The organism is Rhodovulum marinum (assembly GCF_004343075.1).
Taxonomy (GTDB): domain Bacteria; phylum Pseudomonadota; class Alphaproteobacteria; order Rhodobacterales; family Rhodobacteraceae; genus Rhodovulum; species Rhodovulum marinum.
Map to the genome: position 1 here is coordinate 110,756 of NZ_SLXP01000009.1, position 51,034 is coordinate 161,789.

Genomic DNA, 51,034 nt, shown 5'->3' on the forward strand with positions numbered 1-51,034 from the left:
AGGCAGACCTGTACATCATCCGGCACCGCGGCCGAGTTCATCAGGATGCGGGCGCCCGAGGAGAGCGACACCGCAAGCTGTGCGATCTTCTGCCGTTCGGCGCGTTCCGCTTCGGGCAGGCCCGCGGTCAGATGCGCGACAAGTCCGCCCTCGCCGGCGAGCCAAGGTACATCCGGCAGCATGGGATCGGGTCCGTCGGACAGCACGAGAAGCACCTTCAGATCGCCGGATTTCATCGCCCGGAGCGCGGTTCCCTTGGCTTTCGACGTGAAATCGGTCTCGCCCCGCAGGACCGCCGCGAACTGATCTCCGCTTCCGGCGTAACCGGCCACCAGCCGGACCGTGTGCCCCGTGGCCATCGCCGGCAGTCCGACGGTTCCCAGGTTCGCCTCGACTGAGGAAACCGCCGCCACAAGCGGCCCGGCATCGGGGTCCATCAGATTTAGATCGGGGCGCCCGACCCAAGCCTCCGGTTCGACCTGGACAATACCAAGGGCCCGAAAATCCTGCGGCGTCTTGCCAAGCGAAGGATCTTCGAGCAGTTCGGCGACGATATCGCCTGCGTTGTCTATGAGAACCGCGTAATCATCCGACGGCGCATTCGCCACACGCAAGAGCGCCGCCTTGCCACCGCCGCCCGGCATGTTGGACACCCGCACCGTCACGCCGCCGATCCGTTCAAGTTCGGGCGCAAGGCTGCGCGCATAGATATCGAACCCACCCCCGGCCGCATTCGGCACCACGAGGGTCAGGCGCTGACCCTTCATCCGGTCGGCACATCCCGACGGAAGGGTAGCATCTGCACGAACCTCGGAAACGAACAGAGGCGCAAGCGCAAACACGAGGCCGGCTGCGAAGACCTTCAAGACCATGATGCCTGATCCACCTTTTCTTCCCGGTTTGGCGATACCGCCCCTGACCTGCTGCATGGTGGTTTCATTCTCAAAACAACAGACTGCAGGCTGAAATCGGTAGTGGGCTTCATCGTCCGGGGCAAGCACGCCTGGCGTCGCGGCTTCGATTTGTCAAATCGATCGGCGCCTGTGCGGCGGCGTTCGGGCACTGCCAGCCGGGCGGCAAAGGCACCGTGCCGCGCCCCCGGGCGTACGTCTGACCGGCGGCCATGGTGGTGCCACGGCCCCGGGGCGGGGTCAGGGTGTGGCGCCCGCAGCCGGGGAAACGTGCAGCCGTCCCGCGGCAAGCGCCGAGGCCGCCACCATCAGGGCAGCGGCGCCAAGCATCAGCGGCAGGCCACCGGCCGCGTAGGTCAGCCCGGACAGGACGGTGCCGACAAGCCGCCCGGCGGCATTGGCCATGTAATAGAAGCCGACATCCATCGTCACCCTTTCGTCCCGGCTGAAGGCGAGGATCAGGTAGGAATGCAGCGACGAATTGACCGCGAACAACGCGCCGAAGGCCAGGAGCCCCGTAACCAGCGTGGCGGTCAGCCATGGTGACGGGCCGTCGGCCAGCAGGGCGGCGCCCGTCAACACCGCGGGCACGGCCGCCAGCGCCCAGGCCCAGCCGCGCGCCGCGGCGATCAGGGCGGCCTCGGGGCGGGTGCCCGCGCGCAAGAGCCGGGGCGCAAAGGCCTGCACCGCGCCGTACAGGATGATCCAGCCGGCCATGAAACCGCCGATCAGGAAAAAGGCCGCGCGGTTGCCCGCCTCGGTCCCATCCGAAAGCACCGCGTAGAAATAGACCGGGATACCGACCACGAACCACACGTCGCGCGCCCCGAACAGCACCACGCGGGCCGCCGAAAGCCAGTTGACGTTCCGCGATGTCGAAAAGACCTGCGCGAATTTCGCCCCCTTGCGTCCCCGGGGCAGCCCCGGTGGCATGGCGATCAGGACCGCAACCAGGATCGCCGCCAGAACGGTCGCCATGGCCAGAACCGCCCAGGTGAACCCGAATGTCGCCAAAAGCGCCGCCCCCAGCAGAAAGCCCAGCCCCTTCACCGCGTTCTTGGACCCCGTCAGCGCGGCGACCCAGCGAAACAGGCCGTCTCCGCCCTTCGGCGCCAGCAGCTTGACCGCCGACTTGGCGGACATCTTGGCCAGGTCCTTGGCGACCCCGCTTGCGCCCTGCACCGCCATCACATAGGCGACCGAAAGGCCGATCGCCCAATCGGGGTTCAACCCCGCCAGCGCGATCAGCGCCGCCACCTGGATGCCCAACCCCGCATAGAGCGTCGATGCCAGTCCGAAACGCGCCGCCAGCCAGCCCGCAGACAGGTTGGTGAGAATGCCCGCGATTTCATAGAGCACGAACAACCAGGCCAACTGGATCGGCGTAAACCCGAGGGTGTGAAAATGCAGAAGCACCAGCATCCTGAGCGCGCCATCGGTCAGCATGAACGCCCAGTAGGCCACGGTAACCGCGACATAGGCCGACAGGCCGTCGGATCGGCTCACAGCGACGCCCCCACCATCAGCGCGATATCCACCAGCCGGTGTGCATAGCCCATTTCGTTGTCATACCACGCATAAACCTTGAGCTGGGTGCCGTTGACGACCATGGTGGACGGCCCGTCCACGATCCCCGAACGGGTGTCGTTCACGTAATCGGCCGACACCAGCGGGCGGTCTTCATACCCGAGAATACCCCTCAGCGGGCCTTCGGCGGCGGCCTTGAACAGCGTGTTGACCTCGTCCGCCGTCACCTCGCGCTGGACCTCGAACACGCAGTCGGTCAGCGACCCGTTCAGCAACGGCACCCGCACCGCGTGGCCGTTCAGCCTGCCCTTCAGCTCGGGATAGATCAGGGTGATCGCCGTGGCGCTTCCGGTGGTGGTGGGGATCAGCGAATTCAGCGCGGACCGCGCGCGGCGCAGATCCTTGGCGGGGCGGTCGACGATGGTCTGGGTGTTGGTCACGTCATGGATCGTGGTGATGACGCCGTGGCGGATGCCGATCTGTTCGTGGACGACCTTGACCACCGGGGCGAGGCAATTCGTGGTGCAACTGGCCGCCGTCACGATGCAGTGCCGGGCGGGGTCGTAGATGCCATGGTTCACCCCGTAGACGATATTCGCCGCATCGCCATCCTTGACCGGGGCCGAGACCACGACCTTTTTCACGCCCTTCTCGAAATAGGGGGCGATGCTGGCCTCGGTCTTGAACACGCCGGTGCAATCGATCACCACGTCGACACCGTCCAGCGGCAGGTCTTCGATCCGGTCGCGGCCTGCGAAGGGCAGCCGGGTGCCGTCGATGGTCACGCTGCCTTCGTCATGGGAAAACGCCGCGTCCCACCGCCCGTGCACGGTGTCGAATTCCAGCAGATGCGCGGCCATGGCCGGGTCACCGACGGCATCGTTGATCCAGGCGATGTCCGCACCGCGTTCCAGAAGGGGGCGCAATGCCAGCTTGCCGATGCGGCCCAGCCCGTTCAGTGCGAAAACCGTCATGCCGTCAACCCAGCCACGGCGCGCCCGATCTCGTCGACCGCCTTTTGCAGCGCCAGCCGGTCCAGCGCGTCCAGCCGCAGCGCGGTAAAGGCCTGGATCCGGTTCTTCAGCGCGCCATAGGCCTGCTGAAAGGCGAGGCTTTTCTGCGCGTCGGTGCCCTCGGCCTTGACCGGATCGGGCATGCCCCAATGGGCGGTGACGGGCTGGCCTTCCCAGGACGGGCATTCCTCGTTTGCGGCTTGGTCGCAAACCGTGAAGACGAAATCGAGATGCGGCGCGTCCGGCCCGCTGAACTCGGACACGTTCTTGGCGCGCAGAACCGAAACGTCATGGCCTTTGTCCCTGAGCACCTGCAGGGCGAAAGGGTTCAGTTCGGAATAGGGTTTGGTGCCCGCGGAATAGGCGTTGAACCGGTCGGGCGCGGCGGCACGCAGCAGCGACTCGGCAAAGATCGAGCGGGCGGAATTGCCAGTGCAGATGAAAAGCACGTTGAATTTGCGGTCGGACATGGGGGGGGCTCCTGTGAGCATGGGCAGAGAGACGGGCGAACACAGGTCCGACCGCCCGCGGCAGCAATCGAAGAACAGGAAATCGAGGGTGCGTCGCACCTCTGTCATGTTGATCTCATAGCGCAACGACGTGCCCTCACGCGTCTGGCTGACCAGCCCCGCCCCCATCAGGGCGGACAGATAGGCCGAAAGCGTCGACGGCTTAAGCCCCAGCGCCGCGCCGATTTCACCGGCGGGCACGCGGTCGGGATAGCGCCGCATCAGAAGCCGGAAAATCGCTAGCCGCTGGGGATGGCCAAGGGTCGCAAAGCGGGAGGGAATCAATTTTTCCATATTTCGAGAATATCGGAAATATATGACAGGGCAATGACGGCCTGCCGCGTCGAGACCCGGTTCGAACGGGATGCGCCCGCGTGCAAAGCCTTCTGCGCGCGCGCCCTATCCCACGGGATCGTTACAGGGGATCACGTCGACCCGGTGAACGGTCGTGTGCGTGCCTTCGGTCCGCAGCGACCCGCGCACCGGTGCGACATCTGCATAGTCGCGCCCGATGGCCACCGCGATATGGTCGGCCCCCACCACGATGTCGTTCGTGGGGTCGATCTCGACCCAGCCGGTTTCGGCCCCGCACCAGGCCCGCACCCAGGCATGCATCGCATCGGCCCCTTCCAGCCGGGGCTGCCCCGGCGGCGGGGTCGTGCGCAAAAAGCCGCTGACATAGCCCGCGGGGATCCCCACGGCGCGCAGCGCGGCGATCGTGACATGGCTGATATCCTGGCAGACCCCGCGGCGGGCCTCGAACGCCTCGATCGGCAGGGTCGTCACCTCGGTCGCCTCGGGGTCGAATTCGAACCGGCTGTGCACCGCATGCGAAATGGCGCAGGTCGCGGACAACGCCGACATATCCGGCTGAACCAACTCTGCCGCAAAGGCGGCGATCCGGGATTCGTGGCGGATGCGTTCCGATTCCCCCAGGAAATGATGCGGCGCGTCGGGGCCGATGCCCACGACTTCGGCGATATCGCCGTGCAGCCGCGCCAGGTCGGTCGACAGGTCCAGCCCCGGCGCACCCCCCAGCCGGCGCACCCGCCCCGCAAAGCGGAAGGCGATTTCGGTCAGCGGCCGGTCATGCGCCAGCTCGGTCGTGGCATTGCCGAAGAAATCGGCGCTGTCACGCCGGAAATCGGGTTCCGGATCGGTATCGACGAAGCCCGAGATCAAGGTCTGCTCTGCCGAGGTCAGCGGCAGCATCCTGAGCAACGTACGGCTGGATCCCGCGGGCGTTTCGTAGCGATACGCGATCTCGAGCCGGATGTCATAGTCGGTTGCCATGGGTATCAGCTCAGGTAGCGTGCGGTCAGCGTGTCTGACACCTCGCGCAGATCCTTCTGAAGCGCGAGCAGCCGGGCGGGTGTCAGGTCCTCGGGCGCGGCGACCGAAAGCGCGGTGTGCAGCAGCAGGATGCGGCGCGCGAGATCGGACATCGGGCCGCCCTCCTTGACCGTGGTCAGCATCGCCTCCTGTTCGCGCAACACATCGAGCTGGAACAGCACCGAACGCGGGTTGCCGGCATCCAGCGCCAACAGGTCGACAATCGTGCAGCAACTGGTGGCCATCGGGTAACGCCGACGGTGGGTCATCACGCTGTCGCCGACCTCGACGGCCACGTCGAAGCTTCCGGGGGGGGCCTCGGGATCGGCAAACGCCGCCAGCAAGGTCAGCATCTGGTCGGCCCGTTCCAGCGCGCGACCCATCGTCAGAAAGCGCCAGCCGGAAAAGCGGAACATGTTATCATGCACCAGCCCCGCGAACCCGGCGAGCCTGCGCAGCAATTCGGTCATCTTGCGCGCCGCCTCGTCGCCCGGGCGCACGCGGTTGTACATGCCCCGCGCGGTGAAGGCGAGGTCGTTCAGCGCGTGCCAGCCGTCGGTCGAGAACCGGTCGCGCACCTTGCCCGCGCAGCCCTGCGCCGCCTCGAACAGTTCGAGGATGGCGGCGGGCACGGGTTCGTCGGGGTCGATGTCGAACCCGTCCAGATAGCGTTCAAGATGCGCAAGCACCGGCATTTCGCGGTGACCGACCTCCTCCAGCCGCAGGTGATAGGCGCGCAGTTCGCGCACCCGTGCCTCGGCCCGTTCGACGTAACGGCCCAGCCAATACAGGTTGTCCGCCGCGCGCGAGGGCAGCACGCCCGGCAGGCGGCGCGCGAATGGCCCCTCTTGCCGGCTGGCCAGGCTGTCGGGGGTGACGGGGTCGTCGCTGACCACCCAGACATCGGCGACCGAACCGCCGTTCTTCATCGCCAGTGCCGTCGGGTCCTCGGTCCGGCCGATCCGGGCATAGCCGCCGGGCATCACCACCCAGCCATCGGGGGTGCGCGCGGCGAAGACGCGGATCAGCATCGGGCGGGGCACCAGTTCGCCGTCGATCATGGCGGGCGTGGTGGACAGCGTCGCGGCCTCTTGCCCGACCAGCTTGGCGCCGTCGGTTTCCAGCCAGTCGCCGATGGGTTTCTGCGCCGTGCCCCGGAAATCGCCACCCAGCGCGGTCGAGGCGTCCACCTCGAAGGGAAGGTCGGTGGACAGCGCCCGGCCGATCATCATCCGCTGGAGGTTGTCATAGACATAGGCCCGCTCGGCCGCCTGCCCGCACCACCAGGTCGCGATGTTGGGGATTTTCAGGCCCTCGCCGGTCAGCCGTTCGCAGATGCGCGGCAGGAACGCCATCAGCGCCCGCGCCTCGAGCACGCCCGAGCCCAGGCAGTTCAGCATCGTCAGCTCGCGCGCCCGAAGCGCCGCGACCATGCCCGGCGTGCCCAGCGCCGAGGTTTCGTCCAGTTCCAAGGGGTCGGCAAAGCGGGAATCAAGCCGCCGCCACAACACGCTGACCGGCTGTGGCCCGTCGATGGTGCGCACCGTCAACTTGCCCCGCTCGACCTTCAGATCCTCGCATTCCAGAAGCAGGAAACCGAGGTAGCGGGCGATATAGGCATGCTCGAAATAGGTATCGGAATGCTGGCCCGGCGTCAGGATCGCAACCCGGCCCGCATCGCCCCTGAGCGCGTTCATCGCATCGCGATAGGCCCGGAAAAAGCCCGCCAGCCGGCGGATATTGGCGGCCGGGAACAGATCGGGAAAGACCCGCGCCGTCGCCATGCGGTTTTCCAGCGCAAAGCCCGACCCCGAGGGCGCCTGGGTCCTGTCGCCCAGCACCAGCCACGACCCGTCGGGCGAACGGCCGACCTCGAAGGCCACAAAATGCAGAAAATGATCCGAACGGGGACGTATCCCCACCACGGGCCGCAACCATTCGCGGTTGCGCGCCACCAGTTCGGGCGGCAGCAGCCCCTGCGACACCAGCCTGGCCGGCCCATAGAGATCGGCCATGACCTGTTCCAGCAGGTCGGCGCGCTGGACCAGGCCTTCGGACAGGCGCTGCCATTCGTCGTCGGCGATCATCACGGGGATATGCGACAGCGGCCAGTCGCGCACGGTCGACCCGCTCGACGTATGCTGGCGGTAATAGACGCCCGCGTCGTGCAGGTGCTGGTCGCCACGGGCGAACCGCTGGGACAGGTCCTCGGCGCCCTGCCCGGCCAACAGGTCGATCAGGGGCTGCCAGACGGGCCGGACACTTCCATCCGGTCGCAACAACTCGTCCGCAACGCCGGGCGGCGGGCGATAGCCCCGCAGAAGGGCCGCGGCCGGATCGTCCTTCAGGTGACCCGCGGAACTCATGTCAAAGGCCCGGCGCGCGGCGCAGGTCGAGTGTCATCGGGAATTCGGGATGGGGCTGTTCAGGGGCGGGCCAATAGCTGCCCGGCGTATGGCCCATCTTCTCGAACCGGGCCAAGCGGCGGGCCTCGGCCTCGTTGGCATTCACGGGGAAGGTATCGTAGTTGCGCCCGCCCGGATGCGCGACGTGATAGGTGCAGCCACCCAGCGCCCGCCCCGACCAGGTGTCGAAGATGTCCAGCGCAAGCGGCGCGTTGACCGGCAGGACGGGGTGCAGCGCCTCGGCCGGTTGCCACGCCTTGAAGCGGACGCCGCCAATGGCCACGCCGGCAGTTTCGGTGGGGTGCAGCGGCACGGCACGGCGGTTGCAGGTCACGATGTAGCGGCCCGGGTTGGTGGCGGTCAGTTTGACCTGCATGCGTTCCACCGAACTGTCGGTATAGCGCACGGTGCCGCCGATGGCGCCGCGCTCGCCCAGCACGTGCCAGGGTTCCAGCGCCTGGCGAAGTTCTAGGTGCACGCCCTCGTAGTCCACCTCGCCGCAGAACGGGAACCGGAACTCCTGCTGCGCCTCGTACCAGTCCGGCCGGAACGCGAAGCCGTGATCGGCAAGATCGCGCAGCACGCCGAGGAAGTCCTGCCACACGAAATGCGGCAGCATGAACCGGTCATGCAGTTCCGTGCCCCAGCGCACCGGCTTGCCCTTGACCGGGTTCGCCCAGAGCCGCGCGAGGATCGCCCGGATCAGCACCTGTTGCGCCAGGCTCATCCGCGCATCGGGCGGCATCTCGAAGCCACGGAATTCCACCAGCCCCAGGCGTCCCGTGGGGCCGTCAGGCGAATAAAGCTTGTCGATGCAAAGTTCCGCCCGGTGGGTGTTGCCTGTAACGTCGATCAGGATGTTGCGCAGCAGGCGGTCGACCAGCCAGGGCGCGGGCGCCTCGCCCTCGCCCGGATCGGGAAACTGCGCCAGCGCGATTTCCAGCTCGTAGAGGCTGTCATGGCGGGCCTCGTCGATCCGGGGGGCCTGCGACGTCGGGCCTATGAACAGGCCAGAGAACAGGTAGGACAGGCTGGGATGCCGCTGCCAGTAGAGGATCAGCGAACGCAGCAGGTCCGGTCGGCGCAGGAAGGGCGAATCGTTGGGCGTTTCGCCGCCCACCACCACGTGATTGCCGCCGCCCGTGCCGCAATGCTTGCCGTCGATCATGAACTTGTCAGCGCCAAGGCGGGTCAGCCGCGCCTCTTCGTAGACGCCTTGGGTGATGGTCTTGCAATCCTCCCAGCCGTTCGCCGGGTGGATATTGACCTCCAGCACGCCGGGGTCGGGGGCCACGCGGATCACGTTCAGCCGCGGGTCGTGCGGCGGCGCATAGCCCTCGATATGCACGGGCAGACCCATTTCGGCAGCCGTCGCCTCGGCCACAGCGACAAGTTCCAGGTAATCCTCGACATCCTCGACGGGGGGCATGAACACGCAAAGCCGCCCGTCGCGGGGTTCGACCGACAGCGCGGTGCGGACCGCGTCGGTCCCCAATTCCTGTTCGCGCACATCCTGCACTGCGCCCCCCCCGGTGAAGCGGGCGACGGGCTGGGCGTGGCCCGGCGTCGTTTCGGGCAGCCCGGCCGCGGCGGCGCGGTCGGCGGCGTCGAACTCGGGAAGCGGGCCGCGCGCGACCGTCGGATCGGTGACATAGGTATAGGGGTATTGCGCGGGCGGGATGTGCGGCAGGCTGCCCAGCGGCAGGCGATAGCCCACCGGGCTGTCGCCGGGCACCAGGAACAGCTTGCCGCGGCGCATCTTCCATTTCTCCGACCGCCAGCGCTTGCCGGTCGCCTTGGCCTGCCACCGCTGGATCGGCAGGATGTGACCCGCCGGGTCGGTCAGGCCGCGGGCAAAGACGCGGGCGATGCGGGCGCGTTCCTCGGGGTCCTTCAGTTTCGAGTTTTCGGGGGTGACGTTCTCGGGCAGGTTGCCCTCCTTGAGAATCCACTCGGCCGGATCCTCGTAGGCAGGCACCACCATGTCGGCGTCCACCCCCAACCGGTCGGCCATGCCTTTCAGCAGAGCCTCGGCCTGATCCGGGCCTGCCCCGGTCTGGGCCGTTTCCTCGGCGATCAGGTCGGGGTTCTTCCAGATCGGCTTGCCGTCCCTGCGCCAATACAACGAGAAGGTCCAGCGCGGCAGCGTTTCGCCCGGGTACCACTTGCCCTGTCCGTAATGCAGGAATCCGCCCGGCGCAAAACGGTCGCGCAGACGCCGGATCAGCCGGTCGGCCAGGCCGCGTTTCATCGGGCCCACGGCGGCGGTGTTCCACTCGTCCGATTCGAAATCGTCGATGGAAACAAAGGTCGGCTCGCCCCCCATGGTCAGGCGCATGTCGCCCGCCTCGATCGCGGCATCGACCTTGTGGCCCAGCGCATCCAGCGCCTGCCACGCCTCGTCCGAAAACGGCTTGGTGATGCGCGGGTGTTCTGCGGCGCGATGCACCTCCATGTGGAAGTCGAAATCGACCTCGGCGGGGCTGGCCATGCCGGTGATGGGCGCGGCGTTGCGGTAATGCGGCGTGGCGGCCAGCGGGATGTGGCTTTCGCCGGTCAGAAGCCCTGAGGTCGGGTCGAGCCCGATCCATCCCGCCCCGGGCAGATAGACCTCGCACCAGGCGTGCAGATCGGTGAAGTCGTGATCGGTGCCGGGTGGACCGTCCAGCGCCACCAGGTCGGGTTTCAGCTGGATCAGGTAGCCCGACACGAACCGCGCCGCGAGGCCGAGGTGCCGCAGCACCTGCACCAGGAGCCACGAGGTATCGCGGCAAGAGCCCGACTTCAGGCGCAACGTGTCCTCGGGCGTCTGCACGCCGGGTTCCATGCGGATGACATAGCCGATCTCGCGTTCCAGCCGGGCGTTCAGTTCGACGATGAAATCGACCGTCCGCTCGGCCGCGCGCGGGATGGTGGCAAGAAAGGCGGTCAGCAGCGGCCCCGCCGGTTCGGGCGTGCGGTAGATCGACAGGTCATCCACCAGGTCGGCGGGATAGTCGAAGGGCCATGCCTCGGCGATCTCGTCCACGAAGAAATCGAACGGGTTGTAGACCGTCATGTCGGCGACGAGGTCCACCTCGATCCTGAGTTCGCGCACCGGTTCGGGGAACACGAAGCGCGACAGCCAGTTGCCGTAGGGGTCCTGCTGATGATTGACGAAATGGCCCTCGGGCGAAACCTTGAGGCTGTGCGAGATCACCCGCGTGCGGCTGTGCGGCGCGGGCCGCAGGCGGATCACCTGCGGACCCAGGCTGACCGGACGGTCATAGCGATAATGCGTCAGGTGACGGATGCTTGCGGTGATGGCCATATGTGGGTTCGCGCGTTTGGGGCTTCATCGCAGCAAAGACGGTTTTCCGAGCACTGTAAACCGGTTCCGCGGGCTTGCCGCCAATCCGCCCCCTGGGAAAGCGGGGCGCATGCTGCGGCGGATGGCCCGGCAGATGCGCCACCACCCGCCGAGGCGGCCCCGGCGCGGCCGGGTGGCACGTCGTGGCGGCGAAAGCTGTGCCCACCGCGCAGCCCGAGCGTGGTATCGTGACGCGGACAGCCCCGGATCACGGCGGTACTGCGGAGGAAACACGACAGGGGCGAAATACGCTAGAACCACCGCCTGACGGTGGGATTCCGTCGGAGAAGCAAACAAAACACCAAGGGAGGAGTGAATGAACACCAACGGATGGAAGCCGGCCTTCGATGCCGTTCTGGACGGCGTGACGGCGGGGGCGCAGGCAAACCGCGTACCGGGCGTCGTCGCCATGGTCACGGACCGCATGGCCAATGTCTACGAGGGCGCCAGGGGCGTCCGCGACCTGGGCACCGAGGTTGCGATGACGACCGACACGGTCTTCGCCCTTTTCTCGACCACCAAGGCGATCGGCGGGACGGCGGTAATGCAATGCGTCGAGGAGGACCTTCTGGACCTTGACGCGCCGGCGAAGGAATACGCCCCCGCGATAGGTGAATTGCAGGTGCTGGACGGGTTCGACGCCGACGGCAACCCCGTGCTGCGCCCCCCGAAATCCGATATCACCACGCGCCAGTTGATGCTGCATACGGCCGGGTTCGGATACGATTTCTTCAACGCGAACTACCTGAAGATGGCCGAGGATCACGGCCAACCCTCGGTCGTCACCGGCACGATGGCGGCGCTCAAGACGCCGTTGCTGTTCGATCCGGGCGAGAAATGGGAATACGGCACCAATATCGACTGGGCGGGCCAGGTCGTCGAGGGCATCCGCGGCAAGCGGCTGTCCGAGGTGCTGGCGGAACGCGTTTTCGAACCTCTTGGCATCACCGACATGGCCTTTACCCGCACCGACGACATGAAGGCGCGGACCGCCTCGATCCATGCCCGCGGCGCCGACGGGTCGCTGACGCCGCTGGGTTTCGCGCTGCCGGACAATCCAGAGGTCGACATGGCCGGGCACGGGCTTTACGGCCCGGTCGGCGAATACATGAAATTCATCCGGATGTGGCTGAACGACGGGCTGGGGCCGAACGGGCGGGTGCTGAAGCCCGAAACCGTGGAACAGGCCGTCCGCAACGGGCTGCAGCCGCACCAGAAGGTGGTGATGCTGCCCGGTGTGATCCCGTCGCTGTCGAACGATGCAGAGTTCTTTCCTGGACTCAAGAAAAGCTGGTCCTACAGCTTCATGGTCAACGACGAAGACGCCCCGACCGGTCGGCCGGCGGGCGCCATCGGCTGGGCGGGGCTGGCGAACCTGTTCTACTGGATCGACCGGCAGAACGGGTTCGGCGGCTTCTGGGCCACCCAGATCCTGCCCTTCGGCGATCCGGTGTCGTTCGGGGCCTATCTTGATTTCGAAACGGTTTTCTACCGGAACCTGCGCGGGTCGTAGGCCGCGTGAGCGTGACGGTCCACTGCCCGCCGGGGCGTCATGCCACGGCGGGGGCGGGTGGGGACGCTGTGCGCCTTAGAAGGGCAGCAAGATCGGTGCCCGGGTCCGCGATCTCGGCGGGGGTGACGGGCAGGCCGCCCTCGATCAGGCGTTTGCCGGCCATATAGCCGCGCGCGTCGTTCATCGCGTCCACCGCCAGCAGGCGATCGCCGCGGAAATACCAATGCGACCGCCCGCGACCATCCTCGCGGATCACAACGCGGTCATGTCCGGTATTCAGCCCGGCGATCTGCAGCTTGACGTCGTACTGGTCGGACCAGAACCACGGCCTGGCCTCATAGGTGACGGGCTGGTCCAGCATCGCCGCGGCGACGGCCTCGGCCTGGTCGATGGCGTTCGGCACGCTTTCCAGCCGGATCCGGCCCCCGCGCCACGGAAACGACGCACAGTCCCCCGCCGCAAAGATACCGGGTGCCGAACTGCGCCCGGCAGCATCCACCGCGATGCCGTTGTCGAGGACAAGTCCCGCCGCCTCGGCAAGGGCGGTGTCGGGCCGGACGCCGATGCCAACGATGACGAAATCGACTGCGATCGCGCTGTCATCGGACAGCACGGCACGGGTCACGCGGCCCGCCGCGCCCTCCAGCCGGGCAAGCCCCGCGCCTTCGCGCAGGTCGACGCCATGGGCCCGGTGCAGGGTGCGGAAATAGTCGGCCGTCTCGGCGGACGCGACGCGGGCCAGTATGCGCGGCGCCTGTTCGACCAGCGTGACCGCCAGCCCGCGCTGGGCGGCGACCGCTGCCGCTTCGAGGCCGATATAGCCACCGCCGACGATCAGCACCCGGCGCCCCGGCCGGATTTCCGGCCCGATGTGATCGGCATCGGCAAGGTTGCGCAGGCAATACACCCCGTCGAGTTCCCCGCCCAGGGCCGCGGGAAGGCGGATCGGCACGGCCCCGGTGGTCAACGCAAGCCGGTCGTATTCCAGCTGTCGTCCATCCGACAGCTTCAGCGTGCGGGCGGCGGGGTCGATGGCCCCGACACGAATGCCGGTCAAAAGATCGATCCCCTGCTCGGCATAGTACGCCTCGGGGCGGAGCATAAGCCGCTCCAGCGGCAGTTCGCCCAACATGTACTTCTTGGAGAGCGGCGGGCGCTGGTAAGGGGCGGCCGGTTCCTCCCCGATCAGCGTGATACGGCCCCGGTGGCCGAGTGTGCGCAGCTTGGCGGCAAGCGCCGCGCCGGCCTGTCCGGCACCGACGATGGCGATGTGATGCATTCGTGCTTTCTCCTGCGGGGATCGGGCGCCGCCCCGCCGCGGCAAGTGCGCGGGCGGGGCAGCCCGGTTCAGGCGCCGAAGGGCAGGCCCTCGTCGATGGGCAGCGCGGGGTCGCGCGACCATTCGTTCCAAGACCCGAAATACAGCCGCACATCCCGCACCCCGGCCTCTTTCAGGGCGAGGAACGTGTTCGAGGCCCGCGCCCCCTTGAAGCAGTACAGCCGCACCGGCGTGTCGGAGGTAATGCCGACGGTCGCGCATTCGGCCAGCACCTCTTCGCGCGACTTGAAGACCGGGCCGGCGGGCGAAGGCTTCATCATCCGGTACCACTCGATCCAGACCGCACCGGGCAGCCGGCCCTTGCGCGGGCAGAAATCGCGGCCATAGGGCGAGGAGGACGCGCCCACCCATTCGTCGACGTCGCGCACGTCCAGGATCACCGCGGCGGGATCGTCCAGCGCGGCCTGCATCTGGGCGGCGTCCAGCATCAGTTCGGACCCGGTCGCGTCGACCGGGAAGGTTGCGGGGGCGGGCGCCACGGGCGCGGTCGACACCGCAAGCCCCGCTGCCGCCCACCCGGCGAACCCGCCATGCAGCACCTTGACCGATGGATAGCCCAACCAGGACAGCAGGAAATAGCCCCGGCAGGACTGGCCGAAACCGGTATCCATGGACTGTTCGTAGATCACCGCGGTCTTTTCGCCATCGAGGCCGGCCGCGCCGAATTCATCGGCGAACTTGCTGCGCAGCGCGGACAGCCCCTCGGCATCCGAGGTCGCGAGATAGGTGAAGATGTCGTGCATGTTCACCGCACCCGGGATGTGGCCCGCGGCGAAACTGTCGGGGTCGCGGGTGTCGATCAGGACAACCGCGCCGTCCCGCATCGCCGCGGCAAGCTGTTCCGGGGAAATAAGTGCCGTCATTCCTGTTCCCTTCCCTGTTGGCGCCCGGGCCGTATGCCCGGGGGCATTGGTCGCGGCCAGATTTGAACCGGTCTTCCGTTCAGGCCGGCAGTTCGGCCAGCATCTTGCGCAAATGCTTGGTTGCCGGGGTCACGATTGCCACGAAATAGGCCTCGCGCAGGCGGCGCTGGGCTGCGCCGTGGCTGACATAGCCGCGCGCCCCGCAATGCAGCATCGCGTAGTGCGCCGCCTCGACGGACAATTCACCGCCCTTTAGCCGCGCCTGAAGCACGCGCCGCCAATACGCAGCCGAGGGGTCGTAGGGCGTCTTGGCCAGTTCCAGGACCTCGGCCAGCAGGGCGTCGTATTCCGACTGGAAATCGGCAGGCTGCTTTTCGAGGTGGCGGTTGACATGGCCCAGCGGCCCCTCGACCTGGCGCATCATGTCGATGGCGCTGGCGATCATGCCGGCGGCCATCCCGCATTGCAGCAGCACGAAACCGGCGCGGATGCGCTTGATGAAGGGCGCGGCGGGATCGGCCAGCACGAAATCGTCGGGCACGATCACGTCGCGGAACTGAACCTTGCAGGTGGCGGTGCCCCCCATCGCGACGAAGTCGTGGTCGAGGGTCAGCTTGACGCCCTCCCATTCGGCATGGGCGATGGCCATCACGGTCTTGGGACCATCCGCGCCCTCGACCGCGAACATCATGCCGAAATAGCCGTCGGGCGTCAGGTTCGACACCCAGGGCAACACGCCCTTGACCCGGTAGCCCCCCTCGATGCGCTCGCCTTTCAGGCGCATCGGCTCGATCTCGGCGATGGCCTTCATCGGGTTCGACATCCCCGTGCCGCCCAGCGACTGGCCGCTGATGACCTTGGGGCCGATCTCGGTCTTGAGGAACGCGTTGTCGGAAGAGAAGATGTACCATGCCAGGGCATTCTGGCACCACATGCAGAACCCGGTCGACAGGCAGGCCTCGGAGGCACGCGCCATCGCGGCGATCGCGCCCGACAAATCGGTGTTGGCATCCAGCCCGCCGACATGGCTGCCATAGGCGCCGGCCGCGCCCATCGCCCGCATGACATCCTCGGGATAGAACCTCTCTTCGTCGATCCGGCGGGCGAGCGGGCTCAGGTCCTTGGCGGTGATCTGGTCGACCGCGTCAAGATCGAGCGCGGCGATGGGAAGGGCGACATTCATTCTCTGGCACTCCTCGGCAGGACGGAACGGGCCCGCGCGCTGCGGCGCGGGCCCTGGCGGGTCAGACGGACTCGGCGACCATGTTCACCGGCCGCTTGAAGGTGTTGAACACCGGCGACCAGTTGCAGACATGCGCGATCAACTCGTCGATCTCGGCCTGCGGGCAGTCGGCCTTCATGTCGACCTTGATCCGCACGTCGGTAAAGCCCACGGGCTTTTCGCTGGTGTCCCCGGTGCCCCAGACCGCGGTGATGTTCAGATCGCCCTCGAGTTCCAGTTCCAGCGATTGCACCGCGATGCCCCGGGCGATGGCGTTGGCGTGCAGCCCCACCGCGATGCACGACCCCAGCGCGGCCAGCGACGCCTCGGACGGGTTCGGCGCGGTGTCGTCGCCCAGAAGCCCCGGCGGCTCGTCCACGATATAGGGTTCCAGGTCGCGGATATAGTTCGCGTGGCGGAACCGGCCTTCGGCCACGGTCTTGCATTTTAGCGTCTTGACGGCCTTGGGGTCGGCCTTGCCCTTTGCGATCAGCTCGTCCAGCCCCTCTTTCGAGATCGGGTCGAGGCCTGCGGTCTCGGGCATCAGGCAGCCGGTCAGGGCAGTTGCGGGTTCGGACATGGTTTTCCTCCTTGGGTTTCGATGGGTTGCGTGTCTAAGGGTCAATGGGTGTCGCGCACCCAGTTGAACTTGCGGATGGCGGCGCTGGCGGCGCTGTCGAGCGCAAAGCCGATCACCCCGATCACCACCACGGTCGCGGCCAGCCGGTCGTAATCCAGCGTGTCGCGGGCATCGTTGATGGCATAGCCAAGCCCCGAGGTGACACCCAGGTATTCGGCGGGCACCAGAACCACCCAGGCCACACCCAGGGCCAGCCGGATACCGGTCAGGATGTCGACCGCGATCGCGGGCAGGATCACCACGAACAGCATGTGAAACGGGTTGGCCCCCAGGTTACGCGCGACCTTGAGCCAGGCCGGGTCGATCCGGCGCAACCCCGCGGCGGTCGAGAACAGGATCGGCCAGACCGCCGCCACGGCGATCAGGAACACGATGGCACCGTCCCAGGTATCGAACGCCATCACCGCGATCGGCATCCAGGACAGGGGCGAAATCATGCGCAGGAACTGGAACGGAATATTGGTGATCTCGCGCAGCCGTGCCATCCGGCCGATCAGGATGCCCACCGGCACCCCGATCGCCGCGGCCAGCGCCATGCCTGCCCCCACGCGATAGAGCGACGGCAAGGTCATCTCGACCACCTCGCCGGATCCCAGCATGGACCACAGCCGCCGCAGCGTGGGTTCCGGCGCGAAATTGGCAAAGGCGAACAGGTCCGGGTTGTCGGCCACCGCGCGCCCGCCCAGCCACCACAGCCCGAGCAGAAGCCCGATGCCGATGGCGGCGTTCAGCGGTCCGCGCAGACGCGCAAGCGAGGGCATCCCCGCCCTGATCGGTGCATCGGCGACCGCGGTCATAGCTTCATGATCTCTTCGCGGGTGTAGGGATCGTCTCCGCCCGCCACCGAGGGATCGTTCTTCCAGTCGGGGTACTTCTCGAGCGCGGCCTTGACGAAGGCATAGTCCACCAGGTCCTCGGCCACGAAATCGGGATCCAGCCCGTCAAGGAACGTGGTCTCGCCCGAGACGACCGTCTCGTTCATCGCGCGCACGATCATCTTGGTTGCCGAGGGATAGGGCCAGGGCTGGAAATCGATCCGCCCGTTCCGATACTCGCCCTCGTTCACGATGGCGCCGCTTTCCAGGTAGTCCGGGTTGTCGGCATAAAGCGTCATCGCGCGTTTCACGACCGGCGCGGGCGCGGGAAGATACCCCATGCCGTCCTTGGACAGCAGTTCAGCCACCTCTTCCTTGTTCTGGCTGGCATAGACGCTGGCCCGGACCACGGCGTTCATCACCTTCTGGGTCCATTCCGGCTTGGCCGTGGTCACCTGTTCGTTCATGCAGACCACGCAGCAGGGATGGTTCTTCCAGATATCGCCGGTAAAGCGCAGCATCCGCGCGCCGGCCATCAATTCGCCCAGCGCATTGAACGGCTCGGCGACGATATAGGCGTCGATCTTCCGGGCCGCGAGCGCGGGCGGCATCTCGGGCGGTGGCAGGACCTGAAGGTTGCACTCGTCGGCGGCCAGCGGTTCGCCCTGGGCCTTGATCACCGGTTTGATGCCCGCCGCGCGCAGTGCGTATTGCAGCACGATATTGTGCATCGAGTACCAGAACGGCACCGCGACCTGCTTGCCGCCGAGACCAGCGAAATCGGTTACGTCGGTATGGCGCCCCACCACCAGCGCGGAGCCGTTGGTATGCGCCCACGCCATCACCTTGACCGGGAAATCGTTGTTGTAGCGCATCCAGACCGGGATCGGTTTCAGGAAGTGGACCAGGTTGAACTTGCCCGCCGCAAAGCCCTCGATCAGTGGCGACCAGCCACGGATCAGCGTGGGCTTTTCAGCCTCTAGGCCCTCGTCGGCGTAGAATCCCTTGGCATGGGCCACCAAGAGCGGCGTGGCATCCGTGATCGGCAGGTAACCGATGCGCAGCACGTCATCCTCGGCCGCGGCGGCCATGCGGGGCCGACCGCCCAGGATCGTGGCCAGCGCCGCCGACAGCCCGCCGGCGGCCAGCATGTCAAGCGTCTGCCGCCGGCCGGCATCGACCCCGTCATGTCCACAACAGGCACGGTGCAGGTCATGGGCGTGGCCCGGTTTGCGGGGGCTCTGGCTCATCTGGCGTCTCCTTCAGATTGTCTGGGGCGCGGCGGCGGTGTCGATGTCCGCCACCCGGGAATACAGGCCCATCAGCCGGTCATGGGCGCGCTGGAACGCCTCGCAGGTGCCCTGCCGGGCGGGCTCGTCCAACTCGATCGTCACGTCCTCTGCGATGCGTCCTGGATTGGCCCTCAGCACCAGCACCCGGTCGGCCATCCGCACCGCCTCGGCCACGTCATGGGTGACCAGCACCAGCGTCAGGCCCAGCCCGCGGGCGATCTGGCGGACATCCTGCTGCAGGTTGCGCCGGGTAAAGGCGTCGAGCGCCGAGAACGGTTCGTCCAGCAAAAGCACCTCGGGGCGCGGCGCCAGCGATCGGGCCAACGCGACTCGCTGCTGCTGGCCGCCGGACAGTTCCTGCGCGTTGCGGTCGGCAAAGGCGGACAAATCGACAAGGTCCAGCACTTCGGGCACGCGGGTCGCGATCTGCCCGGACCGGCCGGTGAAGCGAAGCCCCAGCGCCACGTTCTGCGCCACCGTCATCCACGGGTAAAGCGAAGGCGCCTGGAACATCATCACCCAGCGCGGCGACGGCCCCTGCACGGTATTGCCGTTGATCACCACCTCGCCCAGGGCGGGTTGTGACAGGCCCGACAGCATGTGCAAGAGCGTGGACTTGCCACAACCGGACCGGCCCAGCAGGGCTACGACCTCGCCCGGCTGGATCTCGAAATCCATCGCCTCGAGTACCGGGCCGTCGGCACGCCGATAGCTGTGGCCAAGGCCCCGCACGGCGACATGCGCCCCGGCAGGCACCCGGCGGCGCGGCGTGTCGGCGGGCGCCGGGCCGGTGGTCTGGGACATGTCGCGCATCTCGGCCTCGTCGAACATTCTGTGCGATTCCCGCTGTGGTGATCAGGGCTGTCGTGAACGAACCGTTCTGTCTTGTTTTGATCTTTTGGAATCGTTCTCACCCGGTCAAACATCCCCACCTGATCTTAGGCCGCCATCCCGAAATTGACCCAATTTTGTGCGAAAAATATCCAGTTTCGCCAAGATTCCCGCCAGAGAACTTGCGAGTCTGCCGACCATGCCCATTTTGCAGGCGCCGCAGCGCCTTGTCGAAAAGAGCATACCGTTCTGTCTATTTTTCTTGCATCTGCCGCAAGATCGCGCCACGATCCACCTTGACGTGAACAGGCGGCGTAGACCGCCGGATCGGACAGAACGAGACAGGCGATGAACGAATTGGCCCCTGCGAGACCGAAGGCCGAACACTGCGAGCGCTGGAGCATCGCGGCCGCCCCCGCCGATACGGCACGCGGGCGGATCATGGCGGCGGCGGCACATCTTTTCTGCCATCACGGGTTCGCGGCGACCGGGGTCGACGCGGTGGTGGCGCGCGCGGGCACGGCCAAGGCCACCCTGTACAAGCACTTCCCGTCCAAGGACGAGTTGATCGCGGCCGTACTCGAGGCAGAGGGGGCGGCGTGGCGGACCTGGTTCTTTGGCCGGTTGCGCGCCGTTCAGGGTCCGCCGCAGGCACGTCTTTTGGCGGTGTTCGACATCCTTGGGGAATGGTTCGCCGACGACCAGTTCTATGGCTGCCCCTTCATCAACGCGATCGCCGAGTTCGACACCGGCGATTCCGCGATCCGCGAGACGGCGATGCGGCACAAGACGCACCTTGTCACCTGGCTGACCGCCCACGCTATCGAGATGGGCGCCCCCGACCCCAAGGCGGTGGCGCGTGCGCTAGTGGTGTTGATCGACGGGGCGATCGTCGCCGCCCAAGGCGCGCGCGATCCGGGTTTTGCCGCCGAGGCAAAGGCGCTGGCGCGCACCTACCTTGATTCGCTGACCATCCCGGCCTGATCGCCATCGACGGGATCGCCCCAACCAAAACGGGGCGGCCCCCGGTGCCGCCCCGCCATATCGCGCCCCGGCCGCTTACCAGGAATTGTAGGCCAGGTACTTGCCCGACATCTCGATCTTGACCCGGTCGCCCTTGGGGTGTTCCACCCGGGTGATCTGCATGTCGAAGTCGATGGCCGACATGATGCCGTCACCGAATTTCTCATGGATCAGCGCCTTGATCGTGGGGCCATAGACGCCGACGATTTCATACAGGCGATAGATGCACGGATCGGTCGGCACCGCCTGTTCCCAGATCTTGGTCGGGCTTTCCTCCAGCACCAGCGCCGCCTCTTGCGGCAGGCCAAGGACCTTGACCAGCGCCTCGGCCTTGTCCTTGGGCATCGCGTTCATGCCCATCGCGGCGGAATGGGTCCAGACCGGCGACATGCCGATCTTTTCGGCGATGCCTTCCCATGTCATGCCGGCCTGTTTCTTGGCCGACAGGATCATCGCGGTCACGTCTTCCTTGGTCATCATGCTCATGGCGAAACTCTCGTCTTTCATGGTGGGTCTCCCTTCTTTCAGATATTGACGGCCCGCAGGGCCGGGGGCGTCCGCGCCCCGGAGGGTTCGGGCTCGGCCTCTTCGGCCTCGCCCTCGGCGGTCAGGTCGATATGCACGCGCGCGGGCCGCTGCATGCCGCCGTCGGCCGGCTGCCCCGCCAGTTCGCGCGACCGGATGCCGAGGAACTGCACCAGGTGGTTGCGGATCGCATAATAGTTGGGATGCTCGACGATCGCGGTGCGGTTGCGCGGCCGCGGAATGGTGATCTCGACCGATTCCGCGACGCGCGCATAGGGGCCGTTCGTCATCAAGAGGATCCGGTCGGCCAGAAGGATCGCTTCGTCGATGTCATGGGTGATCATGAACACTGTCTGGTTCGACCCACGCCAGATCTTCAGCAACTCGTCCTGGATCGTGCCCCGGGTCAGCGCGTCCAGCGCGCCGAAGGGTTCGTCCAGCAGCAAAAGCTTGGGGTGGTTGGCAAAGGCCCGCGCGATCGACACCCTTTGACGCATGCCGCCCGACAGCTGGCTGGGCTTGCGGTGCACCACGTCGCCCTTAAGCCCCACCATCTCGAGGTATTTCAGCGAGTGTTCGCGGACCTCGGCGCGGGACCATTTCGGATGCCGGGCGGCCACGCCGAAGGTGACGTTGGCCAGCGTGCTGAGCCAAGGCAGCAGCGAGTAGTTCTGGAACACCACGCCGCGGTCAAGGCTCGGCCCCGACACCTCTTGCCCGTCCATGATCACCGCGCCGGACGTGGGCTCGGCCAGCCCGGCGAGGATGTTCATGATGGTGGACTTGCCACAGCCCGAATGGCCCAGGATGCAGACGAACTCCCCTTCCTCGACGGTGAAGCTCGCGTTCTCGAACACGGTCAGTTCGCCGCCCTGCCCGTCCGGATAGCGCTGGGTCAGGTTCTCGATGCTCAGGAATGACTTGCTCATGGTCCTGCCTCCTATTCCGCGTAGGCCACGGCCCGCTGAAGCTGCCCGAAGGCTGCATCCAGCAACATGCCGACGACGCCGATCATGAGGATCGAGAAGATGACCGATGTAAGGTCGAGGTTGTTCCACTCGTTCCAGACGTAATACCCGATCCCGGTGCCCCCCACGAGCATCTCGGCCGCGACGATCACCAGCCACGCAATACCTATGGAAATCCGCATGCCGGTCACGATGGTCGGCGCTGCGGCGGGCAGGATCACGGTGAACGCGGTTTTCAACGGCCCCAGTTCATGTGTGCGGGCGACGTTGACCCAGTCCTTGCGGACACCCGCCACGCCGAAGGCGGTGTTGATCAGCATAGGCCAGATCGAGCAGATGAAGATCACGAAGATCGCGCTGGCCTCGCTGTCCTGGATGATGAACAGCGCCAGTGGCATCCATGCCAGCGGCGAGATCGGGCGCAGCACCTGGATGAACGGGTTCAGCGCCCGGTAGGCCACCGGCGACATCCCGATCAGGAACCCCAGCGGGATCGCCACCAGCGCCGCCATCAGGTATCCTGTCAGCACCCGGTAGATCGAGTAGCCGATCTGAATCCCGATCCCCTTGTCGTTGGGGCCCGCGTCGTAGAACGGGTTCGACAGCTGCTCCCACGCCTTGGCCAGCACCTGGCTTGGCGGCGGCACGCCCGCCTTTGGCGCGCCCCCACCGGTCAGGCGTTCGTACTCGGTCAACTCGCCCACGGCCTTCTGCGCGGGGATGGACAACTCCCACACAAGGAGCCCCACCACCAGCATGACGATCGACAGAAGGGCCGCGCGCTGGTTCAGCGACAGCTTGTCCATGGCTCAGCTCTTCCCGATCGCGAAGCTTTGCACATAGGCCTCGGGCTCTGCCGGATCGAAGGTCTTGCCCATGATCGTGTGCGACTTGTAGGTGATGTCCGGCGCCTCGTATCCGAGCGACTCCATCACCTTCTTGCAGTCGGCGGCCAGATAGACCTGCTCGGCCACGGCCCTGTAATCGACATCGCCCTCGATATAGCCCCAGCGTTTCATCTGGGTCAGGATCCAGACCCCCATCGAGTGCCAGGGGAACGGGTCGAAGTCGATCCGGTCGGGCACCTGCTTCACCTCGCCCAGGCCGTCGGCATAGGTGCCCGTCAGCACCTGTTCGACCACCGGGACCGGTTGGTTGAGATAGTTGGTGGGCGAGATCGCCTCGGCGATTTCCTTGCGGTTGGCGGGGTCCGAGGCGTATTGCGTCGCGTCCACGATTGATTTCAGCAGCGCGCCATAGGTGTTGGGCAGGTTTTCGGCAAAGGCCAACGGCGCGGCGAAGGCGCAGCAGGGATGGCCTTCCCAGATATCCTTGGTCAGCGTGTGGATGAACCCGATGCCTTCCCAGACCGCGCGCTGGTTGAACGGGTCGGGCGAGAGATAGCCGTCGAGGTTGCCCGCCCGCAGGTTGGCGACCATCTCGGGCGGCGGCACCACGCGGATCTGGATGTCGACGTCCGGATCGAGGCCGTATTCCGCAACGTAGTAGCGCAGCAGAAAGTTGTGCATCGAGTATTCGAACGGCACCCCGAAGGTGAAGCCTTTCCACTGTTTCGGGTCGCGCTTGTCCAGGTGCTCGTTCGACAGCACGATGGCCTGGCCGTTGATGTTCTCGACCGCGGGCATGATGTAGGGCGTGGCAACGGAACCGGCGCCCAGCGTCATTGCCAGCGGCATCGGCGTCAGCATGTGGCTGGCGTCGTATTCGCCCGACAGCGACTTGTCGCGGGCCACGGCCCAGCCGGCGGTCTTGATCACCTTGGCGTTCAGCCCGTGACGTTCGTAGAAGCCCATCGGCTGGGCCATGATGATCGGCGTGGCGCAGGTGATCGGCACGAAGCCGATGTTCAGATCGGTCTTTTCCGGCGCGCCGAGATTGTCGAGGATCGCCGCCTTGGCCTTGTCCAGCGGAAAGACCGAGGCCAGCGCTGCGGCCACCGTGCTGCCGCCCAGCATCCCCATGAAGGACCGGCGACCGATCTCGCTTTGCCCGAAAACCGAACGGACGACAGCACTTTCGACGGCGCGTTCAAGCATCGCTTCGGTGCTGGCGGGCAGGGCGTCGCGGGCCGCCTCGCGCGATATCGCGCCGGCGCTGCAGGCAATGCACCCGCATTCGGCGCCGTGGCGCAGATCGGTGTCGGAAGAGAACGGATTTCCCAGGCTCTTGATCGGCATGTCGACCCCTCGTGTTTTGACCTGAGACAAGTCTAAAGAGGAGCCACGCGAAAAAGACAGACCTGTACGCCGCAGACGCGCCCAGATCTAAACAATTGTTAAAAAATACTTTTTATCCAACGCTCGCATTTCAGTTATCATGACTTTTCGTAATTTACGATCTTTCGTGTTTGATCTCGCCGCACCGCGGTGCATGCTGACCCCATGCCCCAGGACCTGCCCAGCCCCGATTCACTTCTCGCCCTTGCCCCGGTGCCCGCGCTGCTGCTCGACCCGGCCCGCGACGAGATCGTCGAAGCCAATGCCGCAGCCTGCACACTGTTCGAAACCGGCACGCTGGTGGGGCGGCGCTTCCTTCCGTTGACGGGTCTGGACAAGGCGCGTTTCCTGGTCTTCGCCGACGAGATCGCCCATCGTAGCAGCGCCTGGAGCCGCGACATATCCCTGAAGGGCTGCGCCGGCGGCGTGCTGGCCTGCGAAATCCGCGGCCAGATCGCCGGCACGCCGCAGGCGCCGCGCCTTCTGCTCAGCTTCATCGACCTGGCCGAGATGGAGCGCCGCACAGCCCAGGCCGAGGCCGCGCGGCTGCAACGCGCGGGCATCCATGAATGGCAGCGCGCCCAAGGCTTTTTCAGCGAGCTGGAGCGGCAGAACCAGCTAATCCTGAACGCCGCGGGCGAAGGGATCTACGGGGTGAATGCAGACGGCAAGACCACCTTCGTCAACCGAGCAGCGCAGGAAATGCTGGGCTGGTCGGCCGAGGATCTGCTGGGCGAGGACATCCACGCCAGGATCCACCACCACCACCTGAACGGCGAGGTTTACCCCTCGCGCGACTGCCCGATCTACCGATCCTTCCGCTACGAGCAGGTGAACCGCATCGAGGACGAGGTGTTCTGGCGCAAGGACGGGCGGCCGATCCGAGTGGAATACGTCTCGACCCCGATCTACGACCAGAAAATCCTGGTCGGCGCCGTGGTGATCTTTCGCGACATCACCGAACGATGGGAGGCCGAGCGCCGCCTGCGCGAGGCGCTGGCCGAAGTCGCCGATCTGCGCGACCGGCTGGAACAGGAAAACGCCTATCTGCAGGAAGAGATCACATCGGAGCGGGCGCATCACGACATCATCGGCACATCGCCCCCGGTGCGGCATCTGCTGGCCCAGATCGCACTGGTGGCGGGCACCGATACGAATGTCGTGATCACCGGCGAACCCGGCACCGGTAAGGCATTGGTGGCCTCGGCGATCCACGGCCAAAGCGGCCGCCGCCGCCGCCCGCTGGTGCATTTCCGATGCGGCGCAGTCTCGCCCGAGATGATCGAGAGCGAGCTTTTCGGCCACATGCGCGGCGCCTTTGCCAGCGCGCTGCGCGACAAGCCTGGCAAGCTGGAACTGGCCCATGGTAGCACCCTGTTTCTGGACGACGTGGCCGAGATCCCGCTTGAGCAGCAGGGCCGGTTGCTGAACGCGCTGACCGAACGCTCGATCACCCGGATGGGCGACAGCCGCGCACGCGATATCGACGTCCGCGTGATCGCGGCCACGGACCGCGACCTGCAGCGCGAGGTTGCGGCCGGCCGGTTCCGCGAGGACCTGTATTTCTATCTGAACGTGTTCCCGATCTTCTGCACGCCCTTGCGCGACCGGCCCACGGACATCCCGCTGCTGGCCACGCATCTTTTGCGGATCGCCTGCAAGAAACTGAACCGCCCCGAGCCGGTGATCACCAAGGGCACGATGCAGACGCTCTGCGCCTATCCCTGGCCGGGCAATGTGCGCGAATTGGGCAATGTCATCGAACGCGGTGCGATCGTGTCGACCGGGCACAAGCTGATCGTCGAGATGCAAAGCGGCGTCCCGGCCCGCGCCGGCACTGCCGCGCCGATCCTGACCGAGGCCGAAATCGAGGAGATGCGCGTCGCGAACCTGATCGCCTGCCTGCGGGAAACCGGCGGCAAGGTGTCGGGGCCGGACGGGGCCGCCGCCCTTCTGGGGATGCGGCCCACCACCCTGTATTCCCGTATCAAGGCGCTGGGGCTGACCGAAGCCGCGTGGCGTTGACACGCCGGCCTGTGATTTCCGCAAACCGAAGCCATCACCAACGGCGGCTAGGCTACGTCCGACACCTCGGACGATCGGTATATTGCATGGCTTTCGAAACTCTTTTCAGTTGACAAACGCTGTGTTCGGCCCGATGTCCAAGCGACGTCACCGCCCTGCCGCGTGAGCAGGCGGACAGGATTGCCCGCAGACTGGCCGTGACGCACCGTTTCCCACATCACGTCGGGGGGACGCCGCCCGGGGCGGCTTGCGGGGCAATTCGGCATCGCGGGCGGTTGCGTCGGGTGCACCCCGGCCGACCGACCGCGATAGGCGGGCGGCGGCAGACCCGGACATGTGTCCGGACAAGGAATTTCATGACTTTCACCGATCTCGGGCTTGACGCCCATCTCGTGTCGCGGCTGAACCGCCTCGGCTTTACTCAACCCACCCCGATCCAGACCCAGGCGATCCCGCAGGCGCTGCAGGGCAAGGACGTGCTTGGCATTGCGCAGACCGGCACCGGCAAGACGGCCGCCTTTGGCCTGCCGCTCGTTGCCGCGTTGTCGACCGAAAAGGCGCGCCCCGCGGCGCGCGCCGTTCATGGCCTAGTGCTGGCGCCCACCCGCGAACTGGCCACACAGATCGTGACCACTCTGGACGCGCTGACCGACAGCCTGCGCATCACGCTGGTGGTCGGCGGGAAATCCATCAATGCCCAAGTCAGCAAGCTGGCGCGGGGCACCGATATCCTGGTGGCGACCCCGGGACGACTGATCGACCTGATGGACCGCCGCGCGGTCGACCTGTCGCAGACGCGGTTCCTGGTGCTGGACGAGGCCGACCAGATGCTGGACATCGGCTTTGTCCACGCGCTGCGCCGGATCGCGCCGCGGTTGCGCAAGGAAAGGCAGACCATGATGTTCTCGGCCACCATGCCGAAACAGATCGCCGACCTGGCCCGTGACTATCTGACGGACCCGGTGCGGGTCGAAATCTCGCCGCCAGGACGGGCGGCCGACAAGGTCGCGCAGTCGGTGCATTTCGTCACCAAGGAAGAAAAGCAGACGCTGCTGATCGACCTGCTGGACGGTCATCGCGACGATCGCGCACTGGTCTTTTCGCGGACCAAGCACGGCGCCGAGCGGCTGATGAAACAGCTCGAGCGGGCCGGTTTCGCTGCCGCCTCGATCCATGGCAACAAGAGCCAGGGCCAGCGTGACCGCGCACTGGCGGCATTTCGCGCGGGGTCGGTGCGGGTGCTGGTCGCGACCGATGTGGCCGCGCGCGGGATCGACATTCCCGATGTCGGCCATGTCTACAATTTCGATCTGCCGAACGTGCCCGAAAGCTATGTCCACCGCATCGGGCGCACGGCCCGGGCCGGACGGGGCGGGCGTGCCGTCGCGTTCTGCACGGCCGACGAGATGGGCGAATTGCGCGCCATCGAAAAGGTTCTGGGCAACCGGGTCGAGGTCGCCGGCGGCACGCCCTGGTCCGGCCAGCGCGATACCCAGAAACCCATGGCCAAGCGGCGCCCGCGCCGCCGGCCAAGCCGCCGCCCGGCCCGCCTTGCGGCCTGACGCGGCGCCTTATGGCACCCGCCCGGGCGACACGTCGCCCGGGCCTAGATGCGGCCTTTCCATGGCACGACCTTGCGCTCGATGAACCGCATAAGCAGGTCGAACGCATAGGCGATGGCCGCGATCACCACGATGCCCATGATCACCGTCGAGGTCTGCAGGAACTGGCTGGCCGTCAGCACCATGTAGCCCAGCCCCCGGGTCGCCGCGACCATTTCGGCGGCGACCAGCGTGGTCCAGCCAAAGCCTATTCCGATGCGCATCGCGGTCAGGATCTCGGGCAATGCCGAGGGCAGGATCACGTGGCGGATGACCTGCGTCCGCGAGGCGCCGCAGGAATAGGCGGCGTGGATCTGCTCGATCGCGGCGGACCGCACCCCGGCACGCGCACCCAGCGCGACCGGCGCGAAGACCGAGAGGAAGATCAAAAGCACCTTCGAGGTTTCCCCAATGCCGAACCAGATGATCATCAGCGGCAGATAGGCCAGCGGCGGGATCGGGCGGTAGAACTCGATCGGCGGATCGAAGATGCCGCGCATCACAGGGCTTATCCCCATGGCAAGCCCCAGCGGGATGCCGACCGCGCAGGCCAGCAGGAACGCGCCGAACACGCGCGCGGTCGACACCGCGACATGTTCGAGGAAGGCGGTGTTGGTGAATCCGTTCTGCCAGATATCCAGGAATTTCTGCACGACCGCCCCGGGCGATGGCACGAAAAGCGGCTTGACCCAGCCCAGCGCGGTGACCAGCCACCACACGAACAGCAGAACCAGGATCGAACCGACGGACAGCCACAGCGTGTTGCCCTGCCCCGGTACACCATAGGTTTCGCCGGGCCGCGTGGCACGCCCCCGCGACAGGCGTGTTGCAAGACCCGGACGGCTCTGCCCGGCCGGGCCGCCGCGATCGGACTGGCCCGGTGCGCTCATGCAGCGGCCTCTTCCTCGTCGGCGAAGATCAGCCCCAGAACCTCTTCGCGCAAGTCGATGAAATCGCGCGATGCCTTGACCTTGCGCGCGGGCGTGCCGCCCAGCAAGCGCCGCGAAAAAGGCAGGTCGAACCGGTGGGCGATGCGGCCGGGGCGCGGTGACATCACGATCAGCTCGGTCCCCATGAACAGCGCCTCTTCGACGGAATGGGTGATGAAAAACACGGATTTATGCGTGTCGGCCCAGATCCGCAGGATCAGCTCCTGCGCCCTTTCCCGGGTCAGCGCGTCAAGCGCACCCAGCGGCTCGTCCATCAGCAGGATCTTGGGATCGCACGCCAAGGCCCGGGCGATGCCGACGCGTTGCTGCATCCCTCCCGACAGGTTGTAGACCGGGGATTTCTCGAACCCCTCCAACCCCAGAAGTGCGATGAAACGGCGTGCGGTCTCGCGCCGCTCGGCGTCAGCGACCCCCTGCATCTTCAGGCCGAACGCCACGTTGTCGAGCACGTTCAGCCAAGGCAGAAGGGCATGTTTCTGGAACACCACGGCACGGTCGGCCCCGGGGCCGGTCACCGCTGCACCGTCCAGCAGCACCTGCCCCGCCGTCGGGGCAAGGAACCCGGCAATCAGGTTCATAAGGGTCGATTTCCCGCAGCCCGACGCCCCCAGCGCCACCACGAAATCCCCCGCGCCGATGCGCAGGTCGATATCCTTCAGCGCGTCGACCGGGGCATGACCGTCGCGCGCGGGATAGACCACGGATGCGTTGCTGATCTCGAGACCCATGGCGCTCCTCCTTGCCGTGTCGTTCCAACCGCCTCGCCGGACGGCTAGACGGGGCCAGCGCCTATCGCAACGCCGCTGCCGCGATGTCGGTATTGACGAAGGGAACGTAGTCGTCCCGCGCGCTGTCGATGCGGCCGGCCTGTTGCAGGAACTCTGCCGTCGCCTTCATGGTGGCCGGCGCGCGGCCCATCCATGCATCGCCAACCTGTTCGGTCAGCGGGATAAAGGCAAAACCTTCCAGGATTCCCGGCACCTGGCCGGCATCCGCACCGGTCTGCGCCGCGATGGTCCGAACCATCGCACTGTCGGCCGTCCAGGCCGCCGGATCGGTGACATAGGCCAGGTTCGCCTCGTTCATGGTGCGCGCAAAGGCAGCCATCGCGTCCGCGTTCTCGGCGGCGAAACCGGTGTTCACGACCCAGCCGTCGAAGGTGGGAAAACCCCACTCCGCGGTCTTGTCGGCGCCGACCAGTCGCGTGCCGGTCTCAAGGATCCGGCTTTGCACCGGTTGCCAGACGAAGGCCGCGTCGATGGCGCCCTGCTCCCAGGCGGCGGCGATCTGGTCCGGCGGCATATTGATGATCGTGACGTCACGCTCGGCCACGCCCACGTGCTGCAGCGCCCCCATCAGCGAGAAATGCGCGGTCGATCCAACCGGCACGGCGACCCGCTTGCCGGTCAGATCGCCCAGTTCGGCAATCCCGGCACCCTCGCGCACGATCAGGCTTTCGGCCTCGCCGATGACCTGCGCCAACATGAACAGCTGCAGATCCACGCCCTGGCTTGCGGCAATGGCCAACGGCGAGGACCCCAGTTCCGCGATCTCGACATCGCCCGAGGCCAACGCCGCGATCACGTCCGACCCCGAGGCGAACTGGCGCCACGCGATGTTCCAACCTGTCGCGGCCTCGAAGGCGTTTTCGGCCCGCGCCACCTGCATGGGGGTCGGGTTGCCGAAATGGCCGATGGTTACATCCTGGGCAAACGCGCCGCCGGCCGTGAACAACAGTCCGGCGAATAGACCCAAAAACCTCGCTTTCATCGTTTTTCTCCTCTGTTGGCGCCGGCCCTTGCGGGCGACCGTAGCCTCGTGGTCCAGCGGGACCGGCGTCGGAATTTGGCGGCACATGCGGCATTCTCCGTTTCCCGGCATCAAGCGGCCTTACGCGCAGAACCGCAAGAGCCCCGCGGTCGAGACCCTAACGAGGAAAAGCTTTTCGACGAAGAAATAGTCCGGCCACGGCCAGCAGAATCGGCGCGCGATCTTCGCCGCGGTCCCGGTCAGGCCCTTGCGCACCGCGCCGAACCAGGCCTGCGCCGCTTTGTGGCAGCCGCGGTTGGCCATGGCCTCGGCGCAAGGATGCCGATCTCCGAAGGCCCAGTCGCTGGACCCGGGTTCCCGCCGCGTTTCCGCCTCGCGCTCAGGCCGCCGCGCGCTCGTAACGCTCCAACACCCGGCGCACCGCGCCGGTCAACACCGCGTGCGCATCGCCTTCGCCCCCTTCCGCCAGCGCATCCGGCAGATACTGGCCAGCGACGGACCAGGGCAGCGTCCGATCCCCCAGCCGCGCCAGCAACGCGTCGACGGCGGCCTTCGCCCGCGGCGCCGGCCAGTAATACCGGATGCGGTCGGACAGGCTGAAATGGCGTTGGCGCCAAAGCGTATCGGGGACGCCGTGATAATGGCTTTCCCAATGCCCCGGCGCATCCTGCATGACCTGTTCCATCGTCGCCATAAGCGCCCCGGCGGGCGGGTGGCCATCCAGCACATCCGCCACTGCGTCAAGGCCATACAGCGCCTCGCGCAGCGCGAAGGTCAGCCATGGGCCGACCTTGAGAATGGCAAAGCCGTCGCGCACCAACGCCGCCAGGCCCGCCTCGTGCTGGTAGTCGGTCGAATGCGCCTCGAAGACCAGCCCCGGCAAATCGCGCAGGCTTTCGGACAGGTCCCGGGCGCGCGCGGGGTCGTAATGCACCACGTCGTCATGGCCGAACTCTACCCCCGGCTGCACCACAAGCGCGATCACCCGGTCGAATGCATTTTCCAGCCCCCGCGCCGCAAAGGCCGCGCGGTGCACGTCGTGGGTGCGCCGCACCGCCTCGGGGCGCGTGATCTGCAGAGTGTCAAGTGCCTCGACCGCGCCGCCGGGCACGGGCACCTCGGTTCCGATGACATAGACCGGCTTAAGCGGGCCGGCCCCGCTCGCCTCGGCGGTCTCGGCCAGCCGCGCGGCGCGCTCGGCGGTCACCTCGTCGGAGAGCGCAACCGGCTCGCCCAGACAACCCATCGATGTGTCGAGATGCAGCTTGCTGAACCCCGCCGCCGCGAAGGCCGCGATCATCCGCCGGGCCTTGTCCATCGCCGGCGCGGCGGGCAGGTGCTTCCACGGGTTCGGCCCCAGGTGGTCGCCGCCGAGGATCAGCCCGGCGGGGTCGAAGCCGACCTTGCCGGCGATGGTTTCGACGAAGGCCCGGAAATCCGCGGGCGTCATGCCGGTATAGCCACCGTCCTGGTTGACCTGGTTGCAGGTCGCCTCGATCAACGCCGGCCGGCGAAGGTCGCGGGCGAGCGTCAGCGCAGCCTCGATCACCAGTGGATGGGCCGAACACACCGAGGTGATGCCCCGGGGGTGGCCAGCGCGATAAGCATCGGGAAGGTCAAGCAAGGGGTGACGCATCAGAGTTCCTTTCGCGGCTGCGCCAGCATGGCCCGCAGCGTCGGCAGGTCGGACACTCCCTCCATCGGGCCGCGCCGGGTCACCGCCAGCGCACCTGCCGCGGCCGCCAGGTCCAACGCCTCTTGCGGGGGTGTGCCGCGCAACCACAGCGCGGTGAACGTGGCGCCGAAACAGTCGCCCGCACCGGTCGGGTCGACTTCCCGAACCGCGAAGGGGGCGGCGCGCAGACTGCCTGTCGCATCGTGATAGCTGGCCCCCGCAGCGCCCCGCTTGTGGACGATGGCGCGGATGCCGCCTGCCAGCAATTCCTTGATTGCGCCCGTTGCGTCGCGGGACCGGGTCAGCAGGGTCAGCTCTTCGCCCGATGGCAGGAACAGGTCGGTCAGCGCCAGAATCCGGCCCATCGCCGCACGCATGCCGGGCGCGTCCAGGATTTCGGGCCGCAGGTTGGGATCGAACGAGACCGTGCCGCCCCGCGCCCTGATTGCCTCGGCCGTGTCCAGGTTCAGCGCGATGAACTCGGCGCTGGACAGCGAGGACCCCATGACATGAATATGCGTGGCCCCATCCAGCACCGCGCGGACGGCGTCCGACACCGCGATACGGCCACAGGCGCTGTGCCGGATGTTGAAAACGAATACCCGACCACCATCGGGGCGGTAGCGCACGAATGCGGTACCCGTGGGCCGGTCGGGATCGACCCACACCGCCGAGATGTCGACACCATCGCGCGCCAGCCGCGCGGTGTTCAAGCGCCCGAAATCGTCCACCCCCACCCCCGAGACGATGGCCACGGGCTGACCCAGCCGGGCGGCCTGGTCGGCAAAGATCGCCGGCGCCCCCGACGGGAACGGACCGGTCAGGGCCATGGGTTCCGAAAATCCCTCGCCGGGAAAGTCGGCCATGATCTCGACGAGGATCTCGCCGATGACGACGATTTTCTGCATCTCTCCCCCGGCGGCATGCCACCTGATCCGCTCGCGGCAGAACGGCTGCGGCAACCCCTTGACCGGTGCCACCCGGGACACATAGTGTCAAGAAAATTATTTACGCGCGAAAAGTTAGGCGCGGCAATCATGCGATGGGGCACAGGCCACCCCGGCGCCCCGCAAGGGCACCGGGCCGTGCGGCGCCCCCCCACCGGAGACCGGGACATGGACGACCAGAAGATCAGGAACATGGAGGAATTCGCTGCCCTCAGCGGCATTTCCCGGCCGACCGTCTCGAAGTATTTCAATGATCCGAACAGCGTCCGTCCGTCGACGCGCAAGCGGATCGAAACCGCGCTGGAACGCTACGATTATCGCCCGAACATCTATGCGATGAACCAGAACCGGCGATTGACCAAGACCGTCGGAATCGTGGTGCCCTACCTCGCCGACCCGACCTTCGCCGAGATCGCCCGTAACATCGAACGCCGCTGCATCGCGGCGGGATTCCGCGCCACGATCTTCAGCTCGCACGGCGAACAGGCGCTGGAAAACGAGGTGCTGGACAGGCTGCGGTCGCTGCGACCGTCGGGCGTGCTTCTGGCGCCTTTGGGCCGCAAGTCCGACCCCGAACAGTTTGCCCGCTTTTGCGAAGAGGTGCCCACGATCCTGTTCGACAGAAACATGGCTGGAATCGGCGAAGCCTTTGTCGGATCAGACAATTACAGCTTCGTGACGCAAAGCGTCGAATACCTGACACGCACCGGCGAACCGCCCTGTTTCTTCGAGATGAAGAACCCGTCGAACCCGAACGCCTATAGCCGCCGCAAGGTGTATCTCGAGACGATGGAGAAGCTGGGCCTGGAGCCGATGTTGGTCAGCGTCGACGGCGAAGGCTGGGCGCTGGAGGAAATCGGCTATGAGGGCGCGATCCGGGCACTTGAAAGCCGCAGCCTGCCGACCGACACGATCCTGTGCAGCAACGACCGCCTGGCAATCGGCGTGCTGGCCGCGTGTTACGAAAAGGGCCTGCGCGTCGGGCGGGGCAGCGGCTGCGCGTTGCGGGTGGCTGCCCATGACGATCACCCGTTCTCGCGCTTTACCTGCCCGTCGCTGACCACCGTGGGCCATGAATATGACGCCGTCTCGAGCCGGGGCGTCGAGCGACTTCTGGACCTGATCGAAAGCGGCGGGCGCTTTGACTGCCGGACCGAGGAATTCCTGCCGGCGCGCCTGGTCCTGCGCCTTTCAGCGTGAAGCCAAAAGTATGCGCGCGTAAAAAATCATTTGACTCGCGCATTCATCCGACCTTAGCTGCCCGGCAGATCATCCAGAACACGAGAGGGAGGAGTCGGATGCGTCTTGGAAAGTCCCTGATTGCGGGAACCGCGATCGCTTTGGTCACAGGCGGAACCGCCGTGGCCGAGGAACTGACCATTGCAACGGTGAACAACTCGGACATGATCATCATGCAGAAGTTGTCGCCCCAATGGGAAGAGGCCACCGGCCACAAGCTGAACTGGGTCGTGCTGGAAGAAAACGTCCTGCGCCAGCGCGTGACCACCGACATCGCCACCAAGGGCGGATCGTTCGACATCGTCACCATCGGCGCCTACGAGGCCCCGATCTGGGGCAAGCAGGGCTGGCTGAACGGCCTGGAGGACCTGGGCGACGCCTATGACTACGCGGACATCTTCGAACCCGTCCGCAACGGCCTGTCAGCCGACGGCACCCTGTACGCGGTGCCGTTCTATGCAGAAAGCTCGTTTACCTTCTACCGCACCGACCTGTTCGAAAAGGCGGGCCTGGAAAAGCCGACCGAGCAGATCACCTATGACCAGTTCGCGGATATGGTGGCCAAGCTGCACGATCCCGATAACGGAGTCTATGGCACCTGCCAGCGCGGCAAGGCCGGCTGGGGCGAGAACATGGCCTTTGTCGGTCCGATGGTGAATGCCTTCGGCGGGCGCTGGTTCGACATGGAATGGAACCCGACCATCGACAGCCCCGAATGGAAGGCGGCCATCACCTATTACGTCGACCTGATGAACAACTACGGCCCGCCGGGGGCATCCTCGAACGGCCATAACGAGAACCGGGCGTTGTTCGCCGACGGCAAGTGCGCAACCTGGGTCGATGCGACCTCGGCGGCGGGCTATATTTTCAATCCGAACGAAAGCTCGGTGGCGGACAAGACCGACTTCTTCCAGGCGCCCAAGCAGGTGACCGACAAGGGCACCGGCTGGTTCTGGGCCTGGGCGCTGGCGGTGCCGTCCTCTTCGACCAAGGTGGACGCGGCCAAAGAGTTCCTGGCCTGGGCGACGTCCAAGGAATACGTGACGTTGGTCGGCGAGACCGAGGGCTGGGTCGCCGCACCTCCGGGCACGCGCAAGTCGACCTATGAGAACACTGCCTACATCGAGGCCGCGCCCTTCGCCAAGACGGTCGAAACCTCGATCCTTGCCGCCAACCCGGCCGACCCAACCAAGGACCCGGTGCCCTATACCGGCATCCAGTTCGTCGCGATCCCCGAGTTCCAGGGCATCGGCAACTATGTGGGCCAGCAGATCGCCGCGGCGCTCGCCGGTCAGCAGACAGTCGACCAGGCGCTGGCCAACAGCCAGAACTTCGCCGTGCGCGAGATGACGAAGGCCGGTTACATCAAGTAACCGGGGAACGGGGCGGGCCGGCACCTGATCGCCGGCCCGCCGCCCCCTTTCCGACCGGTCCGAAAGACTTGTCGCAAGGGCCCGAAACGCCGGGCTTTTGCGTCAATGCTGTCCCGAGCGCCTTCCCGGAGGACCCGCATGGCCACCAAAGCCTCACGCGCTGCTGCCCGGTTGATGATCTCTCCCGCGGTCCTGCTGCTTCTGGGATGGATGATCGTTCCGCTCAGCATGACGGTCTATTTCTCGTTCCTGCGCTACAACCTGCTCATGCCGGGCGACAACCCGTTCGTGGGCTGGGAAAACTACAAGTGGTTCGTGACCGACCCCAGCTTCAGCGCGGCCATGGTCAACACCCTTCTTCTGGTGGGGGGCGTCCTGCTGATAACGGTGATCGGCGGCATCCTGTTCGCCCTGCTGCTGGATCAGCCGATGTGGGGCCAAGGCGTGATCCGCATCATGGTCATCGCACCCTTCTTCGTGATGCCGACCGTGTCGGGACTGGTCTGGAAGAACATGTTCATGAATCCAGTGAACGGGATCTTCGGGCATCTCGCGCAGGCGATCGGCATGCAGCCCATCGACTTCTTCAGCCAGATCCCCTTGTTGTCGATCATCGGAATCGTCAGCTGGCAATGGCTGCCCTTCGCCACGCTGATCCTGCTGACGGCGCTGCAATCGCTGGACCAGGAACAGCTCGAGGCGGCCGAGATGGACGGGGCGGGTTGGCTCAGCCGGTTCTGGTTCATCATGCTGCCGCACCTGGCGCGCGCGATCACCGTGGTGATCCTGATCCAGACGATCTTCCTGTTGTCGATCTTCGCGGAAATCCTGGTCACCACCAATGGCGGACCGGGCACCGCGACCACCAACCTGACCTATCTGATCTACGTCTCGTCGCTTTTGCAATATGACGTGGGCATGGGCAGCGCGGGGGGCGTGATCGCGATCATCCTGGCCAATATCGTGGCGATCTTCCTGATGCGGATGATCGGCAAGAACCTGGACGCTTAGGGAGGTAACGATGGCACGTGCAGTCACCGCCTCGCGCAAGGCCCTGACCACGGCAATCGCCGGAGCGCTGGCCTTCCTGATGTTCTTCCCGATCCTCTGGATCGTGGTCCTGTCACTGAAAACCGAGGTCGACGCCATCCGCGCGCCCTGGCAGGTGCTGACCTCGGGCTGGACGTTCGAAAGCTATGGCGCGGTGCAGGAACGGTCGGATTACTTCAAGCATTTCTGGAACTCGGTGATCATCGCGTTTGGCTCGACATTGCTGGGCCTTGTGATCGCGGTTCCGGCGGCCTGGGCGATGGCCTTCGTGCCCGGCAAGCGGACCAAGGACGTGCTGATGTGGATGCTGTCGACCAAGATGCTGCCGCCCGTCGGCGTGCTGGTGCCGATCTATCTGCTGTTCATCAATATCGGCCTGCTCGACACACGTTTCGGGTTGGTAATCGTGCTGATGCTGATCAACCTGCCGATCATCATCTGGATGCTTTACACCTATTTCCGCGAGATCCCGGGCGAGATCCTGGAGGCCGCGCGGATGGACGGGGCATCCCTGCGCGAAGAGGTGCTGTATGTCCTCACGCCGATGGCGATCCCGGGCATGGCGTCCACGGTTCTGTTGAACGTGATCCTCGCCTGGAACGAGGCGTTCTGGACACTGAACCTGACCGCGTCCAAGGCAGCACCGCTGACGGCCTTCATCGCCAGCTATTCCAGCCCCGAGGGGCTGTTCTACGCGAAACTCAGCGCGGCCAGCGTCATGGCCATCGCGCCGATCCTGATCATGGGGTGGTTCAGCCAGAAACAGCTGGTCCGCGGCCTGACCTTCGGTGCGGTGAAATAAGGGGGGACAGATGGGCCGGATCACGCTTGACAAGGTAAGGAAAAGCTTCGGGGCGATAGAGGTCATTCCGCCTCTGGACCTGACCATCGAGGACGGCGAGTTCGTCGTGTTCGTCGGCCCCTCGGGCTGTGGGAAATCCACGCTGCTGCGGCTGATCGCGGGGCTGGAGGATGTCTCGGGCGGGGAAATCCGCATCGACGGGAAGGACGCCACCGACGTGCCACCGGCGAAACGCGGCCTTGCGATGGTGTTCCAGTCCTACGCGCTGTATCCGCACATGTCGGTGCGCAAGAACATCGCCTTCCCGCTGCGGATGGCAGGCATGGACAAGGCCGAGCAGGACCGCCGCGTCGACGACGCCGCCCGCGTGCTGAACCTGACCGACTACCTGGATCGCCGCCCGGGCCAATTGTCGGGCGGACAGCGCCAACGCGTCGCCATCGGACGGGCCATCGTGCGCGAACCCGCGGCCTTCCTGTTCGACGAGCCACTATCGAACCTCGATGCGGCGCTGCGGGTCGGCATGCGGCTTGAGATCAGCGAACTGCACGAGCGGCTCAAGACCACGATGATCTACGTCACCCACGACCAGGTCGAAGCGATGACCATGGCCGACAAGATCGTGGTGCTGAACGCCGGCCGGATAGAACAGGTGGGCAGCCCGCTGGAGCTGTATCGCCAACCCCGCAACCTGTTCGTCGCGGGGTTCATCGGCAGCCCGAAGATGAACCTGATAACCGGCCCCGAGGCCGAGAAGCGTGGCGCCCACACCATCGGCATTCGCCCCGAGCACATCAAGGTGTCCGATGACGACACCTGCATCTGGCGGGGCACGGTGGGCGTATCGGAACATCTCGGCTCGGACACGTTCTTTCATATCCACATGCCCAGCCGGGACGAGCCGCTCACCGTGCGCGCGGGCGGCGATGTCGACCTCTATCACGGCGACCACATCTGCCTGACCCCCGACGAGGCCCACATGCATCGCTTTGACGAAAAGGGAAACCGCATCGAATGACACGGCTTGAGGGTAAGGTGGCGCTGGTCACCGGCGGCGCGCGCGGTATCGGCCAGGCGATCTGCGCGGCCTATATACGCGAAGGGGCGAGAGTCGCGGTGGCGGACCTGCTGGAGGCAGACGCCAGGGACACCGCCGCCGCGCTGGGCGAGAACGCGATGGCCCTGGGCCTGGACGTGACCGACCGGGCCTCCATCGCCGCGGGGGTCAAGGCGGTCGAGGACGCATGGGGCGGGATCGACATTCTGGTGAACAACGCGGGCATCTTCAACATGGCCCCGCTTGGGGAAATCACCCCCGAGGACTACCGCCGCCAATACGATGTGAACGTGGGCGGCACGATCTTCACTACCCAGGCCGTGGTGCCCGGGATGAGGCGTCGGGGCGGTGGCTGCATCATAAACTTCAGCTCGCAGGCCGGGCGCCGGGGCGAGCCCAATATCACCATTTATTGCTCGACCAAGGCCGCTGTGATCTCGGTCACGCAATCGCTGGCGCTGGAGCTGGCAAAGGACGGCATCCGCGTGAACGCCATCGCGCCGGGCGTGATCGACACGCCGATGTGGGAGGTCGTGGACGGGCTTTTCGCGAAATACGAGAACCGGCCCAAGGGCGAGAAAAAGCGCCTGGTGGGCGAGGCGGTGCCGCTCGGACACATGGGCAGCCCGGAGGAGATCGCCGACCCGGCGGTGTTCCTGGCGTCTGACGACGCGCGCTACATCACCGCGCAGACCCTGAACGTGGACGGCGGGAACTGGATGAGCTGATGCGCCTTTCGAACGCCACATTGGGCGCGTTGCCCGACAGCATCAAGCGCCCGACCTATGACCGCTCGGCGCTGACGCCGGGCATCGTCCATATCGGGCTGGGCAATTTTCACCGGGCGCACCAGTCCTGGTATCTGCACCGGCTGATGGAACAGGGCCTTGCCCATGACTGGGCGATCCTGGGGGCCGGCGTCAGGCCATATGACAAGACACAGCGCGAGAAACTGCTGGCGCAGGATTGCCTGACCACGCTGATCGAACTGGACCCGTCGGGGAAATCGGCCGAGGTGGTCGGCTCGATGATCGGTTATGTCCCCATCGAGGACAGCAACGGGCCGCTGATCGCACAGATGGCCGACCCGGCAATCCGCATCGTCGCGCTGACCGTGACCGAGGGCGGCTATTATATCGACCCGGTCACCAAGGGGTTCGACGCGACACACCCGGATATCCGCCACGACGCCGCGAACCCGGACAGCCCGCGCACCGCCTTCGGCGCCATGGTCGCGGCGCTGAAACTGCGCCGCGATCGGGGCGTCGGCCCGTTCACCGGGCAATCCTGCGACAACCTGCAGGGCAATGGCGCAATCCTGCGGCAGACGGTGGTCTCGCTCGCCCGGTTGTCTGACCCCGACCTTGCCGACTGGATCGACGCCAACTGCACCTTTCCCAATTCGATGGTCGACTGCATCGTGCCCGCAACGGGGCCCAAGGAACTGGCGCTGGCGGCCGAATTCGGCATCGACGACCAGGTGCCCGTTACCCATGAGAATTTCCGCCAATGGGTGATCGAGGATGATTTTTGCGCCGGGCGGCCCGACTGGGACCGCGCCGGGGCCACCTTCTCGGACCGGGTGCATGATTACGAGACGATGAAGATCCGCATCCTGAACGCGGGGCACCAGGTCATCGCCAACCCCGGCGAGGTTCTTTCGGTCGAGACGATCTCGGGCTGCATGGCGCATCCGCGGATCGGCGCGCTGTTCGACAAGGTCGAGCGCGAAGAGATCGCGCCCCATGTCCACCCCGTGCCGGGCATGACGCCCGAGGCCTATGTCGACCTGATCCACAAACGGTTCTCGAACCCGGCGATCGTCGACACCACCCGCCGCGTGGCCTTCGACGGGTCATCCCGGCACACCGGGTTCGTGTTGCCGATCCTGCGCGACGGGCTGGCCAAGGACACGCCGGTCGAGGGGCTGACGCTGGTCGAGGCGATCTGGGCACGGATGTGCGAAGGCACCCGCGAGGACGGCACCGCCATCGCACCCAATGATCCGTTCTGGGACGAACTTTCGGTCGCGGCCAAGGCGGCCCGCGACCGCCCGCGGGCGTGGCTGGAACAATCGCAGCTTTACGGGGAGCTGAAGGATGCACCCCGCTTTGCCGCCGCCTTCGAGCGTTGGCTGACGATGATCTGGGCCGAGGGGCTGGAAACCACCCTGCGCACCTATCTGGGCCGTGCCCCCGGATGAAGGCGATCCTCTACCCGGCACGTGGCCGGGTCGATCTGACCGAACTGCCCGACCCCCGCCCCAAAGCGGGCGAGGTCGTTATCGCAATGCGCGCAAGCGGCATCTGCCACACCGATATCGAGGTCCTGCATGGCAATTATGGCAGTTCCGCCTTTCCGCTGGTGCCGGGGCACGAATACGCGGGCGAGGTGGCCGAGGTCGGGCCGGGCGTCACCGGGTTTTCCGTAGGCGACCGCGTCGTGGTGGACCCCAATCTCGAATGCGGGCACTGCCGGGCCTGCCGCCGCGGCTGGGCGCATCTGTGCGAAAACCTGGGCGCCTACGGGGTCACCGTGAATGGCGGCTTTGCCCAGTTCAGCACGGTCCGGGCCGACCGTGTGCATGCCATCGGCGATCTGCCATTCCATGTCGCGGCCCTGGCCGAACCGATGGGTTGCGTGCTGAACGGGGTCGCCGCGGCCCGCGGCGAAACGGCCGAAAGCGCTTTGATCTTCGGGGCGGGGCCGATCGGCCTGCTGATGGCGATCGCGCTGGCAACGCTGGGCGTCAGGGATATCTCTCTGGTCGACCCGGACGAAACGCGGCTGGCGCTGGCCGAAAGCTTCGGCTTTGCCCCCATCGCGGCAGGTGGTGCAGCACTGCGCGGTATGCGCCACGCCGTCGACCTGGCCGTCGATGCAACCGGCAATCCGGCGGTGGCCGCCACATTGACCGATCACGTCGCAAATGGCGGCACGGGGCTGTTCTTCGGTGTCTGCCCATCCGTGGCACGGATCGAGATCGCTCCGTTCGAACTGTTCCGGCGGCAGATCACGCTGGCCGGCTCGCATTCGCTGAACCACAACATCCCCGAAGCGCTGGCGGCGATCCGCGCCTATGGCCCCGGGATCGAACGGCTGATCTCACACCGCCTGCCGCTCGACGAGGTGGCCAAGGTTCTGGCCGGCGCGCGCCTGTCCGGCAGCCTCAAGATCCAGGCGGTCGAGGCATGAGATGACTCGCCGGGTACAAGTGGCGTTGGTGCCTTTGCGCGCGGTGCTTTGGGATATCGACGGCACGCTGGCCGACAGCAAACCGGTGCACGAACGCTTTTTCGCCAAGGCCTGATGCGCGCCGGACCCGGACCTGCCCGAGGATTTCCACGCCGCACTCGTGGGGCGGATGGACACGGAAAGCCATGCCTGGCTGGTGCGCCCGGGATCAGGGCTTCGCCGGGTCGGCCCCGGGGCCCAGCAGGTTTCCGACGACCTTCCCCAGCTGCCATGACAGCGGCCCGTGCCGGCACTCGGGCTCGACATCATAAGCCTTGCAGAAGACTTCGATCGCCCGACGGGTACGCGGCCCGAAAAGACCGTCCACCGTGCCGGGGTCGAACCCGGCCTCGGCCAGGCGCGACTGAAGAGCCTGGATGTAAAGCGCCCGGTACTGGCGTAAATCCAGCAGGGCGGCGGTATAATCCTTGCCCTCCAGCGTTTCGAGGGTCGCGACGGCCTCGGCGCGCGCCGCCTGCCCCCAAAGCTGCGGCGCAGCCTTGAGAAGCTCATGGCGCACCAGCCGCGGGCGGTCCAGCAGGCCGCCATATGCCTCGACGATCTCGGCCTCACGGCGGGCGGCATCCGGCGACCGGATTGCCAGCCGGTGCCAGTAATCGAACAGGCTGCGCGCCGCGGTCTCGTCGCCGCCCGCGGCAGCCTCGCGCGCGATCTCCAGTGCCGTCTTGCGCAGGCGTTCGGCCTTGCGCCTGGCGGCACCGGCCTGATCGGGCATTGTCACCGCGATGCGAACCATGCGCAGATCACCCTCGGCGACACCCTCGGCCGCAAGGTCCAGACCGGCATCGGGATCGGAGAGTGGACCGAATTTCCTGTACAGGTGGGCGGCGGCCAGGTCGCGGCGCGCCGTGGCTGCCGCCTCGGCCTCACCCTCCATGGCGGTCTTGAAATAACCCAATGCCGCCGCCGGATCGGGCGCGGTACCCTCACCGTTCAGCAGCATCCGCGCCAGGTGCAGCGCCGACCAGAAATTGCCCGCCTCGGCCGACTTCCGGGTGGCGACGAAGGCACCTTCGGGGTCGACCGCGCCGCCTGCGCCGGTCTTGCGCATCTTGGCAAGGTCGGACCAAGCGGTGAAACCGGGCATAACAGAGGCCGCCTCGAACACCTCGCGCGCGTCGCGGGTGTTGTCAGGACCACCCACGCGCAGCAGGCCTCGGGCATAGCTGATGCCGGAAACGACATCGCCCGCCTCCCATCCCATGCGCAGGGCCGCCACGATTTCGGCCTCATCGGCCCCGGCCTGACGCAACAACCAGGTCAGGCGCTGGATCGACGGGATATCGCCCGCGGCCGCTGCGGCGCCCAGGATTCCCATTGCGGCCTTCTGGTCCCCGCGCTTGTAGTAGTCACGCGAAAGGATGCCCGCGGCTTCCGCATTACCCGCATCTGCCAGTTCGCGAAGTTGGGACTCGGCGGCCTCGCGGGTCGCGGGTTCCTCGGAGAAAAGCCCCTTCTGCAAGGCAGCGATATCGGGCCGGTCCTGCCCCGCGACAGGCAACGCCAACCCAACGGCCAGCAGACAGAGGGACAGGACAAGGGGAAATCTGTGCATGTCGGCTTCCGGCTCCCACCACGTGTCCGATCGGTCCTGCATTCCCGACACCGATCGCGCGGCGGTGTTTCTAGACCGCGATCAAGGTATATCCAGCGATATCATCGATCCAGTCGAAACGTGATCCGGCGCGCGGCCTTCCCTTTTCCGGCGCGGCCCCGGCCCATAATCGCCCGGACTTTGCCGCTGTAAGACGCACGCAACAGCAGCGATGCCGCTCGGTCACCTTCGCCAGCGGAACTCCCACCCTTCTTCTCCGGGGCAAGAGGGAAGGCGGCGCACTATCCACGTTCTTACCGCGCCTGCGGCGTCGCGGCACGAGGAAGGTTCGGCCCCATGGCGGCCCGACGCCGTTTGCCGCTCTGCGCACCACGATCTGGGGGGCCGCCAGTTCGTTTACGACGCGGCGACGGGACAGCGCGTCATCCCGGACATCGTCACCGCCAAAGATGCCCTGATCAAGGACGCACTGCGCGCAGGCCTGAAATCACGCAACGTGCCGGGCGGTTTGATAACGGCCCTTCGGGCCCGCAACATTGCCGTCGAATGTCCCGCCTGATCCCGGCCCTTTTGATGGCTGGGCCCGACCTTAATGCGGTTTTGCCATGCGCGCATCCAGCGCGCGCACAAGAGATACCACGATTTCTTCCAGGATCTGGGCGGCCGACCGGCGCGATCTGCAACTCGGCCCCGATGTGATGGGCGACGAGCCGCACGTTCCGCTCGCCATCGGCGAAGGACAACGTGGCCCCGGTATCGGAGAGCCCCTCGGACAGCCGGTCGATCCAGGGCCGCCCGTCGGGATTGAGCATGACCTCGACGGTCATCGGGTCTTCCAGAAACCCGGCGATGTCGGGCCCGAGCGCCGTGCGCAGCATCCGCGCGCCGCGGGCCCTCGCCTCAGGTTTCTGTGCTGCCTCTGCCATGTTGTCCGCGCTCCGTGAGTGGGCGCAGACGGGCGGCCCTGGATCGGCTCCATCGAGAAAACCGGAAACCGGCTGGGCTCAACAGCTCTTCAAGGGGCGTAGGTTTCTGGCGTGCAAAGACAGGGAAAGGGCAGACGGTCGGGCGGGAAGCGGACTTGCGGCACCTCACGCGGTCTTCCTTGCATCGCTGTCTGCAGCGACATGGTATCTCGCGGCTGCCGGAATTGGACGGCGACAAGCCCAAGAGACAGAAGTTCAAGCACTACCGGATCGGCTTCTTTCACATCGACATCGCCGAGCTGCGGACAGCCGAAAGCAAGCTCTATCGCTTCGTGGGCATTGAACCAGGGAGCCTCCGTTACTCAAGCCCCTAACTCCCTCCGGGAGGCGCTGACGTCAGACATCAGCGACCCCCGCATCCGGTCACGCCTTCCCCCTTCACCGATGGCGCTCGGTGCGCATCAGACCGCTGACGCCGCCCGAGACCAGCGTGTTGACCTCATACAGCGCCTGCGGCACGCCCCAACTGCCGGAGCACGCCAGATAGTTCGGCGTCCAGACCGGATTGAATTTCTGCTTGAAGGCCCGCAAGCCCTCGAAATGGTAAATTCTTTCGCCATGCGCATAGGCAAAGCCGGCCAATCGGTGCCAGACCGAGGCCAACGGGCGGGCTTCGACCCCTGCGAGAGGGGCGGCGCCCAGGCTGAACCACCGAAAATCCTGCGCCGCGCCCCACAGCATGATTTCCGCGAACAACGCGTCCATGGCGACCTTGAGTCCATCCGAGTCATACCGCATCAGGTCGACCGACAGCTCGACCCCGTCGCCGCGCATCAGGTTCGCAAAGGCCACGATGCGCCCCGTCCCCGCCGCACGCAGCACCGCGTGGTCGAAATTCCGCAGGTAGTCCGGCAGGAACGCGCCCATGGCAAAGCTTTTCTCTTCGCCCTGTTTGTGGGCAAGCCAGGCATCGGACACCGCGCGCAAATCGGGCAGCAGCGGCTCCAGTTCGGACGCGGGCACAAGGGCGAACTCATAGCCCTCGCGCATGGCGCGGTTGCGCGCCTGGCGAAAGTTCCGCATCTGCGGTGTGTCCAGGCTGAACCCCGTCAGGTCGACGCGCGCGACCTCGCCGATCTTGAGCACGCTCAGGCCCATCTCGAGATAGGTTTCAAGATAGCGGTCTCCGACCGCGTAAAAGACGCAGCGCTTGCCCTCGCGGTCGGCCATCTCGCGGAACCGCCAAAGAAGGTCGGCGCCGGCTGTTTCGTCGCCAACCGGCTCGCCCTTGGTCACCAGGGCCTTACCGGTATCTGCGAAGGCCAGAAAGGCGCTTTCGTTCTCGTTGATCAGGAAGGATTTGTCGCCCAACAGCGCCAGGTTGGCCTCGCTGTCAGGACTGTCAAGCAGCAGCCCCCGAACCGCGTCCGGGATCGGCTCGGGCAGATGAGAGCGCCCTCGGCCGGATAAAACGGAATGCCACGCCGTGCCCGCGAGGACCACGGCAACGGCCAGGCTCGCGCGCAGGTAGCGCGATGCATCGCCCTCCCAGGCGAATTGCCACCACAAGTCTTGGCGGTATTCGACATGCTTGAACGCGAACAGGCCAATCCAGGTGACGGCCCCGACCAGCGCCGCGACACTCAGAAACCATCCCAGGTTCAAACGCAGAATGGCCGCGCCCTTGACCCGGTAAAAGGCCGCGCGAAACCCGATCAGCAGGATCGCGGTGGCCAGGATCACCAGCGATTCCTGCCACGCCAGGCCCTTGACCAGGCTCGCGACCATCCCGACCCCCAAGAGCATCAGGGCCGCCAGCCATGCGCTGTAGAGCCGCCGATAGAGCGCGCGGGCCAAGACGATCAGGAACACACCCGTCACGCTGGCAATAAGGTGAGATGCCTCGATCAGCGGCAAGGGCAACAGGTCGCGCAACAGTTCCATCCGGCTGTTCTCTGACGGGAGGTTGCCCGAAATCAGCAGGACAAGACCCGCGGCAAGGGACAGCCCGGCCGCTGCCAGCGGAACCAGCGGCTTGGCGAGGCGCCCCGTCCAGTCGGCGGCGAACCCGATACCGTGTCTTTTCTTCGTCAGCCAGATCGCCGACAGCGCCGCGATGGCGAGGATGAAGGGCACGGCAAAATAGATCACCCGGTAAAGCAGAAGCGCGGCCAGCATGTCGGGGCGCCCGGCCGCGCCCAGGCCCGCGATCATCGTTGCCTCGAACACACCGATCCCCCCCGGCGCATGGCTGATGACCCCCAAGGTCGTGGCGGTGATGAAGATCATGACCAGCACGGGATAGCTCGGGACCAGATCGGCCGGGATCAGCAGGTAGAGCGCCAGGGTTGCGCCTGACATATCGATGATTGCCGCGCCAGCCAACGCAATCGCTTGCCCCGGCGACGGCAGACGCACCGGAACACCGAATAGCACTCTCTCGCCATGCCGCCAGTGGAGCAGGACAACGATCAGTGCCGACACCCCCAGGAGTCCCCACCCGATGGCTATTTCGCCCCCCCGATCAAAGGGCAGGACCTGCGGCAGACCGGTAGGCAGAAACGCCATGAGACCGCCGACGAACACCGCCAGCCCCAGCCAGAAACCGCCCCAGGCGATCAGGAACACCAGGGAGATCGGCCCGACATCAAGCCCCCGCGCCCCGTAAATTCGGAAACGCAGAACGATGCCGGTGAGATAGGAAAATCCCAGCATGTTCGAGATTGCATAGCCGCTGGCCCCGGTAGTGGCTGCGACAAGGGTCGGAACCCGGCCCGGCGCAACGGTGCGCAACGCAATTACATCGTAAAGCGCGATCCCGACATAGCTTATCAAGGTGCTGGCCAAGGCCAGGGCCAACACCTTGGGCGAGGTCGCAGCAAGGTCGGCACGGATCTCGGACCAGCTGACCTCTTTGGCAAGGTGATGAAGCACCGCCAGAGAGACCGCGACGATCGCCAGCGACAGGCCAGCGCGAACCGCGGGGTATGACAGCACATGGGAGAGGCGGAAAACAGAGGCGCCTTTGACTGTCACCGGACCCTCCTTGGCCGTTCATAGACAGACCTTTGCCCCCTTTCCCCGTATTTTCAATGGCGTGCTGACTGCCGCCGCGCAATGGCCCAAGACATCGACGGAAACGTCGGAACAGATACCTGGACGATGCTTTATCCATTCCGCCGTCAGGGAACTTTTTGCGGGCTTAACCTTCGTCGAGCGGAAATTCTCGGTTCTCGTTTTCGGCCGGATCGGAAACGTCGAGGAGGACACGCCGGGCATCGGATGGCAAGACAATCACGCGACCAAGACGTCGCTAGAACGAACCCCGAGACGGGGCTTCCAACGCATCATCACTTCTCATGGCGAGATATCGATCAGGATGCGGTTGCCGTGGCAAAACAGGCTTGAATAGGCTCCTTTTCATGGTCAGGGTCGGTCAACATGCATAAGCCGGGTAAGGACGTTTCCTTCTGGTCGGCGGTCTCGATGGGCATCGGGGCGATGGTCGGTGCCGGGATTTTCGCGCTGCTCGGACAGGCGGGAACGATCGCCGGAAGTGCCGTCTGGATTTCCTTCCTCTTCGGAGGGGCGGTCGCGCTGTTGAGCGGATACTCGATCGGCCGTCTCGGGGCGCGCTACCCCTCGGCGGGCGGAGTCGTCGAATATCTGGTGCAGGCGTTCGGCGTGGGGCGGTTTTCCGGCACGATGAGCGTGATGATGTATATCGGTTCGCTCGTCGCCGTGTCGCTGGTCGCGCGGACCTTCGGATCTTATGCCCATGCCCTGCTGCCGCAGGGGGCACCTGGCTGGCTGGTCGAGGTGTTTTCCGTGGCCATCGTCCTGGTCTTCATGCTGGTCAATCTGGAAGGCGCGCGCGCGATGGCCCGGGTCGAGAATCTGGTCGTCCTGGTGAAGATGGCTGTTCTGATCGCCTTTGCCACCATCGGGATGTTGTTCATATCACCAGAATACCTGTCACCCAGCACCTATCCGCCCGTCTCGATGATCTTTTACAGTGTCGCCGTCACCTTCTTTGCCTATGAGGGGTTCCGCATCGTGACCAACGCGGCAGAGGACATGCGCGACCCCGCCCGCACGCTACCGCGCGCGATCATGACGGCGATCCTTCTGGTCATGGTGGTCTACATTACCGTCGCCGTAAGTGTTTTCGGGAACCTGCCCCCCGACCGGGTGGTCGCCGCGCAGGATTTCGCCCTTGCCGAGGCGGCCCGCCCCATCCTCGGCAAGTTGGGGTTCCAGGTCGTTGCCATCGCAGCCCTGTTCGCGACGGCATCCGCCATCAACGCAAGCCTCTATTCTGTCACCAATGTCACCTACAGGCTGGCCACCCTCGGCGAGTTGCCCCGCGCCTTTGGCAAGCCCATCGGGCACAGCAAGGAAGGGCTGGTGGTCAGTTCAGGCCTCATCATCCTGCTGGCGATCTTTTTCGATCTGTCGCAAATCGCCGCGATCGGGGCGCTGTCGATGCTGATCATCCACCTGACGGTCCATATCGGCCACCTGCGACTGCTGCGCGAAACCGGGGCGATACCACCGGTGATCGTCCTGGCGATCGTGGCGAATGCGGGCACCATTGTCCTTGGAATGTATCACATCGCGAAAACATCCCCCCTGCTGCTTCTTTGGATCGCAGGGTTCGCCGTTCTCTCTTTCGTCATCGAATTGCTGTTGCATCGCCTGGCCGATCGGACCGTCGGGATGCGTGTCCACGATTGAAAGGGCCATCGCAGGGCAGCCTTGGACCGCAGTGCCAATACATCGCACCGTTCCATGTGGCGGTGTGTCACGAAGCGGCTTCCATGCATGGCTGACGCGACCACGCAGCGACCGGTCGATCCGCGACGAAGAACCAAGGTACGGAGTTTTCGTATTTCGGTTGCGTGCTGTCCATGACGTCCCCCGCGCAAGAGCCCCCGGCGCCGTGGGGCGCCGGGGAGGCTGTGTTACCCATTTGCCGGGCTGATCGAGGCGCCGGTCCGGCTGTCGCCCGACTGCACCCAGAGGATATCGACACGGTCGCCCGCCTTGAAATCGGCAAGCTTGTCGTGCGCGCCGTGGGTATCGGCGAAGCTGTAGCTGGAGCCGTCCGACAGCGTCACCGTGTCGTTCGTGACCGAAGCGATGGTGCCCGTCGCGTGATCCGCCCCGGTGGTGCCGATCGAGTCGCCCAGAAGCCGGCCCGATCCGTCATGGAAGGCGATATGGACCACATCACCGGGTTTCAGCGAGGCCAGGACCGTGTTCGTGTCGGTCGAGTCCGGGAAGTGGAACATGCGCCCGTCGGTCAGCGTCACGCTGTTGCCGGCCGGGTCGGCGCTTTGGAGCGTGCCGACCGCCTGGAGCCCCGAGACCGGGCTGATCGCCCGGCCTTCGCGGCCGCCTCCGACATGCTGCCAGAGGACATCGACGGTGTCGCCGTGGGTCAGGCCGGACAGCGGACTTTGGGTGTTGTTCCGGTTGAAGGTGTAACTGCTGCCATCGGACAGGGTCAGCGTGTTCGACCCCTGGTCGACCGACTGGACATAGCCGATGGAATGCTCGGCAAGCGCGGCGCTGCTGGCCGAGATCAGGGCCACGAGGGTGAGAGGGACAAGTTTGGTTTGCATGGTTTCGATCCTTTCGATCTGCGGTAAGGCAGGATTTCATCGATCGGTACGCTGGCAGGGCCGGTGCGCCCGATGGACACAGGGTGTATCGTCAACCCTGTCTGCGGCTGGCCGGGCCCATACGGATTTGTAAGGTTCCGCGGCGGACCTGGAGCCAGAAAAGGATCAGCGGGAACGGGACAGGCGCACCAGCGACAGAGCCGTCGTCAGGAAGGTCACGCCGAGAAGCAGCCCGACAAGTCGCGCGGACCGGTCTGGCCAGCCGGCGATCATGAACAGTCCGGCGCCGAGGGCGCACAGGCCGCTGGCCACCGCACTCTGCCAGCCGCGATACCGCGGGCTTATGTGAAGCCCGAAGAGCACCGACAGGATACCCTGCGCCAAGAGGCCCAGCACGATCAGCACGATCAGCTCGCTTAGCCTCAGCGGCCCGGCAAGACCCGCACCCGTTCCGGCAAGGCAGAGCGCCGCGAAGAAGGCAGAGAAGGCACGCCATTCCGGGATTGGACGCGCAAGCCGCGCGAAGCCGAGGCCCAACGCCCCCCAAAGCGCCAGAAGCACGGCCATGTCGGCCGCCTCTCCGATCCAGGCGACGCGGGGCAGCAGCGTTGCCGCCAACCCGAGCAGACCGAAGCCGATGCCGGTCCGGGCAAGCAGCCGCTGGGGGATCGCGGTTATGGGCGCTGCTTGTCCGACGCCGGTCATCTTTTGCCCTTTCTTTCGGTCGGTTGCGATCTCGTGACGTTAGCTGCCAGGGCTGCCCCATGGCCCGGTGACCTGCCCCGATGAAGTGGTCCGGTTTCAGTCTTAGTGCATGAGGGGTCTTGGCGCTACGGCTGGTGTGGCCGGCGAAGCGGCTCCGGATGGC

42 protein-coding genes and 2 pseudogenes (1 of these 44 only partly in view) are annotated in these 51,034 nt (G+C 66.0%); 15 read left to right on the top strand and 29 right to left on the bottom strand.

Translation table 11 applies throughout. The features are described from left to right. From EV662_RS14110 to EV662_RS14140, 7 genes are all read right to left on the bottom strand, one after another. A protein-coding gene (locus tag EV662_RS14110; protein ID WP_132463795.1) for a type 2 periplasmic-binding domain-containing protein crosses the window boundary here: on the bottom strand, positions 1 to 1,001 show its 5' portion. It extends 181 nt beyond the left edge of the window; only the first 1,001 of its 1,182 coding nucleotides appear in the window; its start codon is at positions 999 to 1,001; its stop codon lies beyond the left edge, outside the window. A gap of 150 nt (positions 1,002 to 1,151) precedes the next feature. Continuing rightward, positions 1,152 to 2,417 carry an organoarsenical effux MFS transporter ArsJ gene (gene arsJ / locus EV662_RS14115; protein WP_132463798.1) on the bottom strand — a complete coding sequence of 422 codons (1,266 nt, stop codon included), beginning with the start codon at positions 2,415 to 2,417 and terminating at the stop codon, positions 1,152 to 1,154. Continuing rightward, positions 2,414 to 3,412, bottom strand: a complete 999-nt coding sequence (locus tag EV662_RS14120) for an ArsJ-associated glyceraldehyde-3-phosphate dehydrogenase (RefSeq protein ID WP_132463801.1) — start codon at positions 3,410 to 3,412, stop codon at positions 2,414 to 2,416. The genes arsJ and EV662_RS14120 overlap by 4 nt, the downstream gene beginning before the upstream one ends. Next, the gene (locus EV662_RS14125; RefSeq protein WP_132463804.1) at positions 3,409 to 4,254 is read right to left on the bottom strand and encodes an arsenate reductase/protein-tyrosine-phosphatase family protein; all 846 of its coding nucleotides are present in this window, start codon (positions 4,252 to 4,254) and stop codon (positions 3,409 to 3,411) included. The genes EV662_RS14120 and EV662_RS14125 overlap by 4 nt, the downstream gene beginning before the upstream one ends. 105 nt (positions 4,255 to 4,359) lie before the next feature. Beyond that, entirely contained in the window at positions 4,360 to 5,253 is an 894-nt protein-coding gene (locus EV662_RS14130; protein WP_132463807.1) for a transglutaminase family protein, read from the bottom strand. A 5-nt stretch (positions 5,254 to 5,258) separates the two neighbouring features. After that, positions 5,259 to 7,658, bottom strand: a complete 2,400-nt coding sequence (locus EV662_RS14135; protein ID WP_132463810.1) for a circularly permuted type 2 ATP-grasp protein — start codon at positions 7,656 to 7,658, stop codon at positions 5,259 to 5,261. A gap of 1 nt (position 7,659) precedes the next feature. Beyond that, positions 7,660 to 11,007 carry a transglutaminase family protein gene (locus EV662_RS14140; RefSeq protein WP_132463813.1) on the bottom strand — a complete coding sequence of 1,116 codons (3,348 nt, stop codon included), beginning with the start codon at positions 11,005 to 11,007 and terminating at the stop codon, positions 7,660 to 7,662. A gap of 355 nt (positions 11,008 to 11,362) precedes the next feature. On the opposite strand from EV662_RS14140, the gene acmB reads away from it, so the two are divergent. Beyond that, positions 11,363 to 12,559: a methyl acetate hydrolase AcmB gene (gene acmB / locus EV662_RS14145; RefSeq protein ID WP_132463816.1), complete on the top strand. Its 1,197-nt coding sequence runs from the start codon at positions 11,363 to 11,365 to the stop codon at positions 12,557 to 12,559. Positions 12,560 to 12,596: 37 nt separating this feature from the next. Here acmB and EV662_RS14150 read toward each other — a convergent pair whose 3' ends face one another. The 7 genes from EV662_RS14150 to EV662_RS14180 form a co-directional block, all read right to left on the bottom strand. Next, a complete protein-coding gene (locus EV662_RS14150) occupies positions 12,597 to 13,838 on the bottom strand; it encodes an NAD(P)/FAD-dependent oxidoreductase (RefSeq protein ID WP_132463819.1) in 1,242 nt (413 codons plus the stop codon). A 68-nt stretch (positions 13,839 to 13,906) separates the two neighbouring features. Continuing rightward, entirely contained in the window at positions 13,907 to 14,761 is an 855-nt protein-coding gene (locus EV662_RS14155; protein WP_132463822.1) for a sulfurtransferase, read from the bottom strand. A gap of 79 nt (positions 14,762 to 14,840) precedes the next feature. Then, complete coding sequence (locus tag EV662_RS14160; RefSeq protein WP_132463825.1) at positions 14,841 to 15,944, bottom strand: acyl-CoA dehydrogenase family protein; 1,104 nt, start codon at positions 15,942 to 15,944, stop codon at positions 14,841 to 14,843. Between the two features lie 61 nt (positions 15,945 to 16,005). Next, positions 16,006 to 16,563 carry an OsmC family protein gene (locus EV662_RS14165; RefSeq protein WP_207903620.1) on the bottom strand — a complete coding sequence of 186 codons (558 nt, stop codon included), beginning with the start codon at positions 16,561 to 16,563 and terminating at the stop codon, positions 16,006 to 16,008. Between the two features lie 41 nt (positions 16,564 to 16,604). Continuing rightward, on the bottom strand, positions 16,605 to 17,420 hold the full coding sequence (locus tag EV662_RS14170) for an ABC transporter permease (RefSeq protein WP_132463828.1): 816 nt from the start codon (positions 17,418 to 17,420) through the stop codon (positions 16,605 to 16,607). After that, complete coding sequence (locus EV662_RS14175; RefSeq protein ID WP_165915600.1) at positions 17,417 to 18,688, bottom strand: ABC transporter substrate-binding protein; 1,272 nt, start codon at positions 18,686 to 18,688, stop codon at positions 17,417 to 17,419. Before EV662_RS14175 ends, EV662_RS14170 begins: the two co-directional genes overlap by 4 nt. 12 nt (positions 18,689 to 18,700) lie before the next feature. Next, a complete protein-coding gene (locus EV662_RS14180; RefSeq protein WP_243695859.1) occupies positions 18,701 to 19,561 on the bottom strand; it encodes an ABC transporter ATP-binding protein in 861 nt (286 codons plus the stop codon). Positions 19,562 to 19,909: 348 nt separating this feature from the next. On the opposite strand from EV662_RS14180, the gene EV662_RS14185 reads away from it, so the two are divergent. After that, on the top strand, positions 19,910 to 20,545 hold the full coding sequence (locus EV662_RS14185; protein ID WP_132463831.1) for a TetR/AcrR family transcriptional regulator: 636 nt from the start codon (positions 19,910 to 19,912) through the stop codon (positions 20,543 to 20,545). Between the two features lie 75 nt (positions 20,546 to 20,620). Here EV662_RS14185 and cynS read toward each other — a convergent pair whose 3' ends face one another. The 4 genes from cynS to EV662_RS14205 are packed head-to-tail and all read right to left on the bottom strand — an operon-like array spanning position 20,621 to position 24,275. After that, on the bottom strand, positions 20,621 to 21,091 hold the full coding sequence (gene cynS / locus EV662_RS14190) for a cyanase (protein ID WP_243695860.1): 471 nt from the start codon (positions 21,089 to 21,091) through the stop codon (positions 20,621 to 20,623). Positions 21,092 to 21,108: 17 nt separating this feature from the next. Continuing rightward, positions 21,109 to 22,038 carry an ABC transporter ATP-binding protein gene (locus tag EV662_RS14195; protein ID WP_132463834.1) on the bottom strand — a complete coding sequence of 310 codons (930 nt, stop codon included), beginning with the start codon at positions 22,036 to 22,038 and terminating at the stop codon, positions 21,109 to 21,111. A gap of 11 nt (positions 22,039 to 22,049) precedes the next feature. After that, positions 22,050 to 22,883: a nitrate ABC transporter permease gene (gene ntrB / locus EV662_RS14200; RefSeq protein ID WP_132463837.1), complete on the bottom strand. Its 834-nt coding sequence runs from the start codon at positions 22,881 to 22,883 to the stop codon at positions 22,050 to 22,052. A 3-nt stretch (positions 22,884 to 22,886) separates the two neighbouring features. Further along, positions 22,887 to 24,275 carry a CmpA/NrtA family ABC transporter substrate-binding protein gene (locus EV662_RS14205; RefSeq protein WP_132463840.1) on the bottom strand — a complete coding sequence of 463 codons (1,389 nt, stop codon included), beginning with the start codon at positions 24,273 to 24,275 and terminating at the stop codon, positions 22,887 to 22,889. Positions 24,276 to 24,479: 204 nt separating this feature from the next. On the opposite strand from EV662_RS14205, the gene EV662_RS14210 reads away from it, so the two are divergent. Next, positions 24,480 to 26,339 carry a sigma 54-interacting transcriptional regulator gene (locus tag EV662_RS14210; RefSeq protein ID WP_132463843.1) on the top strand — a complete coding sequence of 620 codons (1,860 nt, stop codon included), beginning with the start codon at positions 24,480 to 24,482 and terminating at the stop codon, positions 26,337 to 26,339. Positions 26,340 to 26,695: 356 nt separating this feature from the next. Continuing rightward, the gene (locus EV662_RS14215; protein WP_132463846.1) at positions 26,696 to 27,901 is read left to right on the top strand and encodes a DEAD/DEAH box helicase; all 1,206 of its coding nucleotides are present in this window, start codon (positions 26,696 to 26,698) and stop codon (positions 27,899 to 27,901) included. Between the two features lie 44 nt (positions 27,902 to 27,945). Here the strand turns inward: EV662_RS14215 and EV662_RS14220 are convergent, their stop codons facing one another. The 6 genes from EV662_RS14220 to EV662_RS14245 all read right to left on the bottom strand — a co-directional run bounded on the left by EV662_RS14220 (position 27,946) and on the right by EV662_RS14245 (position 33,243). After that, complete coding sequence (locus tag EV662_RS14220; RefSeq protein ID WP_132463849.1) at positions 27,946 to 28,830, bottom strand: ABC transporter permease subunit; 885 nt, start codon at positions 28,828 to 28,830, stop codon at positions 27,946 to 27,948. Next, positions 28,827 to 29,618, bottom strand: a complete 792-nt coding sequence (locus tag EV662_RS14225) for a taurine ABC transporter ATP-binding protein (protein WP_132463852.1) — start codon at positions 29,616 to 29,618, stop codon at positions 28,827 to 28,829. The genes EV662_RS14220 and EV662_RS14225 overlap by 4 nt, the downstream gene beginning before the upstream one ends. Positions 29,619 to 29,679: 61 nt before the next feature. After that, a complete protein-coding gene (gene tauA, locus EV662_RS14230) occupies positions 29,680 to 30,660 on the bottom strand; it encodes a taurine ABC transporter substrate-binding protein (protein WP_132463855.1) in 981 nt (326 codons plus the stop codon). A 120-nt stretch (positions 30,661 to 30,780) separates the two neighbouring features. Further along, the gene (locus EV662_RS14235) at positions 30,781 to 30,963 is read right to left on the bottom strand and encodes a hypothetical protein (RefSeq protein ID WP_132463858.1); all 183 of its coding nucleotides are present in this window, start codon (positions 30,961 to 30,963) and stop codon (positions 30,781 to 30,783) included. Between the two features lie 76 nt (positions 30,964 to 31,039). Further along, positions 31,040 to 32,296, bottom strand: a complete 1,257-nt coding sequence (locus tag EV662_RS14240; RefSeq protein ID WP_132463861.1) for a D-tagatose-bisphosphate aldolase, class II, non-catalytic subunit — start codon at positions 32,294 to 32,296, stop codon at positions 31,040 to 31,042. Next, entirely contained in the window at positions 32,296 to 33,243 is a 948-nt protein-coding gene (locus EV662_RS14245; protein ID WP_132463864.1) for a sugar kinase, read from the bottom strand. The genes EV662_RS14240 and EV662_RS14245 overlap by 1 nt, the downstream gene beginning before the upstream one ends. 207 nt (positions 33,244 to 33,450) lie before the next feature. On the opposite strand from EV662_RS14245, the gene EV662_RS14250 reads away from it, so the two are divergent. The 8 genes from EV662_RS14250 to EV662_RS14285 all read left to right on the top strand — a co-directional run bounded on the left by EV662_RS14250 (position 33,451) and on the right by EV662_RS14285 (position 41,998). Continuing rightward, positions 33,451 to 34,482 (top strand): LacI family DNA-binding transcriptional regulator, encoded by a 1,032-nt coding sequence (locus tag EV662_RS14250; protein ID WP_132463867.1) that lies wholly within the window; start codon positions 33,451 to 33,453, stop codon positions 34,480 to 34,482. Positions 34,483 to 34,580: 98 nt separating this feature from the next. Further along, the gene (locus EV662_RS14255) at positions 34,581 to 35,894 is read left to right on the top strand and encodes an ABC transporter substrate-binding protein (RefSeq protein ID WP_132463870.1); all 1,314 of its coding nucleotides are present in this window, start codon (positions 34,581 to 34,583) and stop codon (positions 35,892 to 35,894) included. A 138-nt stretch (positions 35,895 to 36,032) separates the two neighbouring features. Beyond that, entirely contained in the window at positions 36,033 to 36,905 is an 873-nt protein-coding gene (locus tag EV662_RS14260; protein ID WP_132463873.1) for a carbohydrate ABC transporter permease, read from the top strand. A gap of 10 nt (positions 36,906 to 36,915) precedes the next feature. Then, positions 36,916 to 37,746: a carbohydrate ABC transporter permease gene (locus EV662_RS14265; protein WP_132463876.1), complete on the top strand. Its 831-nt coding sequence runs from the start codon at positions 36,916 to 36,918 to the stop codon at positions 37,744 to 37,746. 10 nt (positions 37,747 to 37,756) lie between these two features. After that, complete coding sequence (locus tag EV662_RS14270; protein ID WP_132463879.1) at positions 37,757 to 38,764, top strand: ABC transporter ATP-binding protein; 1,008 nt, start codon at positions 37,757 to 37,759, stop codon at positions 38,762 to 38,764. Further along, positions 38,761 to 39,531, top strand: a complete 771-nt coding sequence (locus tag EV662_RS14275) for an L-iditol 2-dehydrogenase (protein WP_132463882.1) — start codon at positions 38,761 to 38,763, stop codon at positions 39,529 to 39,531. The genes EV662_RS14270 and EV662_RS14275 overlap by 4 nt, the downstream gene beginning before the upstream one ends. Continuing rightward, the gene (locus EV662_RS14280; RefSeq protein ID WP_132463885.1) at positions 39,531 to 41,006 is read left to right on the top strand and encodes a mannitol dehydrogenase family protein; all 1,476 of its coding nucleotides are present in this window, start codon (positions 39,531 to 39,533) and stop codon (positions 41,004 to 41,006) included. Before EV662_RS14275 ends, EV662_RS14280 begins: the two co-directional genes overlap by 1 nt. Further along, positions 41,003 to 41,998, top strand: coding sequence for a zinc-dependent alcohol dehydrogenase family protein (locus tag EV662_RS14285; RefSeq protein ID WP_132463888.1), 996 nt, complete (start codon positions 41,003 to 41,005; stop codon positions 41,996 to 41,998). Before EV662_RS14280 ends, EV662_RS14285 begins: the two co-directional genes overlap by 4 nt. A gap of 208 nt (positions 41,999 to 42,206) precedes the next feature. On the opposite strand, the gene EV662_RS14290 is transcribed toward EV662_RS14285, so the two are convergent. Both EV662_RS14290 and EV662_RS14295 read right to left on the bottom strand, forming a co-directional pair. Then, positions 42,207 to 43,613, bottom strand: coding sequence for a peptidoglycan-binding domain-containing protein (locus EV662_RS14290; RefSeq protein ID WP_165915601.1), 1,407 nt, complete (start codon positions 43,611 to 43,613; stop codon positions 42,207 to 42,209). A 680-nt stretch (positions 43,614 to 44,293) separates the two neighbouring features. After that, positions 44,294 to 44,491, bottom strand: a pseudogene (locus EV662_RS14295) (P-type conjugative transfer ATPase TrbB); the annotation flags it as partial. 206 nt (positions 44,492 to 44,697) lie between these two features. On the opposite strand from EV662_RS14295, the pseudogene EV662_RS14300 reads away from it, so the two are divergent. Beyond that, positions 44,698 to 44,883, top strand: a pseudogene (locus tag EV662_RS14300) (IS481 family transposase); the annotation flags it as partial. A gap of 94 nt (positions 44,884 to 44,977) precedes the next feature. On the opposite strand, the gene mprF reads toward EV662_RS14300, so the two are convergent. After that, entirely contained in the window at positions 44,978 to 47,575 is a 2,598-nt protein-coding gene (gene mprF, locus EV662_RS14305; protein WP_132463894.1) for a bifunctional lysylphosphatidylglycerol flippase/synthetase MprF, read from the bottom strand. Positions 47,576 to 47,585: 10 nt separating this feature from the next. Here mprF and EV662_RS14310 point away from each other — a divergent pair, with 10 nt between their 5' ends. Further along, positions 47,586 to 47,951: a hypothetical protein gene (locus EV662_RS14310; protein ID WP_132463897.1), complete on the top strand. Its 366-nt coding sequence runs from the start codon at positions 47,586 to 47,588 to the stop codon at positions 47,949 to 47,951. Positions 47,952 to 47,980: 29 nt separating this feature from the next. Further along, positions 47,981 to 49,276, top strand: a complete 1,296-nt coding sequence (locus EV662_RS14315) for an APC family permease (RefSeq protein WP_132463900.1) — start codon at positions 47,981 to 47,983, stop codon at positions 49,274 to 49,276. A gap of 227 nt (positions 49,277 to 49,503) precedes the next feature. Here EV662_RS14315 and EV662_RS14325 read toward each other — a convergent pair whose 3' ends face one another. Together EV662_RS14325 and EV662_RS14330 are read right to left on the bottom strand one after the other, a co-directional pair. Beyond that, positions 49,504 to 50,166: a DUF1344 domain-containing protein gene (locus EV662_RS14325; RefSeq protein ID WP_132463906.1), complete on the bottom strand. Its 663-nt coding sequence runs from the start codon at positions 50,164 to 50,166 to the stop codon at positions 49,504 to 49,506. Between the two features lie 165 nt (positions 50,167 to 50,331). Beyond that, positions 50,332 to 50,871, bottom strand: a complete 540-nt coding sequence (locus tag EV662_RS14330) for a hypothetical protein (protein WP_132463910.1) — start codon at positions 50,869 to 50,871, stop codon at positions 50,332 to 50,334. Positions 50,872 to 51,034 lie beyond the last annotated feature (163 nt).

Bases quoted from the DNA above. Each gene is read 5' to 3' on its own strand.
- EV662_RS14120 (WP_132463801.1), bottom strand. From the start codon at position 3,412: ATGACGGTTTTCGCACTGAACGGGCTGGGCCGCATCGGCAAGCTGGCA.
- EV662_RS14125 (WP_132463804.1), bottom strand. From the start codon at position 4,254: ATGGAAAAATTGATTCCCTCCCGCTTTGCGACCCTTGGCCATCCCCAG.
- EV662_RS14130 (WP_132463807.1), bottom strand. From the start codon at position 5,253: ATGGCAACCGACTATGACATCCGGCTCGAGATCGCGTATCGCTACGAA.
- EV662_RS14135 (WP_132463810.1), bottom strand. From the start codon at position 7,658: ATGAGTTCCGCGGGTCACCTGAAGGACGATCCGGCCGCGGCCCTTCTG.
- EV662_RS14140 (WP_132463813.1), bottom strand. From the start codon at position 11,007: ATGGCCATCACCGCAAGCATCCGTCACCTGACGCATTATCGCTATGAC.
- acmB (WP_132463816.1), top strand. From the start codon at position 11,363: ATGAACACCAACGGATGGAAGCCGGCCTTCGATGCCGTTCTGGACGGC.
- EV662_RS14150 (WP_132463819.1), bottom strand. From the start codon at position 13,838: ATGCATCACATCGCCATCGTCGGTGCCGGACAGGCCGGCGCGGCGCTT.
- EV662_RS14155 (WP_132463822.1), bottom strand. From the start codon at position 14,761: ATGACGGCACTTATTTCCCCGGAACAGCTTGCCGCGGCGATGCGGGAC.
- EV662_RS14160 (WP_132463825.1), bottom strand. From the start codon at position 15,944: ATGAATGTCGCCCTTCCCATCGCCGCGCTCGATCTTGACGCGGTCGAC.
- EV662_RS14165 (WP_207903620.1), bottom strand. From the start codon at position 16,563: ATGTCCGAACCCGCAACTGCCCTGACCGGCTGCCTGATGCCCGAGACC.
- EV662_RS14170 (WP_132463828.1), bottom strand. From the start codon at position 17,420: ATGACCGCGGTCGCCGATGCACCGATCAGGGCGGGGATGCCCTCGCTT.
- EV662_RS14175 (WP_165915600.1), bottom strand. From the start codon at position 18,688: ATGAGCCAGAGCCCCCGCAAACCGGGCCACGCCCATGACCTGCACCGT.
- EV662_RS14180 (WP_243695859.1), bottom strand. From the start codon at position 19,561: ATGTTCGACGAGGCCGAGATGCGCGACATGTCCCAGACCACCGGCCCG.
- EV662_RS14185 (WP_132463831.1), top strand. From the start codon at position 19,910: ATGAACGAATTGGCCCCTGCGAGACCGAAGGCCGAACACTGCGAGCGC.
- cynS (WP_243695860.1), bottom strand. From the start codon at position 21,091: ATGAAAGACGAGAGTTTCGCCATGAGCATGATGACCAAGGAAGACGTG.
- EV662_RS14195 (WP_132463834.1), bottom strand. From the start codon at position 22,038: ATGAGCAAGTCATTCCTGAGCATCGAGAACCTGACCCAGCGCTATCCG.
- ntrB (WP_132463837.1), bottom strand. From the start codon at position 22,883: ATGGACAAGCTGTCGCTGAACCAGCGCGCGGCCCTTCTGTCGATCGTC.
- EV662_RS14205 (WP_132463840.1), bottom strand. From the start codon at position 24,275: ATGCCGATCAAGAGCCTGGGAAATCCGTTCTCTTCCGACACCGATCTG.
- EV662_RS14210 (WP_132463843.1), top strand. From the start codon at position 24,480: ATGCCCCAGGACCTGCCCAGCCCCGATTCACTTCTCGCCCTTGCCCCG.
- EV662_RS14215 (WP_132463846.1), top strand. From the start codon at position 26,696: ATGACTTTCACCGATCTCGGGCTTGACGCCCATCTCGTGTCGCGGCTG.
- EV662_RS14220 (WP_132463849.1), bottom strand. From the start codon at position 28,830: ATGAGCGCACCGGGCCAGTCCGATCGCGGCGGCCCGGCCGGGCAGAGC.
- EV662_RS14225 (WP_132463852.1), bottom strand. From the start codon at position 29,618: ATGGGTCTCGAGATCAGCAACGCATCCGTGGTCTATCCCGCGCGCGAC.
- tauA (WP_132463855.1), bottom strand. From the start codon at position 30,660: ATGAAAGCGAGGTTTTTGGGTCTATTCGCCGGACTGTTGTTCACGGCC.
- EV662_RS14235 (WP_132463858.1), bottom strand. From the start codon at position 30,963: ATGGCCAACCGCGGCTGCCACAAAGCGGCGCAGGCCTGGTTCGGCGCG.
- EV662_RS14240 (WP_132463861.1), bottom strand. From the start codon at position 32,296: ATGCGTCACCCCTTGCTTGACCTTCCCGATGCTTATCGCGCTGGCCAC.
- EV662_RS14245 (WP_132463864.1), bottom strand. From the start codon at position 33,243: ATGCAGAAAATCGTCGTCATCGGCGAGATCCTCGTCGAGATCATGGCC.
- EV662_RS14250 (WP_132463867.1), top strand. From the start codon at position 33,451: ATGGACGACCAGAAGATCAGGAACATGGAGGAATTCGCTGCCCTCAGC.
- EV662_RS14255 (WP_132463870.1), top strand. From the start codon at position 34,581: ATGCGTCTTGGAAAGTCCCTGATTGCGGGAACCGCGATCGCTTTGGTC.
- EV662_RS14260 (WP_132463873.1), top strand. From the start codon at position 36,033: ATGGCCACCAAAGCCTCACGCGCTGCTGCCCGGTTGATGATCTCTCCC.
- EV662_RS14265 (WP_132463876.1), top strand. From the start codon at position 36,916: ATGGCACGTGCAGTCACCGCCTCGCGCAAGGCCCTGACCACGGCAATC.
- EV662_RS14270 (WP_132463879.1), top strand. From the start codon at position 37,757: ATGGGCCGGATCACGCTTGACAAGGTAAGGAAAAGCTTCGGGGCGATA.
- EV662_RS14275 (WP_132463882.1), top strand. From the start codon at position 38,761: ATGACACGGCTTGAGGGTAAGGTGGCGCTGGTCACCGGCGGCGCGCGC.
- EV662_RS14280 (WP_132463885.1), top strand. From the start codon at position 39,531: ATGCGCCTTTCGAACGCCACATTGGGCGCGTTGCCCGACAGCATCAAG.
- EV662_RS14285 (WP_132463888.1), top strand. From the start codon at position 41,003: ATGAAGGCGATCCTCTACCCGGCACGTGGCCGGGTCGATCTGACCGAA.
- EV662_RS14290 (WP_165915601.1), bottom strand. From the start codon at position 43,613: ATGCACAGATTTCCCCTTGTCCTGTCCCTCTGTCTGCTGGCCGTTGGG.
- EV662_RS14315 (WP_132463900.1), top strand. From the start codon at position 47,981: ATGCATAAGCCGGGTAAGGACGTTTCCTTCTGGTCGGCGGTCTCGATG.
- EV662_RS14325 (WP_132463906.1), bottom strand. From the start codon at position 50,166: ATGCAAACCAAACTTGTCCCTCTCACCCTCGTGGCCCTGATCTCGGCC.
- EV662_RS14330 (WP_132463910.1), bottom strand. From the start codon at position 50,871: ATGACCGGCGTCGGACAAGCAGCGCCCATAACCGCGATCCCCCAGCGG.